57 protein-coding genes (1 of these 57 running past the window's edge) are annotated in these 57671 nt (G+C 49.4%); 29 read left to right on the forward strand and 28 right to left on the reverse strand.

What is annotated here, in order from left to right; all coding sequences use genetic code 11:
• Nucleotides 1-89, forward strand: an 89-nt coding sequence (locus QWY27_RS13185; RefSeq protein ID WP_290195450.1) for an IS3 family transposase, incomplete at its 5' end; no start/stop codon positions are given.
• 35 nt (nt 90-124) lie between these two features.
• Here QWY27_RS13185 and QWY27_RS13190 read toward each other — a convergent pair.
• The gene (locus QWY27_RS13190; protein WP_290198854.1) at nt 125-796 is read right to left on the reverse strand and encodes a hypothetical protein; all 672 of its coding nucleotides are present in this window, start codon (nt 794-796) and stop codon (nt 125-127) included.
• 148 nt (nt 797-944) lie between these two features.
• On the opposite strand from QWY27_RS13190, the gene QWY27_RS13195 reads away from it, so the two are divergent.
• Nucleotides 945-1283: a hypothetical protein gene (locus tag QWY27_RS13195; protein ID WP_290198855.1), complete on the forward strand. Its 339-nt coding sequence runs from the start codon at nt 945-947 to the stop codon at nt 1281-1283.
• A 3-nt stretch (nt 1284-1286) separates the two neighbouring features.
• Here QWY27_RS13195 and phoR read toward each other — a convergent pair whose 3' ends face one another.
• From phoR to QWY27_RS13215, 4 genes are all read right to left on the reverse strand, one after another.
• Nucleotides 1287-2582, reverse strand: coding sequence for a phosphate regulon sensor histidine kinase PhoR (gene phoR, locus QWY27_RS13200; protein WP_290198856.1), 1296 nt, complete (start codon nt 2580-2582; stop codon nt 1287-1289).
• 34 nt (nt 2583-2616) lie between these two features.
• Entirely contained in the window at nt 2617-3348 is a 732-nt protein-coding gene (gene phoB, locus QWY27_RS13205) for a phosphate regulon transcriptional regulator PhoB (protein ID WP_290198857.1), read from the reverse strand.
• Between the two features lie 7 nt (nt 3349-3355).
• On the reverse strand, nt 3356-4063 hold the full coding sequence (phoU, locus tag QWY27_RS13210) for a phosphate signaling complex protein PhoU (RefSeq protein ID WP_290198858.1): 708 nt from the start codon (nt 4061-4063) through the stop codon (nt 3356-3358).
• A 107-nt stretch (nt 4064-4170) separates the two neighbouring features.
• Nucleotides 4171-6261, reverse strand: a complete 2091-nt coding sequence (locus QWY27_RS13215) for a PhoX family protein (protein ID WP_290198859.1) — start codon at nt 6259-6261, stop codon at nt 4171-4173.
• Nucleotides 6262-6555: 294 nt separating this feature from the next.
• On the opposite strand from QWY27_RS13215, the gene QWY27_RS13220 reads away from it, so the two are divergent.
• The 7 genes from QWY27_RS13220 to phnX are packed head-to-tail and all read left to right on the forward strand — an operon-like array spanning nt 6556 to nt 13021.
• Nucleotides 6556-7329: a GNAT family N-acetyltransferase gene (locus QWY27_RS13220; protein WP_290198860.1), complete on the forward strand. Its 774-nt coding sequence runs from the start codon at nt 6556-6558 to the stop codon at nt 7327-7329.
• A 30-nt stretch (nt 7330-7359) separates the two neighbouring features.
• Nucleotides 7360-8217 carry a phosphonate ABC transporter ATP-binding protein gene (locus QWY27_RS13225; protein ID WP_290198861.1) on the forward strand — a complete coding sequence of 286 codons (858 nt, stop codon included), beginning with the start codon at nt 7360-7362 and terminating at the stop codon, nt 8215-8217.
• Between the two features lie 13 nt (nt 8218-8230).
• Nucleotides 8231-9178: a phosphonate ABC transporter substrate-binding protein gene (gene phnD, locus QWY27_RS13230; RefSeq protein ID WP_290198862.1), complete on the forward strand. Its 948-nt coding sequence runs from the start codon at nt 8231-8233 to the stop codon at nt 9176-9178.
• Nucleotides 9175-9990 (forward strand): phosphonate ABC transporter, permease protein PhnE, encoded by an 816-nt coding sequence (gene phnE, locus QWY27_RS13235; protein ID WP_290198863.1) that lies wholly within the window; start codon nt 9175-9177, stop codon nt 9988-9990. The genes phnD and phnE overlap by 4 nt, the downstream gene beginning before the upstream one ends.
• Nucleotides 9987-11069, forward strand: coding sequence for an iron-containing alcohol dehydrogenase (locus QWY27_RS13240; RefSeq protein WP_290198864.1), 1083 nt, complete (start codon nt 9987-9989; stop codon nt 11067-11069). The genes phnE and QWY27_RS13240 overlap by 4 nt, the downstream gene beginning before the upstream one ends.
• Complete coding sequence (locus tag QWY27_RS13245; RefSeq protein ID WP_290198865.1) at nt 11056-12186, forward strand: TIGR03364 family FAD-dependent oxidoreductase; 1131 nt, start codon at nt 11056-11058, stop codon at nt 12184-12186. Before QWY27_RS13240 ends, QWY27_RS13245 begins: the two co-directional genes overlap by 14 nt.
• 1 nt (nt 12187) lies before the next feature.
• Nucleotides 12188-13021 carry a phosphonoacetaldehyde hydrolase gene (phnX, locus tag QWY27_RS13250; RefSeq protein ID WP_290198866.1) on the forward strand — a complete coding sequence of 278 codons (834 nt, stop codon included), beginning with the start codon at nt 12188-12190 and terminating at the stop codon, nt 13019-13021.
• A 107-nt stretch (nt 13022-13128) separates the two neighbouring features.
• On the opposite strand, the gene QWY27_RS13255 is transcribed toward phnX, so the two are convergent.
• On the reverse strand, nt 13129-14106 hold the full coding sequence (locus QWY27_RS13255) for a tripartite tricarboxylate transporter substrate binding protein (protein WP_290198867.1): 978 nt from the start codon (nt 14104-14106) through the stop codon (nt 13129-13131).
• Nucleotides 14107-14262: 156 nt separating this feature from the next.
• Between QWY27_RS13255 and QWY27_RS13260 the strand changes: the two genes are divergently transcribed.
• Nucleotides 14263-15210, forward strand: coding sequence for a patatin-like phospholipase family protein (locus tag QWY27_RS13260; protein ID WP_290198868.1), 948 nt, complete (start codon nt 14263-14265; stop codon nt 15208-15210).
• Here the strand turns inward: QWY27_RS13260 and QWY27_RS13265 are convergent.
• Complete coding sequence (locus tag QWY27_RS13265) at nt 15207-16490, reverse strand: malonyl-CoA decarboxylase (protein ID WP_290198869.1); 1284 nt, start codon at nt 16488-16490, stop codon at nt 15207-15209. The two genes, QWY27_RS13260 and QWY27_RS13265, sit on opposite strands and share 4 nt — an antisense overlap.
• Before the next feature lie 119 nt (nt 16491-16609).
• Between QWY27_RS13265 and QWY27_RS13270 the strand changes: the two genes are divergently transcribed.
• Nucleotides 16610-17878, forward strand: a complete 1269-nt coding sequence (locus QWY27_RS13270; RefSeq protein WP_290198870.1) for an ABC transporter substrate-binding protein — start codon at nt 16610-16612, stop codon at nt 17876-17878.
• A 1-nt stretch (nt 17879) separates the two neighbouring features.
• Complete coding sequence (locus tag QWY27_RS13275) at nt 17880-20555, forward strand: putative bifunctional diguanylate cyclase/phosphodiesterase (RefSeq protein ID WP_290198871.1); 2676 nt, start codon at nt 17880-17882, stop codon at nt 20553-20555.
• Here the strand turns inward: QWY27_RS13275 and QWY27_RS13280 are convergent.
• The 3 genes from QWY27_RS13280 to QWY27_RS13290 are packed head-to-tail and all read right to left on the reverse strand — an operon-like array spanning nt 20552 to nt 23563.
• Nucleotides 20552-22477 (reverse strand): sensor domain-containing diguanylate cyclase, encoded by a 1926-nt coding sequence (locus QWY27_RS13280; RefSeq protein ID WP_290198872.1) that lies wholly within the window; start codon nt 22475-22477, stop codon nt 20552-20554. The genes QWY27_RS13275 and QWY27_RS13280 overlap by 4 nt on opposite strands.
• A 3-nt stretch (nt 22478-22480) precedes the next feature.
• A complete protein-coding gene (locus QWY27_RS13285; RefSeq protein ID WP_290198873.1) occupies nt 22481-23275 on the reverse strand; it encodes a substrate-binding periplasmic protein in 795 nt (264 codons plus the stop codon).
• 21 nt (nt 23276-23296) lie between these two features.
• Nucleotides 23297-23563, reverse strand: a complete 267-nt coding sequence (locus tag QWY27_RS13290) for a DUF1488 family protein (protein WP_290198874.1) — start codon at nt 23561-23563, stop codon at nt 23297-23299.
• 264 nt (nt 23564-23827) lie between these two features.
• Between QWY27_RS13290 and QWY27_RS13295 the strand changes: the two genes are divergently transcribed.
• A complete protein-coding gene (locus QWY27_RS13295; RefSeq protein ID WP_290198875.1) occupies nt 23828-24973 on the forward strand; it encodes a hypothetical protein in 1146 nt (381 codons plus the stop codon).
• A gap of 10 nt (nt 24974-24983) precedes the next feature.
• Here the strand turns inward: QWY27_RS13295 and QWY27_RS13300 are convergent, their stop codons facing one another.
• Both QWY27_RS13300 and QWY27_RS13305 read right to left on the reverse strand, forming a co-directional pair.
• Complete coding sequence (locus QWY27_RS13300; protein WP_290198876.1) at nt 24984-26330, reverse strand: heavy metal sensor histidine kinase; 1347 nt, start codon at nt 26328-26330, stop codon at nt 24984-24986.
• Nucleotides 26324-27013, reverse strand: coding sequence for a heavy metal response regulator transcription factor (locus QWY27_RS13305; RefSeq protein WP_290198877.1), 690 nt, complete (start codon nt 27011-27013; stop codon nt 26324-26326). Before QWY27_RS13305 ends, QWY27_RS13300 begins: the two co-directional genes overlap by 7 nt.
• Nucleotides 27014-27199: 186 nt before the next feature.
• Between QWY27_RS13305 and QWY27_RS13310 the strand changes: the two genes are divergently transcribed.
• The 4 genes from QWY27_RS13310 to QWY27_RS13325 are packed head-to-tail and all read left to right on the forward strand — an operon-like array spanning nt 27200 to nt 30813.
• Nucleotides 27200-28537 carry a TolC family protein gene (locus tag QWY27_RS13310; protein ID WP_290198878.1) on the forward strand — a complete coding sequence of 446 codons (1338 nt, stop codon included), beginning with the start codon at nt 27200-27202 and terminating at the stop codon, nt 28535-28537.
• A gap of 5 nt (nt 28538-28542) precedes the next feature.
• On the forward strand, nt 28543-29991 hold the full coding sequence (locus tag QWY27_RS13315) for a multicopper oxidase family protein (RefSeq protein WP_290198879.1): 1449 nt from the start codon (nt 28543-28545) through the stop codon (nt 29989-29991).
• A 28-nt stretch (nt 29992-30019) separates the two neighbouring features.
• Nucleotides 30020-30520, forward strand: coding sequence for a cupredoxin domain-containing protein (locus tag QWY27_RS13320; RefSeq protein WP_353958777.1), 501 nt, complete (start codon nt 30020-30022; stop codon nt 30518-30520).
• Nucleotides 30517-30813, forward strand: a complete 297-nt coding sequence (locus QWY27_RS13325) for a copper-binding protein (protein ID WP_290198880.1) — start codon at nt 30517-30519, stop codon at nt 30811-30813. The genes QWY27_RS13320 and QWY27_RS13325 overlap by 4 nt, the downstream gene beginning before the upstream one ends.
• 24 nt (nt 30814-30837) lie before the next feature.
• Here QWY27_RS13325 and QWY27_RS13330 read toward each other — a convergent pair whose 3' ends face one another.
• The 3 genes from QWY27_RS13330 to QWY27_RS13340 all read right to left on the reverse strand — a co-directional run bounded on the left by QWY27_RS13330 (nt 30838) and on the right by QWY27_RS13340 (nt 32528).
• Complete coding sequence (locus QWY27_RS13330) at nt 30838-31593, reverse strand: 2OG-Fe dioxygenase family protein (protein WP_290198881.1); 756 nt, start codon at nt 31591-31593, stop codon at nt 30838-30840.
• A gap of 193 nt (nt 31594-31786) precedes the next feature.
• Nucleotides 31787-32014, reverse strand: coding sequence for a TIGR03643 family protein (locus tag QWY27_RS13335; RefSeq protein ID WP_290198883.1), 228 nt, complete (start codon nt 32012-32014; stop codon nt 31787-31789).
• Nucleotides 31986-32528, reverse strand: coding sequence for an RrF2 family transcriptional regulator (locus QWY27_RS13340; RefSeq protein ID WP_290198884.1), 543 nt, complete (start codon nt 32526-32528; stop codon nt 31986-31988). The genes QWY27_RS13335 and QWY27_RS13340 overlap by 29 nt, the downstream gene beginning before the upstream one ends.
• Before the next feature lie 158 nt (nt 32529-32686).
• On the opposite strand from QWY27_RS13340, the gene QWY27_RS13345 reads away from it, so the two are divergent.
• Together QWY27_RS13345 and QWY27_RS13350 are read left to right on the forward strand one after the other, a co-directional pair.
• Nucleotides 32687-33676, forward strand: coding sequence for a MerR family transcriptional regulator (locus QWY27_RS13345; protein ID WP_290198885.1), 990 nt, complete (start codon nt 32687-32689; stop codon nt 33674-33676).
• On the forward strand, nt 33673-34035 hold the full coding sequence (locus QWY27_RS13350; RefSeq protein WP_290198886.1) for a DUF2237 family protein: 363 nt from the start codon (nt 33673-33675) through the stop codon (nt 34033-34035). Before QWY27_RS13345 ends, QWY27_RS13350 begins: the two co-directional genes overlap by 4 nt.
• Before the next feature lie 19 nt (nt 34036-34054).
• On the opposite strand, the gene QWY27_RS13355 is transcribed toward QWY27_RS13350, so the two are convergent.
• The gene (locus QWY27_RS13355) at nt 34055-34759 is read right to left on the reverse strand and encodes a type 1 glutamine amidotransferase (protein ID WP_290198887.1); all 705 of its coding nucleotides are present in this window, start codon (nt 34757-34759) and stop codon (nt 34055-34057) included.
• Between the two features lie 172 nt (nt 34760-34931).
• Between QWY27_RS13355 and QWY27_RS13360 the strand changes: the two genes are divergently transcribed.
• Nucleotides 34932-35975: an ArsJ-associated glyceraldehyde-3-phosphate dehydrogenase gene (locus QWY27_RS13360; RefSeq protein WP_290198888.1), complete on the forward strand. Its 1044-nt coding sequence runs from the start codon at nt 34932-34934 to the stop codon at nt 35973-35975.
• Between the two features lie 4 nt (nt 35976-35979).
• A complete protein-coding gene (gene arsJ, locus QWY27_RS13365) occupies nt 35980-37206 on the forward strand; it encodes an organoarsenical effux MFS transporter ArsJ (RefSeq protein ID WP_290198889.1) in 1227 nt (408 codons plus the stop codon).
• On the opposite strand, the gene QWY27_RS13370 is transcribed toward arsJ, so the two are convergent.
• A complete protein-coding gene (locus QWY27_RS13370) occupies nt 37145-38626 on the reverse strand; it encodes an ArnT family glycosyltransferase (protein WP_290198891.1) in 1482 nt (493 codons plus the stop codon). The two genes, arsJ and QWY27_RS13370, sit on opposite strands and share 62 nt — an antisense overlap.
• 92 nt (nt 38627-38718) lie before the next feature.
• Here QWY27_RS13370 and QWY27_RS13375 point away from each other — a divergent pair, with 92 nt between their 5' ends.
• Nucleotides 38719-39624, forward strand: a complete 906-nt coding sequence (locus QWY27_RS13375; protein WP_290198892.1) for a DMT family transporter — start codon at nt 38719-38721, stop codon at nt 39622-39624.
• Here QWY27_RS13375 and arsB read toward each other — a convergent pair.
• Nucleotides 39556-40590: an ACR3 family arsenite efflux transporter gene (gene arsB, locus QWY27_RS13380; RefSeq protein WP_290198920.1), complete on the reverse strand. Its 1035-nt coding sequence runs from the start codon at nt 40588-40590 to the stop codon at nt 39556-39558. The two genes, QWY27_RS13375 and arsB, sit on opposite strands and share 69 nt — an antisense overlap.
• A gap of 156 nt (nt 40591-40746) precedes the next feature.
• Here arsB and queE point away from each other — a divergent pair, with 156 nt between their 5' ends.
• Both queE and QWY27_RS13390 read left to right on the forward strand, forming a co-directional pair.
• Nucleotides 40747-41379 (forward strand): 7-carboxy-7-deazaguanine synthase, encoded by a 633-nt coding sequence (queE, locus tag QWY27_RS13385; RefSeq protein ID WP_290198894.1) that lies wholly within the window; start codon nt 40747-40749, stop codon nt 41377-41379.
• Nucleotides 41379-41795, forward strand: coding sequence for a 6-pyruvoyl trahydropterin synthase family protein (locus tag QWY27_RS13390; protein ID WP_290198896.1), 417 nt, complete (start codon nt 41379-41381; stop codon nt 41793-41795). Before queE ends, QWY27_RS13390 begins: the two co-directional genes overlap by 1 nt.
• Before the next feature lie 35 nt (nt 41796-41830).
• On the opposite strand, the gene QWY27_RS13395 is transcribed toward QWY27_RS13390, so the two are convergent.
• Genes QWY27_RS13395 through QWY27_RS13410 form a run of 4 tightly spaced genes read right to left on the reverse strand, consistent with a single transcriptional unit; the run spans nt 41831 to nt 48034 of the window.
• Nucleotides 41831-44419: a cation-translocating P-type ATPase gene (locus tag QWY27_RS13395; RefSeq protein ID WP_290198897.1), complete on the reverse strand. Its 2589-nt coding sequence runs from the start codon at nt 44417-44419 to the stop codon at nt 41831-41833.
• 35 nt (nt 44420-44454) lie between these two features.
• Nucleotides 44455-45882 carry an aspartate ammonia-lyase gene (gene aspA, locus QWY27_RS13400; RefSeq protein ID WP_290198899.1) on the reverse strand — a complete coding sequence of 476 codons (1428 nt, stop codon included), beginning with the start codon at nt 45880-45882 and terminating at the stop codon, nt 44455-44457.
• 60 nt (nt 45883-45942) lie between these two features.
• Nucleotides 45943-47067, reverse strand: coding sequence for an alpha/beta fold hydrolase (locus QWY27_RS13405; protein ID WP_353958778.1), 1125 nt, complete (start codon nt 47065-47067; stop codon nt 45943-45945).
• Nucleotide 47068: 1 nt separating this feature from the next.
• The gene (locus QWY27_RS13410; RefSeq protein WP_290198901.1) at nt 47069-48034 is read right to left on the reverse strand and encodes a Bug family tripartite tricarboxylate transporter substrate binding protein; all 966 of its coding nucleotides are present in this window, start codon (nt 48032-48034) and stop codon (nt 47069-47071) included.
• Nucleotides 48035-48205: 171 nt separating this feature from the next.
• On the opposite strand from QWY27_RS13410, the gene QWY27_RS13415 reads away from it, so the two are divergent.
• The 4 genes from QWY27_RS13415 to QWY27_RS13430 all read left to right on the forward strand — a co-directional run bounded on the left by QWY27_RS13415 (nt 48206) and on the right by QWY27_RS13430 (nt 52239).
• Entirely contained in the window at nt 48206-49198 is a 993-nt protein-coding gene (locus QWY27_RS13415) for an NAD(P)/FAD-dependent oxidoreductase (RefSeq protein WP_290198902.1), read from the forward strand.
• Between the two features lie 2 nt (nt 49199-49200).
• A complete protein-coding gene (locus QWY27_RS13420; RefSeq protein WP_290198903.1) occupies nt 49201-50016 on the forward strand; it encodes an ion transporter in 816 nt (271 codons plus the stop codon).
• A 149-nt stretch (nt 50017-50165) separates the two neighbouring features.
• A complete protein-coding gene (locus tag QWY27_RS13425; RefSeq protein WP_290198904.1) occupies nt 50166-51458 on the forward strand; it encodes a hypothetical protein in 1293 nt (430 codons plus the stop codon).
• A 1-nt stretch (nt 51459) separates the two neighbouring features.
• Complete coding sequence (locus QWY27_RS13430) at nt 51460-52239, forward strand: thioesterase II family protein (protein WP_290198905.1); 780 nt, start codon at nt 51460-51462, stop codon at nt 52237-52239.
• Here the strand turns inward: QWY27_RS13430 and QWY27_RS13435 are convergent.
• Complete coding sequence (locus tag QWY27_RS13435; RefSeq protein WP_290198906.1) at nt 52227-52442, reverse strand: hypothetical protein; 216 nt, start codon at nt 52440-52442, stop codon at nt 52227-52229. The genes QWY27_RS13430 and QWY27_RS13435 overlap by 13 nt on opposite strands.
• 94 nt (nt 52443-52536) lie before the next feature.
• On the opposite strand from QWY27_RS13435, the gene QWY27_RS13440 reads away from it, so the two are divergent.
• A complete protein-coding gene (locus QWY27_RS13440; protein WP_290198908.1) occupies nt 52537-53391 on the forward strand; it encodes a hypothetical protein in 855 nt (284 codons plus the stop codon).
• Nucleotides 53392-53429: 38 nt separating this feature from the next.
• On the opposite strand, the gene QWY27_RS13445 is transcribed toward QWY27_RS13440, so the two are convergent.
• The 5 genes from QWY27_RS13445 to QWY27_RS13465 all read right to left on the reverse strand — a co-directional run.
• Nucleotides 53430-54347: a prohibitin family protein gene (locus tag QWY27_RS13445; protein WP_290198909.1), complete on the reverse strand. Its 918-nt coding sequence runs from the start codon at nt 54345-54347 to the stop codon at nt 53430-53432.
• Nucleotides 54348-54361: 14 nt separating this feature from the next.
• The gene (locus tag QWY27_RS13450) at nt 54362-55981 is read right to left on the reverse strand and encodes a cyclic peptide export ABC transporter (RefSeq protein WP_290198910.1); all 1620 of its coding nucleotides are present in this window, start codon (nt 55979-55981) and stop codon (nt 54362-54364) included.
• Between the two features lie 52 nt (nt 55982-56033).
• On the reverse strand, nt 56034-56810 hold the full coding sequence (locus QWY27_RS13455; protein WP_290198911.1) for a YcjF family protein: 777 nt from the start codon (nt 56808-56810) through the stop codon (nt 56034-56036).
• Nucleotides 56811-56822: 12 nt separating this feature from the next.
• Nucleotides 56823-57581 carry a ParA family protein gene (locus tag QWY27_RS13460; RefSeq protein ID WP_290198912.1) on the reverse strand — a complete coding sequence of 253 codons (759 nt, stop codon included), beginning with the start codon at nt 57579-57581 and terminating at the stop codon, nt 56823-56825.
• A 70-nt stretch (nt 57582-57651) separates the two neighbouring features.
• Nucleotides 57652-57671, reverse strand: partial view of a YcjF family protein gene (locus QWY27_RS13465; protein ID WP_290198913.1) — the 3' end only. Its footprint extends 475 nt past the window's final position; 20 of the gene's 495 nt are visible here — the last part of the coding sequence; its start codon lies beyond the right edge, outside the window — the gene reads right to left on this strand; its stop codon occupies nt 57652-57654.

Genomic DNA, 57671 nt, shown 5'->3' on the forward strand with positions numbered 1-57671 from the left:
ATATTCACTATTACAACAACGACCGGATCAAGACAAAACTCAAAGGGCTGAGTCCTGTGCAATACAGAACTCAACCCTTGAGGCCCTAATCCGCTTTTAAACTGTCCAACTTTATGGGGTCAGTTCAATCCACTGCTTTTTTATTTTCCCAAAGCTTTTCGAGGCGCAGCTGGATAAAACCGAAATTACCCAATACATAGCCGATCATGATGCAAAAAATACCGATGTATTGATCTGCCCCCTTTTCAAACACACCCAAACCACCCATCTCAGAGGTGTAACCAATCATTCTCACAAGCAGGCCCAGCAAAATGAATATCGCCATCCAAGCGATGAGCTTTCCACCTTTATTCTTATGTTCGGTATAAATAGACTGACTGATCAGCAAAAGATCCAAAGACATCAAGACAAGGTAAGCGTGTACCCAGTTCAACCGAAAAAACTCACTGGCATTAGAGTAAAAGAGAGCTGAAAAAACTGCCAGGTAAACGACCCCAATCGCAGCGTAAACATAGGCTGTTCGGTAGATGTTTTTTGATATTTCCAGCCTGAGAGACAGTGAGCGAAAACTAAAACCGATCACAAAGAAAATATGCGCGAACAAAAAACTGAACAAGTCCGGAATGGCCCCTCTCAGACCGACAAACATAAACCCAAGGCTTGTACCCAGACCGCCTATGCACCACCAATAGACCTGTCGATCCCGTAGCTCGGACGTCGCAAAAAAAACTGCTGCAGGCAACAAAAAGAAAAAAAGTGCCAATATTAAAAATAGCGAAGCAATGTCGATATTCAAAATGGATTCCTAGACACGATGTATTTCTAAACTCGACGTGTTTCCATACCGGAAGTATTGGTAAAGTAATACGCATACAGTAATTGAAATAAACTGATATTGCAGCATCTCTGACGACTTAGCCGGAAAAGTCGCGAACAAGCATTAAATGCCACAGGACAACACGCAACAAATGAATGCCTACCTGATAGATCCCTCAAGCAGAGAAATTACAAAGATTGAATTAACCGATGGCGCGCAGCAAATCGCCTCACTCCTAGGGGCAAAAAGCGTTGATTTTGATGAAATTGACGATGGTGGAGACCGCTTGTACTTTGATGAAGACTGCTTCATTAAAGCCAAACCAGGAGATGCGCGATTCAAGGTTGACAACTTGGCTCCGGTCTCTGGTGCCGGAATAATCTGTGGAGCAGAGTCGCCAAATGGCGTACTGCAACCAGTACGAACAGACTTGGCTACCTTGAATAAACGTCTACAGTTTATTTGATGATTAAACTAGCCGTTCTGGTGCAAATCTGAGCTTAAATGTACTGCCCTCACCTAAAACACTAGTAATCAAAAGCTGGGCGTTGTGGCGGGTGGCGATATGCTTGACAATCGCTAAACCAAGGCCGGTCCCCCCAGTATCGCGTGAACGGCTGCCATCAACGCGATAAAACCGCTCAGTGATGCGTGGCAGATGAACTGGATCAATACCGGGACCCGTATCGGTTACAGAAAAAATACCGTGATGGCTGGGACTCAAGCTCCAAGACACAGTAATTTGACCACCCTCAGGCGTATAACGAATCGCATTAGAAATCAAATTGCTGAACGCTGAATGCAACTCACGACGCTCACCATAGACGGCCGTATCTGTCAGCACTTCAAAAACTATTTGATGACGACCCGCTGAAAGTGCTTCAGCGTCAATTTTCAAACTCGCCATCTCGGCCACAACATCAAACTCTTGCATGGGGGCAAACGATGTGTTGGCCTCCAGGTTGGCTAATGTCAACAAGTCCTCAACCAGACTTTTCATCCGAGATGATTGCTTCATCATCAGACCGAGATAACGGTTGCGCTGCTCAGCTGACAGCTCAATTGACTGCATCGTTTCAAGAAAACCGATCAATACCGTCAGGGGTGTCCGTATTTCATGTGATACGTTCGCCACAAAATCACGTCTCATCGCTTCTGTCTTTTGGAGATCAGTAACATCCTGAGCAATCAAGAGTAGTTGATCATCACCAAATGGAAAAACCTGAACTGAGATCGAAAGCTCATGGGCAAAACCCATTTTTGGAATAACAATTGGAAGCTCAAAACGACGCAGCGAGAGATAACTCACAAAATCGGGATTGCGTACCAAATAGCGAATGTCTTGAAGGCTGTCTTTGCGAAAATTTATCCCAAAGAAATTTTCAGCGCTTGCATTACACCACTCGATGTGCAGCTCATCGTCCAACATCACCACACCATTCGGCGATGCCTGAAAACCTTGAATAAAGCGATTGTGACGCGTTTCAAGCAAGTTGATCTGCGCGTGAGCGTCCTTCATGATGCGATCGATTTTTGAGAACGCATCTCCCCAAGCACCAGACGGTTGCGATGAAAATTGATTGCTATTGCTTAAAGATAATTTTTGTATTTTTTCAAGGAAAAAATATCCTCTCGCCAACGGAAATGCCATGACACCAATACCGGTAAGTAAACCAACATGCGTACCTGCAAATAATCCCAGTAACCAACCAAGAATAATTGCGATCAATACCCATACCAAAAATCTACCGAAATAAAGCTTCATGCATCCTTACCATCTAAAGAGCGATCAACAGCGATTATTCGCTGTCAATGCTCACAGCCGTTGGATTTCTTGTGGCCCGATACCCGACCCCCCTAACCGTTTCAATATACACATCGCACTTGGCTACAGCCAAGGCAACACGCAGTCGTCTAATATGCACATCAACCGTGCGCTCTTCGATAAAGACTTCGTTACCCCAAACCTGATCAAGCAACTGAGTGCGTGAGTGAACTCTTTCGGGAGCGCCCATCAAAAACTGCAAGAGACGAAATTCAGTCGGACCAATGATAATCTCTCGACGAGGCGATTGGGGCCACTCGGCAGTGACTCGATGCGTCACCGGATCCAACCTCAAGGCACCCAAAACCATCAAATCAGCATTAGTCGGCACACGACTATGACGTCTAAGGAGCGCATTGACTCTAGCGACTAGCTCTTTAGTCGAGAACGGCTTAGTCATGTAGTCGTCCGCTCCCGCATCCAGCCCCTGGACTTTATCCGCCTCTTCGCTCTTGGCAGTCAACATCAAAATTGGGATTACAGCGGTACGTTCGTTGGCGCGTAGCTCTTTGGCATATTGAACACCGGACTTACCAGGCAGCATCCAATCCAAAATCATCAAGTCTGGTAATGAGTCTCTCATTGTGAGGTTCGCTTCCTCAGTCTGAAAAGCTTGTAAGACCTCGTATCCAGCATGCGTTAAATTAACAGCGATCAGTTCAGAAATGGAAAGTTCGTCTTCAACAATCAAGATGCGATGTGACATGTCCGAATTATTCCTCAGCGGCACGTTTATGCAACTCGTTTTTGGGTGAGTGCCTGACATCGTAACCACCCACCACGTAAATCACGAATTCGGCGATATTTTTTGCATGATCGCCAATGCGCTCGATTGACTTTGCAATGGTCAGCATATCCAGACCAGTCGCGATCGTCTGAGGATCCTCTGTCATATAGGATGTGAGCTTACGTACAAAAGCTCGGAATTCTTCATCGATTTGCCTGTCATCAAGCACAATCTCAACCGCGGCATCTCTGTCCAATCGTGCGAACGAATCCAAACTCTGACGCAGCTGCTTGAGGGCAAGCTGTCCGGAAATAATAATTTCTGCTACGTTGATTTTATGTTCGGCACCGCTTCGAATAATCCGTCGCGTGCGTTTAGCTACCTTTTCCGCCTCATCACCGGCACGCTCAAGATTAGTGATGGCTTTGGATACTGCCATGACTAAACGCAGGTCTCTGGCTGTAGGCTGTCTTCTCGCGATGATTTCGGTACATGCCGAATCAATCTCGATTTCCTTCGTGTTAATCGTTTTCTCACGATCAATCACCACTTTGCACAATTCGATATCCATTTCCGCAAACGCCCGGGTCGCATCCAGGATCTGAGACTCAACCATGCCACCCATTTCAAGCAGACTGCTGCAAAGAGCTTTGAGTTCAGAATCGAACTGAGATGAAAGGTGTTTATCAGCCATGAAATTTCCTGTTAACTGAAACCGCTATAGAAGCGATTAAGAAATGAAGTAAATGTAAAAGACACATTAACTTCTCAATATTTCAATTTGATGACGGACGCATTCCCCTACAGTCCGATCACCCCTCCATCCACTCGCTGTATCATAATCGTAGCTGAGCGTGGCCGGCCAGGCGGACCGTAGCCTCGGTTACCGGGCCATGCACTTTGCAGGTCAAACTGCCCAGCGTTTCCTAAAGGAGCTGTTTTCTCTCCGGGATGTTGAATATTTACAAACAGCGTCCTTCCATCAGCAGTTTCTGCCAAACCGGTTACCTCGGCTCCCTTTGGAGCAACTAAGAATCGCTTTAGCCTCGCATCGCCGAGCGTAGAACCGATAAAAGTTTCCTGTTGACCCTCTAACTTTTTATCTTCAATCAGCATCGAGTTAGCGACTGTCACCTTATTGCCGTCTCCTACGGATCCCGGAATGGCAGCCAACATCATGCAATTCGATTCATCGGTCATCGCACTGTCGTCCGTCTGAATCCAACAAATGCCTGTTGCACGACTAAACCATACTCCGTCTGGAGACGAAAAACTATTCATTGATGATAATTTTGAAATATTCGAGACTGGGTCGTCGTCCTCCGCTCCGAAAAGAAAGATATCCCACGAAAACATCTTTGCGCTGGCACGCAAATCATGCTCGCGAAAACGAATAATGTGTCCATTTGGATTGCCTGATCCCATTTTCCCATCTGTATCTTTATACGCCCGTGGGTTGGCCGCATTTACCTTAGAAGGGGTGCGATTCTTAGCATTGTTATTTGTTAGCGCAAAGTACACATCTCCGTTCCGGTGATTCACCGCCCCCCACTCAGGCCGATCCATGGGTGTCGCGCCAACAGCATCCGCTGCGAACCGTGCATGCACGAGAACGTCTGCCTGATTAGCGAAATGGTAAATATCAAATGCTCGAATCTTGGGATCTTGGAAATCAAGCTCCAACCATTCGCCCCTCCCGTCATCATTAAATCGAGCAGCATATAGTTTCCCGGCGTTCAAATACTTGTCACCCACACGTGTCCCACCACCAATATCTGCAGGATCCCATACTGCTTCAGTCACAAACTTGTAAATGTACTCGTTACGAGAATCACAGCCCATGTAAAAAGCAATAGGTTCGCCTGGCTTTGGCTCGCTACAAACCGCAGCCTCATGCGCAAAACGTCCCATCGAAGTGCGCTTGACCGGCATCGAGTTTGGATCAATAGGATCAATTTCCAAATTAAAACCAAACGTGTTGATCTCCTGACGGAAATCATTTTCAGGTCTGTCACTCAACGCTGCGATGTTCCAACGAGAAAATCGGTTGTTTTCATCAGAAACAGTGTGCCAACCTTGGCTAAAAGCCTTGTTAAGAGATGTATTCAAAGGCTGAGAAGCGGCACCATAGCGCCTGAGAGCAGCGACTTGCTTTGGCAGCAGGGGTAACGATTCAGAACTAATTTGAAAATACTTTGCCCAGTTTTCCTCACAAGTCAGGTATGTACCCCATGGCGTTTTGCCATGGCCGCAATTATTCAACGTACCACGACTGGATCGACCAGTAGGGTCAAATGCAGTTTTCATGAAATGATGAATTTGATTTTGATGCGAGGCGGAAGCACCGATCAATACAGTCGTCTCGGGTGTGATGCGCCGATTGAGATGACTATCCACTCGATACTTCCAGTTATTTTCCTCAAGCACCAACTCGACGATCGACACACCATGTAAATTCATTTCCTTAATGACCTCATCCCGGGGTCTTTTGCCTAGATCCCATGAGCCAAATTGGTCAAACTTTTTTCCCTGTACGCTAGCTGATGTTTGACCTTTTGAATGGATGAAATGTGCGTCCGCAGAGCTTTCATGATTGACGCAAAGAACAGCTCGATTCGTAGCTTCGACCGAATAACGTCCTTTTTCGTCGATATAAAACAACTCCATGCCATCGTGATGATCGCCGATCCGACCTGACCAGTCGTCCTTTTCAGTGCCCTGATTAGAATATGCGGGCACATCCGACCGTATCGAATCGCCCGTTGCATGCAAAATCGTGTAACGGTATCCCGGCGGTAACAACACATCGTCAAGCAAACTTTTTTGTACTGCATCAAACTCAAGAGATGCGCGCAAGCCAACAGCATCACTCGATGCCCATGCGGTTTTCAAGGAATCCGGGAGCACGGCGAGAGCACTCAGGCCCAACCCGCCTTTTATAAAATGACGACGAGTCGGGCTCTTCAATGCAGTATTTAATATCGACTGGAAGCACGCATTCCGGCGTATTTTTCTCATCACTGAATCCTTATTTTTAACCGATCACACTGCATATTTGATCACTTAGTAAACGTGAAAAAAATGACAAACGCGTGACAACATATCGTCATGAATTCTTCATGAGATCGTCATAGGATTGACATCTGAATATTTGATCATCCTGATATTCACGGGAGATCAAAAAGAATGCTGATTCAAGTCCACGTTGAAAGAAATTCGACCGTACACGCGCCGAAAATAAGTAAAAATTTATCTGTGAAGCTTGCGCAAACAGACACAGAAATTGAAGAAGCGCAACGACTCAGACACACTGTATTCAGCGGGGAATATGGTGCAATTTTTAGCTGCCAAAGTACGGACATCGACGAGGACAAATATGACCGCTGGTGCGATCACTTGATCGTACGCGATCACACAACAAATCGAGTAGTAGGAACCTATAGAGTGCTTAGACCAGAGCAGGCTATTCACGCAGGTGGATACTATTCGGAATCGGAGTTCGATCTAACAGATCTAAACCCCATCCGCGATCAGATTGTTGAGTTTGGGCGCGCATGCATCGACTCCGCATACAGGAACGGTCCCACTCTGATGATGCTGTGGTCCGGGCTATCAGAAATCATCAGATCGAAAAATTATCAATATGTTTTAGGTTGCGCAAGCGTCAGCTTGCGAGATGACGGAGTAACCGCATCAGAAGTATGGCGAAGTGTGCGCGACACTTTAACGATCGATCAACAATGGAGCGTCACACCTCACTATCCATACCCAGTTGAACAGGTCAACCCAGAACTTCCTGCAAAGATTCCACCTCTTATTGAAGGCTACCTCAAACTGGGTGTCAAAGTTTGTGGCAATCCTGCCTGGGACCCCGATTTCAATACCGCAGATTTTCCGATGCTTCTGAATGTTAAGCAGATGAACGCTCGCTACAAAAAACGTCTTGGTTTCGAACCATAAACTTAGAAATTCGGAAGAGGAATCTACCGCATGCAATCCAATCTTCTTAATATCAGTCATGTGTCAAAGACATTCAAAACTCACTCTCTGAATCATTCGCAAAAATTTCTGGCCGTTGATGATGTGAGTTTATCAATTGATAAAGGAGAGGCTGTCGCACTACTCGGAGCTTCTGGTTCGGGTAAATCGACTCTCATTCGCTTACTTTGCGGACTTGAAAAAATTGATCCAGACCGGGGTTCAATCCTTGTCAATGGTAGATCCTTTTACAAAGGAAGCACTTTTTCACCTGATATTCGGTCGATCAGAAATACGATAGGCGTTGTCTTTCAGCAATTCAATTTAGTCGGTCAACTCGATGTCATTACCAATGTTTTAATTGGCTGTTTAGCCAACAAGTCAAATCTTGATATCGCTTTCAAACGTTTCACAGAAGCGGAAAGAGTCGCCGCACTCGAATGTCTCGACAAAGTCGGACTCGGACCTCAAGCCTATCAGCGCGCATCGACGCTGTCAGGTGGGCAGCAGCAAAGGGTTGCTGTAGCTCGTGCACTTCTCAAGGGATCTGAAGTTCTTCTGGCTGACGAGCCTGTGGCCTCTCTAGATCCAACTTCTGCGAAAAAAGTCATGGATATTCTATTTGGGCTCACAAAAGATCTTGGCATGACATTGCTGGTTAGCCTCCATCAAATTTCAATAGCAAAAGCTTACTGTCACAGAGCTTTGGGGATGAAAAAAGGAAAGCTGATCTATGACGGACCATCTTCTGAGCTGTCTGCTCAGCGACTTGAAAATTTATATGGCGCAGATGCAGAAGAAATAATCACAGACGCATACCCTATCGCCTTCACGGCGCCAAGGTTACACCCCTCATTAATTAATGCTTAATCATGGAGAAATTATGAAGATACGAAACATTATCATCACCGCCTGTTTGGCGTTATCTAGCGCCATAGCCATCGCTCAAGACATTTCCTTCGGCATTATTGCGACTGACTCAGCTTCAGCGCAACGTGAGAAATGGGAGCCATTTTTCAAGGATATGGAACTTAAAACAGGCTTGAAGATTAAGTCGTTTTACTCAACCGACTATGCCGGAGTGATTGAAGCGATGCGATTCAACAAGGTTCAAGTCGCCTGGTACGGCAACAAAGCGGCAATGGAAGCTGTTGATCGCGCCAATGGTGAAATTTTCGCTCAATTGATGTATGCGGACGGCAGCTTCGGTTATGAGGCCCTTTTAATTACTCATAAAGACTCTCCCTATAAATCCTTGGATGACGTCTTTAAAAATTCAAAAAATGTAAATTTTGGTATAGGTGATCCAAACTCAACATCCGGATTTCTCGTTCCGACCTACTATATTTTTTCAGAGCGGAAAGTTGAGCCACGTTCGATTTTCAAATCAGTTCGAAATGGAAGTCATGGTGCAAATATTCAAGCGATCCTTGCCAAGCAGCTTGATGTAGCGACCAACAACACAGAGGACATGGGACGGCTCAAATCTACCCGACCAGAATTGTATGAACAAATTCGCGTGATATGGACAAGTCCGCTTATCCCGAGTGACCCCTTTGTGTGGCGCAAAGATCTCGATCCGGTTATTAAAGAAAAATTACGTACATTTGTTTTGGGATACGCAAAAACCGATCCGAAAGAAAAGGAAATTTTGAAGAATATTTACAACTATGGTGGGTTTAGAGAGTCTAGCAATGATCAATTAAAACCGATCCGTCAACTTGAACTATTCAAGGATCGTCAAAAAGTTTTATCTTCGCAAGGTATGAGTCAAGTTGAAAAAGACTCAAAACTTAAAGAGATTGATCAAGCACTCGCCAAACTGCAATGACAACCAATTCACTCACGATGAGTGCACTCGAGCGGGTCAAAGCTCGCGCGAGTGCTGAACGTCCTCGCCTAAGTTATTACTTAGGTTGGATTTTTGCATTTCTTCTTCTTGGATGGGCTTGGCATGGCGCAGAGATTCGTCCAATTGACCTGATCCGTGACTCAGGAAACATCCTCACTTTGACCAAGGACTTCTTTCCGCCTAATTTCCATGACTGGCGCATCTATCTCAAGGAAATGATAGTAACCATTCATATTGCATTGTGGGGGACACTACTCGCGATCTTGGTCTCAGTACCTCTTGGATTTCTCTGCGCTTCAAATGTAGTTCGTCCTTGGGTTTATCAACCTCTTCGTCGCGTAATGGATGCATTACGTGCGGTCAATGAAATGGTGTTCGCTCTACTTTTTATTGTCGCTGTTGGTCTCGGTCCATTCGCAGGCGTACTTGCTTTGTTTGTTCACACAACGGGAACTCTCAGTAAATTATTTTCTGAAGCCGTGGAAGCTATTGATCCAAGACCTGTCGAGGGTATACGCGCCGCGGGGGGCTCTAAATTTTCTGAAATCATTTTTGGGATTCTTCCGCAAGTTCTTCCTATGTGGATTTCATTTTGTCTTTACCGCTTTGAGTCTAATGTTCGTTCAGCTTCAGTAGTGGGAATGGTAGGCGCTGGCGGAATCGGTGTGATTTTGTACGAGGTGATCCGCGGTTTTCAATATGCTGAAACATGTGCTGTGCTAATCATCCTGGTGGGTACCGTCACGGCAATTGACATCATCTCTGCCTATCTAAGGAATCGCGTAACATGAACGAATTCAAACCTGAAATCACATTTAGTATCGGCGCACGTCATAATTTAACGACGTTAACGGGTAATAGACCTGTTGTCATCTTGTTGCATGCACATGCAAGCAGAACACTCATCGATGAGTTGCGAAACATGTTTGGTTCGCGCCTAAAGGAAATTTTATATTGCCCGGATGGACTTTTAGCAATTGAACATGTGGATCGCTTACGGCAGCATTTTTGGACTCGCCATGCCGGTAGAGACCTTCCCACACTCATCGCAATTGGAGGAGGAAGCACCCTGGATCTCGCTAAATCGATGCGTATTGCCCTGCCCTCAAACATGTCCATCGCAAGTGTATTAGATAGGGTTAGTGATATTGGCGACTTCGTCACCAGTCCGCTCCTGCTCATGCCCACTACAGCCGGGACCGGGAGCGAGGTTTCTTCTACCGCAACAATCTGGGACTTGCAGCGCGGCTCTAAACACTCATTTTTTGGAAGTGCCGCCACGGCTGACTGGGCTGTTATTGATCCTGAGCTTTGTCTAACCACCCCTTGGACTGTTACACGCGATAGCGGAGTCGATGCGCTTGCGCATGCGCTGGAGTCAATTTGGAATCGGCAGCGCGTGCCCAAAGCATTTGCCTTTGCGATGTCAGCTGCACAACAAATTACCCGTGTTTTACCTAGTCTGATTGATCATCCTCACGATATCTCGCTCAGAGCCGAAATGAGTCAAGCGGCGCTATGGGCAGGACAAGCGATGGCACTGACTGAAACAGCCCTTGTTCACGCTCTTTCATATCAAGATACTCTTCAACTAGGCATTTCTCATGGCCAAGCTTGTGCCAAGTGGTTGCCACGCGTTTATAAAATCGCGCGCGAATCATCTGAAGAGCTGAGCATTTACCTAAGAGCATCGATGGAGCCCATCATTAGCGATGAATGGGAACTTCAAGAATGGCTGATTGGACTCGGATTGCAGCCAGTGTTACTGAATGACAAGAATCCTGAAATTGATGCGAGGATTAAAGCAGCTTTGAACTCAACACGGGGAAAAAATTTTGTCGCGGCGGAGCCTGTTCATGCCCTCCAGTAATTACGATGTAGTTGTTGTTGGTGCTGGAATAGTCGGTTTAGCTCATGCATGGATGGCTGCTAAACGCGGTTTGCGGGTTGCAGTTTTAGAGAAAAATGATCGCTGTATTGGTGCATCTGTTCGGAATTTTGGTTTTATAACTGTCACTGGTCAACGCTCAGGAGATACTTGGCGGCGTGCCTTGCGTTCCAGAGACTTATGGGCTGAAATCGCTCCTCAAGCTGGCATTCCAATCTGTCATCAAGGTCTGATAGTTATTGGTCAACGTGAAGAAGCTGTTGAAATACTTGAAACATTTCAACAGTCTGAAATGGGCGAAGATTGCAAACTCCTTACGGCGGATTCTATTCGCAAACAATATCCAGAAATTCGAGGCGAAAACGTCATTGGCGGACTCTACAGCCCACACGAATTACGCGTTGAGTCAAAGGATGCAATTGGTCAGATCACCCAATTTCTCAATAAGGAGATGTGTGTTGATTTTTATTTCAATCAAGAGCTGCTTGAGATCAATCTGCCTCAGTTACGTACCGCTAGCAAAATATTTCAGACTGAACATTTGATTTTGTGTCCTGGAACAGAACTTCACGGAGTTGCTGAGCCATACTTGGCGCCTTACCGATTGACTCACACCCAGCTTCAGATGTTGCGCATCAAGCCTATTCACCCCTTACATCTACGTTCAGCAGTCATGTCGGATCTCAGTCTGGTTCGATATGCCGGATACACGGGATTGAATTGCCATCAAAATCTTTTGAATAGACTTATTCAGGAGGAAAAGTCATGCATGGATGCCGGGATTCATTTGATTGTTGTACAGAGCCAGGACGGTACTTTTATAGTAGGCGACTCTCATCACCCCGCGCATGAGGTCGAGCCATTCGCACAAGACACTGTCGATATGCTCATTCTGAATCAGCTTGAACGCACACTTTGTATCGATCAATATCAAGTCGTACAACGTTGGACTGGAAAGTATCCAATTACTCGCTCAGACACAGATGCGCTAATCATATCTCCAAACAGTCAAATTAGAGTGGTGAGCGTTGTTAGCGGAACAGGTGCAAGCACCGCCTTTGGTCTTGCCGAAGAAGTCATGAATCAGTGGGGAATATAAATTGAGTAATCACGTTTATAAAAATCCGAGTATCAGTGCTGTGATATTCGATTGGGCAGGCACAATCGTCGATTTTGGAAGCCATGCTCCCATGCATGCGTTTGTTCGTCTGTTCGCGCAATACGGCATCGATCTTAGCATTGAAGATGCTCGCGGCCCGATGGGACTTCCCAAATGGAAACATATCAACGCGCTTGGGAACTTACCTCACATCATTAAGCAGTGGCAACAAAAATATAAACGTCCGTTTACAGATTCGGATACTGATGAGCTTTACGCTATTTTTACTCCAATGAATGCCGCGACCGTTGCAGATCACGCTCAGCTTATTCCTGGATTTTTATCGACACTCGATATTTTGCGTAGTCAAGGGATCAAAATCGGCACCACCACTGGCTACAATCGACAAATCATGAACACTCTGCTGCCCCTTGTTAAACAACAGGGCTTCATTCCGGACAATCTAGTATGCGCTGACGATCTTCATGAGTCCCGCCCAAGTCCGCTCGGGATGTATAGATGCTTTTTGGATCTTAATGTTTGGCCCGCGACATCTGTCATCAAAGTTGACGATACAGTTCCAGGATTACTTGAGGGATATAACAGTGGCTGCTGGACAGTCGGTGTGATCGCGAGCGGTAATGAAGCAGGCCTGACTCATTCAGAATGGACCGACTTGGATGACTACGAAAAGGATTTGATTCGCGCACGGGTTTCTGAAAAATTGTCTGTCGCTAAGCCAAATTTTCTTATTGACACTGTCGCTGACCTGCCTAAAGTTTTACAGCAAATTGACAAATTGCGTTTAAAGTCTCAGTACGAGTCTGCAGCCTAGAAAGCGGTGTTCGAGCGCACCAATCATTCAAAAAAAACGCCCTTGAATTATTCAAGGGCGTTTTGTTACACAGCGAGACAACTGTGCATTCAAACTGACATCTTGGATTAATCAGGCTTGATGTTGTTTTCCTTGATGACCTTTGACCAGCGATCCATTTCGGATGCTGTGAACTTGCCGAGCGCCTCGGGTGTGCTAGCCTTTAAGTTCATCCCTTGGACTTCTGTCAACTGCTTGTAGACATCTGGCTGCTTGGTGATTTTGACCATTTCGGCATTGAGCTTGTCAATAATCGCCTTGGGTGTGCCAGCGGGAGCATAGACAGCCCACCATGCTTCGGCTGAAAAGCCTTTGAAGCCTAATTCCGCCATCGTGGGGACGTCAGGCAAGGATGCGGCACGCGTCTCGCCCGTTACAGCCAACGCGCGCATCTTACCGCTGCGGATGTGGTTACCCAACACGGCGATGGAACCAATACCACCATCGATCTGTCCGCCCATAATGTCAATAGACATTGGTCCGCCGCCTTTGTAGGGAACGTGCACCACCTTGAAACCACCGTCTTTCTGAAGCAAGGTCATCGCCAGGTGACCAAGGCTGCCACTACCGACCGAGCCATAGCTCACTGTATCAGGCTTGGCTTTGGCTGCCTTCACGTAGTCGCCAAAAGTTTTGTAAGGTTTGGAAGGTGCTGTCGCAAATGCCATCGGTGCGGTACCGACCAGCATGACAGGTGCCAGATCCTTGACAGTGTCATAGGGTAATTTGGGCAACAAATATGGGTTGGTCGCATGCGTATCAAACACAAAGACAAAGGTGTAGCCATCAGCAGGAGCTTTCGCAACGTAACCTGTTCCGATTGAACCCGATGCACCGGTGCGGTTCTCAACGATAAACTGCTGACCCAACGCTTCAGACAGCTTGGCTGCGAACAAGCGCGCAAGCGGGTCAACTGAACCACCAGGAGGGAATGGCGAAACAAAAGTCACAGGCTTCACAGGCCACTGCTGGGCCGAAGCGATCGGTGAAGCGGCAACCGCTAGTACACCAAGGGCCAAGCCGACATTACGAATGAGTTTATTCACCACGTTGAACTCCTTGCTTAAATTTATTTGAAAACACTATCAGCTTTCACGACTCATTAGTTTAAACCGATTGCAAGCCCTCTGCCTCCCGATAAACCCTAGGTTTAAACGGTTATCCTTATAGAGGTTACGGATATTTTTTCTCTGAGGCTTCTTTTGACTACATCCACTCCACTGATTGGTCTTGCGTTGGGCAGCGGTGCTGCACGCGGCTGGGCACACATCGGCGTATTACGTGTCCTTGAGCGAGAAGGAATCTCTGCGCCCATCGTCTGCGGAACGTCAATTGGAGCATTAGTGGGAGCTGCTTATGCAGCCGGGCAACTTGAGGGTATGCACGACTGGGTCAAGACACTGAACTGGCAAGCGGTGATTAACCTCATTGATCTCAGAATGGGCGGTGGGTTAATCGAAGGCGGTAAGCTCATCGATTTTTTTAGCAAACAGTTTAAAGATGAGGGGATCGAACACCTGCCCAAAAAGTTCGGTTGCGTCGCGACCGACCTTGGAAACGGCAATGAGGTCTGGTTAAAAGAGGGAAAAGTCATCGAGGCGGTTCGCGCATCGATTGCTTTGCCAGGCCTCTTCACCCCTCAAATGAAAGAAGGCCGACTGCTTGTCGATGGCGGACTCGTCAATCCGATCCCCGTCTCGCTTTGCAGGGCCATGGGTGCTCAAATCGTAATAGCAGTCGATCTGAACTGGAATCTTGTCGGTCGTCGCAACAGGATTTCAGGCGATGAAATAACTGAAGCCTCTGGATTGGGTGGATCCGACATCCCACCCTCGCTGTCCAGCAGCGTCATAGAAGCTATTCTCAGCAGGTTTCGGCCCTCAAGCAGAGGTCCCCTGTCTGCAAGCAATGGCTCAGATTTACCCTCCATGCTGGACGTGCTCACGACAAGTCTCAACATCATGCAAGTCCAGATCTCAGAGACCAGACTGCTGCATGAACCCGCAGACTTAATGATCCGACCGGATCTTGCCGACACCGCAGCGATGGATTTTCATCGCGGCGCACATGCGATCAAAGCGGGAGAGCAAGCCGCGCTTGAAATGCTCCCCGCTATCCGCTTGTTAATGAAAAATTACGAAACGGCCTAAACAAGCTTCTCAAGACTTTTGGCGTACACAACAGTCTTGTTTACAAACGCCTCGTGATTATTTTCCACCTCGTCCAGTTCATAGAGATAGTTCACCATCAAGCTACTTGACTGCGCCACCCCTTTTTTAGACAGATCCGCAGCCCAATTGATGTTGTAGAGTTGCGCGCCGTTCGAAAGGTGAAATTTCGCCACCGCATCACCGTCCTTGTTGCAAGTCTCCTGAGTGAGGTAAATAAAACATAAGCGCATCAAGGCAGCCTTTTCCTCATCGCTTGCATGCAAGCTGGACCAGCCGCCCGCAAGAGTCTTGGCCCAAGGCTGCCCTTTTGCACGCAAAAGCTTGAAAGCCTCTTCAACTTTGACCCGTTTAGCTGACGGTAGCTCAAACTGTTCTGTTTTAACGCCTGAGTCCAGCCATTTTGTAAAACCTGGGATTGGAGATAATGTGCAAAAAGTTTTAACAGAAGGGATTTCCTGCTGAATCTTTTCAGCGACGCGCTTGATCAGAAAGTTTCCAAGAGAAACGCCCTTTAAGCCGGGCTGGCAATTACTGATCGAATAAAAAATCGCTGTTTTAAATTTCTTTGCCTCAAGTGGTACTGCCTTTTTATCCAATAGAGGGCCCACTTCACGGGCAATCGTTGGAACAAGCGCCACTTCGACAAAAATCAAAGGTTCCCCGGGCAACTGGGGGTGGAAAAAAGCGAAACACCGGCGATCGGGTTGGAGTCGGCGTCGCAAATCGTCCCAACCATCTATGGCGTGAACCGATTCATGCTTGATGATTTTTTCCAGCAAGATGGCAGGCGAAGACCAGGTGATTTCATGAAGCTCTAAAAACCCAGGGTTGAACCAAGAGCTAAACACGTGCTGGATGTCTGAATCAACCGATTTGAGCCCAGGGTGCGCTTTCAGGTGACTCAGTAAACGTTCGCGCATTTGCACAATCGCGTGCGTCCCCCCTACCGCTCGATTTAAACGCCGCATTAACTCCTGACGGGCGGGCTCAACCGTACGGAATAAATTATTCAAGCTTGCATGATCCGGACGATCGGCATAGCGTTGTGCGGCCGCTAATACGGCTGTGGGATCCGGACTAAAACTTACAGCCATAAATTCAAAAAAACTCAACTGATCCGAACGGTCTAGAGAGTGAAAGGACTCCAAAAGCTTGGCCGCCATACTTTGAGCATTCGCCTCGCCTTTCTCGGAAAGAAGACTCAGGGCTGTTTTTTTTGCGGCCTCAAGCGACCGTCCTCTGATAAACCGTTCAAACATAAGGAATTTCTCCATTTTCTTGCGTGCAAATCAAGTTAACATGATTCTTTATGATCTGTGTTTGCATCGACTATGCGTGTCAATGATCACGCCACCATGACACCCCGAGAGACTGAATCATGATCTCAACAAGAAATGCCTTGCTCAAGTTATCAAGGCAAGCGATTTTTTATTTGTTGATGGGCTTTGCGTTTCTGACAACGTCTCAGGCTCAAAACTCTCCCCCTCAACAAGCACCTTCGCCTTCACCCGCGGCACAACCCACCCCAGCCGATCCGAACGCCCCTCCAATCTATCTGGGTTTCGACGGTGCTTATGGTCAAAAAACCAATACTGCAGCCAAAGCGATTGAATTTGGTCTGCTTCAAGCCATCGAAGATATCAATGCGGCAGGAGGTGTTTTAGGCGGGCGGCCCGTCAAACTCCTGACAACTGATAACAAAGGGGTCACCGCACGAGGCAAAGACAACTTCATCGAACTTGCGCAGCACAAGGATATGGTGACAGTATTTGGAGGCAAATACAGCCCTGTCACAGTTGAATCGCTCGTTGAGGCACAGCGTCTTCAAATGCCAATCATCAGTGTATGGGGATCGGCAGATCAAATCACTGAAATCAGTTACAACCCTTCCTATGCGTTTAGGGTTTCTCTCAAAGACAGCTGGGGCGTCACAGCAATGCTTCGACGCATTGCTGATGAATTCAACGTTTCCGCCGCATGCGCCATCTTGCCCAATACAGCATGGGGCCGGTCCTCTGATTCCGTGATCAAAAATCAAGCTGGCGAACTCGGTCTCGCATTTCCTGTTATTCGCTGGTACAACTGGGGCGACACAAGCTTTGAAGCCTCATACACACAATGTTTGAAAAATGATGCTCGAGCGCTGCTTTTTGTGGGCAATGAGAGAGAAGCCGCCATCCTGATCAAGGAAATTGCCCGTCGACCCGTCAATGAGCGTCTCCCTGTCGTCGCCCACTGGGGGACTGTCGGCGGTATCCTGCATGAATTAGTCGGTGAAGACCTGAATGCTGTCCGATTTGACGTGATTCAAACCTTTAGCTTCGTGAACAACTCTCGACCCTTGGCGGTCAAACTTGCTCAGGCCGCACTCAAGTCCGGTGGATATGCTCAGGTTGCAGACATTCCAAGTCCTGTTGGTATTGCTCAGGCCTATGATGCCGCTCGACTCGTTGCCATGGCGGTCGAAATCGCGCAAAGCTCGCGCGGCCCGGATATTCGAGCAGCATTGGAGCGACTGCCAAACTATCAGGGCGCCATCAAGGATTATGCCCCGGCCTTTACACCGACTCGCCATGATGCTTTGGATGCGTCTTCTGTCTTGTTCGTCAAGCTCACGCCGCAAGGTGCTTTGATTCCACTCAACTGATATGACGCAACCCAAGGATTCACTCCAGTATCAAATTGAAAAAAAGCTAATCGGCATTGTCGGTTGGTCTTTGACGCTTATGGCCCTCGCAGTCTTGGTCATTGCCGTCGTCAGTTTGTACATCTACCGCGTGAACAAACTTGATCACGTCCAGGATCTGGTTCAAACAAAAATCAGCACAGAGATTTCTGGAACATTACGTGAAGCTTCGGCATTGGCCGGATCTTCCTTGTTATGGACTGCTCTGACTGATTCAGTTGGGCGTGAAGCCTACCTCGAGCCGCTTTTACTGAAAATCAATCAAAGTGCCATTCACAAAATTGAATTACTGGACTACAAAGGTCGACCCGTTGTGGATAGTCGATCCATTGACCTTAACAAAGCAGGTCTCCAGCAACTCATTAACAAAACAGTCAAAACCAATCAAGCCCAGTACTTCGTTGAAAAAGGTCAAAATGACCAAACAGCGCTTTATACGACACTGGTTGTCAATGCCCCGTTTGCTGACACGCCGCTTGGTTTTCTACTGATTAGTTTTGATCTGAACAAACTCATCACGGGCATGGGATTACCCACCGATGTATTTGTTCACCTAGGCACACCCGATTCACCCTCAAGCCCCACTCGTAAAGGCTTTTGGATACAACATGTTTACAGCAACTTTATCGTACCAGCCGGTAACCAGAGACTTGCCCTGCACGTAACGGTCGAACAATCTGCCGTCTACTCCCAACTCATCATCGTTTTCGGTTTTTTGCTGATGGTGACAGCGGGCTGGCTACTGTTGCAGCGTTTAAAAAAATGGTCACTCAGCTTTGCACGCTCCACCACCCTCAGACTCAATTCCCTGCTGGATCGCGCACGTGAGATTGTCGCGGGCAAAGAGGTTACGATTGTCAATGATGGCTACGATGACGAAATCTCTAACCTGTTTCAGTCGCTGCAACAAATACTCAGTGCACAACAATCTCTCAATCAACAATTATTGACCTTCTCGCGAATTTTTGATCACGCAGCTGAGGCCATCATGGTGACGGATATGAACGGCCACATCATTGATGTCAATCCAGCCCTGCTTAAAATGACAGGGCATCGCAAAGAGGATTTGCTGGGTCAACAGTCGGGCATGCTCTACAGAGATATTCACAACACGGCCATGACTGAAGGATCTGCCCAAAGCGTGATCGCCAAGAGTATTGATCGTTATGGCGAATGGCGAGGCGAGACTTATTTTAAGGGGGCCCGCGGCCAGCTCATCCCTGTCATGCTGTCAGCCTCCAGGTTGCGTGCTGAAAATGGTAAAGATCTGGGTAACGTGGCGCTTTTTTCGGATATCAGCAAGATTAAAGACGCTGAAAATCAATTACGTGAACTGAGTTATAACGATCAGCTCACTGGTCTGCCAAATTATCGTTCCTTTGTCGATCACATCACGCCTCTCTTTTCTCATCCCGACAAAGACTTTTCCTGCGCGCTGATCTTCATCGATCTCGACAATCTGAAGATCATCAATGACAAGTTCGGACACGAGGAAGGTGATCTTGCAATCATCAAGCTGAGCGAACACTTGCGCGCATCGTTACCTGAGGGAACATTCTTGTGTCGTCGCTCTGGAGACGAGTTTATCGCCCTGATTCAGAACACACAAAAAATACCCCACCTAGTTCGTGATCTGCGACAAATGTCGCACGCGTTCACGCTCGATGCGGGAATCAGTGAACCCCGACTGATTCAGACAAGTTTTAGCGCCGGGGCCGCCATGTACCCAGTCGATGCACAGGATCTCAACGGCATCTTGACCGCTGCGGATATGGCCCTACGTCTGGCCAAGCAGATCGGGCGTTCACAACTCGTCTGGTACAGTAAAAATATTCAGGCCAAAGCCCAAAGACTGAATACGGTTCATGAAAAACTCACCTACGCACTCAAGCGCGGCCTCATCATCCCCCACTACCAACCTTGTGTCGATCTCGTCACGGGGCGCATTATCGGCTTTGAAGCGCTCGCCCGATGGAGTGATGCCGAGCTTGGACCGATCTCGCCCGAGGAATTCATTGCGATCGCCGAACAAACCAATTTAATCAACGAAATCACCGTGGCCATTCTCGAAAAAGTGATCGAGGACAAGAAATCAATCAGATCCATCTTCAAAGATGTGACAATCGCAGTCAATATTTCGCCACATTTTTTTGTTAAACGCGAAATTACAAACTTCTTCTCGAACAAACTTGAAAATGACGAAGATTCACTCGAAGGGATCGTACTCGAACTCACCGAATCAGACCTCTCGCACAACACCCAAACAATCCAGTTACATCTTCAACTACAGACGCTGATAGGAATGGGCTTAAGGTTAGCGATTGATGATTTTGGTAAAGGCTACTCTTCTCTTTCAAGACTGGGAAATTTGCCTTTTCATAAGCTCAAAATCGATCGCTCTTTTGTGCGTGACATCGAAGAAAAAGCAAACCAGAAAATCATTAAAAGCATCATCGCCTTGGGGACTTCTCTCGGGCTAGAGACGATCGCAGAGGGTGTAGAGACGATGACTCAACGCGAAGAGCTGCTTAAAAACGGATGCGAAATTGCGCAGGGTTTTCTGTATGCACGAGCCATGCCCCTAGTTGAAATCCTCAAGCTACCTCAGTTTATTGAACCCAAAGAAGAAGATATCTAACCCTCTATCGTCCGGCTTCGTACGCAGTTGCGCCCGTAATGTTTAGCCTCATACAACGCATTATCAGCTGCCCTGAACATCTGTTTAAGCTCTGCGCCCTTCAATTGGCTACTTAACGCGATACCAATACTAACTGTGATCGGCACAGTGAGCTGCGTGCCGTCCCGATGAATAATGACAGGCTTTTGCTGCGTCACACGGCGGATTTTTTCAGCAACGATTTCAGCGCCTTGTTGATCGGTACGACTCAATACAGCGATAAACTCCTCCCCCCCAAAACGTGCCAGCATGTCAGAAGATCTGATCTGAGAGGCCCAACGATGCGTGACCTCCTTGAGGACCTCATCGCCGACGTCATGCCCCCAAGTGTCGTTGACATGCTTGAAATGATCCAAATCAAGCATCAACATTGCAAAGGGGGCATCCGAATATTCCGGTTGACGCTCCAACTCTTCGAGAAACTGATCCAAGCCCCTTCGATTAGCCAGACTAGTCAGATGGTCAAGGTTTAGATCAGTACGCAGCGCATGATTCATCTGCTCCAAGGACTCACGCTGTTTGCGCTCACGTTCAAACCGCTCAGAAATCTGGATTGCTTTAGTGATATCGCTAAATAGTGCGGTGTAGTGAAGCACTTGACCCCACTGATCACGATAGGGAATGATTGTCGCATTGACCCAAATGGGTTCACCACTTTTGGTTTTATTACGAAAAGTACCCTTCCAGATATCTCCCTTCGTAATAGTCTCCCAAAGCGTGCGATAAAAATCCATGGACTGGGTGCCGCTACTGAAGATTCGGTGATTTTGACCGATCACCTCGTCTAGCGTGTATCCCGTAACCGTCAGAAATGGTTCATTGGCCTCAACGATGGAGCCCTCGAGATCGGAGCGGGTCATCATCACGTGCGCAGTAATGCCTCGCAAGAGATTGCTCGAATACGTCACCGCCTTTTCGTAGCGGCGATACCAAATATAAATCAGCCAGAACAATACAGAGAACAGCACCGTCAAACCCGAGGCGAGTTGTCGTAGATCTTTCTCCTCCTCGCGCAACGGTCCACTCAATGCATCGCGATTGGTGATCGTGACGAATATTTTGGGGTGCTGGCTAGTCGCCCGATACACCACCAAATATTGATCACTCTCACCAAAATAAAAATGACCGATTTGTCTGGATTCGATTCGCTTGAGTAAGTCCGCACTCAGCCGTTGATGATCGATCTTCTGGGTGTCATGAGAAAATAAGATCTCCCCATTGAAGCCCATCAAGGCGATTTCAGTGGCTTCGTTATGGCCAATGCGTTCCCAGAGGTTTTCAAATAAGCCTATGTTGATCGTGGCCATTAGTAAATATGGCACATTATTTTTTTTAAAAGGTAAAGAAGCAAACATCAAACTTTGTGTTTTTGATGGGCGTTGCCCCGCAAGATCGGATAGATCGCGGTAGGGTTGAACAGCATGCAACTGAGGAACAGGCACTTCGATTTCAGCCGCTTGTGCAACAGTTTGACCGAGCATCGAGACCGGCACACTCAAACCAATATTTTCGGGATTCGAACTTGCAATGACTTTTGCATCTTTGTCGAGCAACGACACACTGCGAACTGAGAGATCATCTGCTATCAATTTTCCTAGCTCGTGTGAGTCAAGCTGAGACAAGTTGATCGGCATCAATTGAGCCAATGCCTGAACAGACAAAAGACTATTGAAAACACCTGCAACCGAGCGTTCGATATGATCGTCAAGCACGATTGCTTCCGTTACCGTCGTGCGAATCAAATTTCGCTCAAACGCGGTAGTCGCCCGGTGATCGGCAAAGAAATAAAAGCCCCATAACAAGACTATGAGCGTGAACCAACCCAGCAAGAACAGCTTTCTAGCAACACGCGGGCTCAGCGCTAGCGTCTGGTTGGGTTCCAACGATTAATCCTTGACGAGTATTGGCAGCAAATTGTTTCGCTTGGCCGCACGCTCAAGAGTACCGTTTGACTTCGCCTGTGCCAGGAAGGTATTGATCTCGGCGAGCCATTTCTTTTCGTCCTTTTTCACAGCATAGGCATAGTCTGTCAGTTCCCACGGTTGCGAGGGAGCAATCACACGGGCCCAGTCGGTATTAAGCAGCATGCGCTGACTGTAAGGAAAATCAGTCGCAAAGGCATCCGCCCGGCCAAGCTCGACTTCCTTTTCACGCTCACCCGGCGCCGTGGTGACCTTCAAGGTTGCTTGCTTGAGTTTGTTGGCGAGAAAGTTTTCCATCAAGGTGCCTTTTTGCACGGCGATCACTATCCCTGCCTGATCGACATCCTCAATTTTATTCAGCGCCTTATTGGAACGGGTGGTGACGAACATAATGTCGCTTCGCAAATAAGGCGCAGAGAAATCAACCCTCTTTTGACGATCAGGTGTGATGCCCACACCCATCATTGCGATTTGGCAGACACCCGACTCAACATCGTGCATCACCTTGGCAAAATTTGTCAGTACATACTTGAGCTTGACCTTCAGATGAGCGGCCAAGGCCTCAGACATATCGATATCGATTCCTTGCAGGCTACGTGTCTTGGGATTTTGATAGCTGATACCGAAATACTCCGGCCAAATGCAAACCTTTAATTCACCTGATTTTTGGATATCAGATAAAACATCGGCATGTGCCTGACCGAACAGACACGCTCCCATCAGCAGCGAAGACGCCAAACCTTTCAGAATCATTTTCATATAAGAGTCAGGTGTTGATGATCAGTCCAGGCGCAGGTCGCTGGTGTAGACGGTTAAACGATCTTTAATCGCCAAACCTTTTAAAAGCTTGCTCTCGGCGATCGATAGGAGTTTGAGTTTGTGAGATTCAAATTGCTGGAGCGGGTCAATTTGGAGCGTGTCAGGATCGATATCCTCCAGAGCCTCAAAGGTGAAGTGACACTGAACGTGGCGACCGTCGACTTTCGCTAAAAACATCACACCATCGTCTTCGGCCTTCACAGCAGGTCCGATAAATTCGATTTTCATGCTCCCTTCCTCAGAAATGAGTATTTTTAAACTTTTGTTGTGCGACATTTTGACTAGCCAGCACAAAAACGCCTATTAACCCAGGCATCAATAAGAACACTAAATAAAACTGAGAAGATTGTAACTAAGTTAATACCCGCGGTATTTTATGAAAAAAGTTATAACGGTTTTACTTAAGACAAAGGACGTGTTTGTCGGAATTGAATCGATTTAATCTAAAATCCCGCTTTGAGAGAAATACACACCTTAACTCCCTTGATAACAATGATAACGACTACATTCCGCAGACAAATCGCCCTGTTGCTTTTGACGCTCACCTCCACAATAGGTTCCTACGCGCAATCTCCTGCCCCGGCGCCCATTCAAAATCAAGCGCCCACACAAACGTCCCCCGTGCAAGCCATGACGCCTGCACAACTGCACGATATGGCGTTGCTCCTGACCGGCAAGGAACCTGCGACTGGTTTACCCAGCCCGATACGCGATAACTTGAAATGGAAAATCTACACAAAAGAAGTTGAAAATAACTGGGCGGAATACACCAAAAAAATTGGTGTGCCGATGATGGACTGGGCCAAGCAAAACATTGGCATCGCAACAGAGACCGTTTTCTATCCTTTTTCGGGACCGGACTTCACCACCGTTTACCAACTGTTTCCCGAGGCTAAACGCTACGTCATGGTGGCCATGCAGCATGCGGGCAAACCAATGGATCTCGGAGCGTACTCCCCACTGATTACAGATCAAAGCCTCGAACAACTCACTTCAGCTTGGCAGCTTTATGGCACGCATGGCTTTTTTGTGACGTCCTATCTTGAGCGTTATTACTACGCAAGCAAAGGGAAAATTGGCGCAAGCACCTTCCTCGCGATTTTCCTGAAGCTGCAAGGCTTTGACATTGAGCGGGTCACCCCAATCAAAGTTGGACAAAATGGCGAAATCGAAGAGCTGCCTCAGAACACTCCACTCTGGAACTCGGTGCGTTTCAATGCCACTAAGAATGGCCGCCCGATTATCCTGGACTATCTCAGAATTGACCTCTCCAACGAAGGTTTGCAAGCTGCGCCTGATCACCTCAAGTTCATCCAGCAGATTTCAGCGAACCCCACCCTTTTCAAAGCAGCATCGCACCTTCCACAAAACACCAATTTCAATCTAATTGCCCGTGCAGTGTTAGACAACGCGCCTTTTGTTGTTCAAGATGAAACCGGAATCAACTACACGGCTTTGAGCAAAAACTTTGACACGGCACTCTTTGGAAAATTTGTCATTGCCCATCACGCTTTTCTGAACTACCACGGCGATCTGGTCCAGGCTTACGCACAACGTAAGGATGTCCAACCTTTAAACTTTCGCGTGGGCTACTACAAAGATGGTAACTATGTGCTGATGGTGGCGCGACGCAAGTAGCCAGAATGCACTAGCGAGGAAATGCCAGCGTAAAGCTGGTATTTTTTTGATCAGAACGCACGCGCACGGAACCACCATGCGCAACCATCAGCGATTGTGTGATGGCTAAACCGAGGCCTGTGCCACTATGCGCAGGATGTGGTCGGGATTTTTCGGTTCTAAAAAAACGATCAAACAAGCGCGGCATATCCAGAGGATCGATGGGCGAGCCTTGGTTCATGACCGATAGCTCAATCACATCGGACAAGCACTCGATTTTGACAGAGACCTGCGACTCCGTACGCGCATGACGCAGCGCGTTGGAAAGAAGATTGCCAATCGCGCGCTGAATCATCAGACGATCACCGGCTATGGTTGCCTCGCCGGACAACGACAGCCCGACACCAGCTTCTTCCGCAACGGCTTCATAGAAATCAAAGAGCGCCCGGACCTCTCGCCCAAGATCAACTGACTCGCGATTCGGTAACTCAAGTCCGTGCTCAGTTTTAGCTAGATAGAGCATATCTGACACCATACGCGCCAAACGCTGAAACTCTTCTGCATTCGAAGCCAAAATGTCGCGATACGCCTCGACATCCCGATCGCGCGTCAGCGTCACCTGCGTCTGCGTCAACAGGTTAGTGATGGGCGTACGCAACTCGTGCGCCAGGTCGCTAGAAAACTCCGAGAGTCGCTCAAAGTCTTTCTCCAGCCGCTCGAGCATCAAATTCAAGCCTTGGCCGAGTTCAGCCAATTCGACTGAACTGTCCGTTGTCGGCATGCGGACATTCAACTGACGTGAATCAATTTCACGCACGCGCTCATGCATCACGCGCAGCGGCGCCAAACCGCGTCGTGCAGCCCACCACCCTAAGCAGCCACTCAGAAGCGTAGCGAACAATAAATATCCGGCAAGCGTGATGTGCAATTGCGTCATAAAGTGAGTATGGTGATGCGTATCCAATGCCAAGAGCAAAGATTCACCGTTTGCCAGCGAAACTTTGATGCCACGCAATGCCAAATTGCCAGTCTGCCAGTCAAAGGGCTGATCGCCTCGGATATTGGCTTTCTGCAGAGGTGAGAAATCCACACCATTCACCTTCAACGCATGCGACTGACCGGGATCCAGGCCGATATACAAACCCTCATGACTGTCCATTTGCTGGGCGAGTAAGCGCTGAGTCATGCTGGCATCGGATGTCTGGGAAAGTGAGCTTTGCAGAAGACTCGCCTTGCCCTGCAAATACGCTAAATCAAGGTCGACAAAATGTGAATAAGTTGCTCGCGCCACCATCACGCCCAGTCCGCAAAGAACGAGAGCGGAAATCAGCGCATACAAAATCGTCAAGCGTGAAACGAGTGTCAAACGTCTCAGCATGAAGATCCCTTGTTTGCCTCAAGGACATAACCCATGCCTCGCACCGTCTGGATCAGGCGAACATCGAAACCCTCATCGACCTTGGCGCGCAATCGGCGCATCGCCACCTCGATCACATTAGTGTCGCTGTCAAAATTCATATCCCATACAAGCGAAGCAATGAGCGATCGGGGTAAAACCTCGCCCTGTCGGCGCACGAGCAACTCGAGCAAGCCAAATTCCTTTGGGGTGAGGTCGATTCTGCGTCCTCCACGCGTGACGCGACGTCGCAACAGATCTACCTCAAGATCTGCAACCTGCAACGTGGCATTCTCGACAGAGGCGGGTCCGCGTCGCAACACATTGCGCACGCGGGCTAACAACTCCGCGAATGAAAACGGTTTCACAAGATAATCAGCCGCCCCCAGCTCGAGGCCTCGAACACGTTCTTCAACTTGGTCTTTCGCAGTCAGGAATATGACTGGTGTATTGATCCCTGCCTGCGTCAAGGCCTGAAGAATGCCCCAACCATCCATACGCGGAAGCATGACATCCAGAATAATCAAATCCTGGTCACCCTCAATCCCGAGATGCAAACCATCCAGACCATCCTGGACAAGATCCACGGTAAAGCCCGCTTCGCGCAAGCCTTGGCGAAGGTAATCACCCGTTTTAGGCTCATCTTCGACGATCAAAATCTTCAAGCCCGACGACTCCTCAATGCCGTTACATGTAGAGCAAGACTCTCGCCCCCCAATTCTTCAGTGACTATAACTGAGCACCCGGTCCAGATAACCCCTTCCAGCTGAAAAATAACAATTTTGTAATGTAGCAGTCACCAAAGAATTGCCAGCCAACCGCTACAGTCACACATACCCTCTGGATCCTGCGTGGCACAAGCAAAGATGCGCTTAAAAATTCTCCTCTTTCCAAATCTAACGGCATGCGTCGCAAAGCCTGAAAAGCTCACGAGGCTGAAAACATTCTCGATACTCGTCGCGATCACAGCGGCAATCGCAAATCCGGATTTTGCCCATGCGCAAGCTCAGGCTCCGCTTCAAAATGATGCCCGTCAGTGGCGCAATGCAAATTCAGATATCGGCCGCTACACCCGAGGACATATCGATCTGCTCAAGGCAGAGCGCGGAAAAATCGCGGTCGATCCAAATTTAGCACTCAAGACGTACAAAGAAGATCCGGCAGCTCCGGTCCTATCCGAGCAGGCTGCCCGCAAAGCTGTTCTGACACTGCACGCCGATCTTCTCTCCGGTCTTGCGATTAGTGGCCCGGAAAAATTCGCCAGGGATTCTCAGCTATTAAACGTTCTACAGACTACTCAAAAACTCTGGATTGAAGCGGTCGCCGCCAAAGAGCAGCTGAAGATTCAACAACGCATCGCTGACGCTTCGAGCGTCTCGCTTGAGCTCGCCAGACGCATGGAAAAGGTGGGCAACTGGGGCCGCAACCGACTCGTGGATATCGAGATCACTTATCAGACTTCCCGTAACCAACTATTGCTCGCCGAACAAGCCGCATTAAATGCTCGACAAAAACTGTTCTCACAAATCGGATCGGAACAATGGCGTTTACCTGACGAGTTGCCTAAACCGCTCAGCGCGGACGCCCTCTCCGAACTATTGACGCCTTTTGAGCAGCAACTTTCCGAATTGCTTGCCCGTCATCCACAATACAGTCTAGTGGAGAAAGAGGCTCAATATTATGAGCGCATCGTGGGTCCCGGCATGCTCGAACAATGGAACCATCAGCTTGACTCAATTCTGAGTGAAAGCACGAGTTGGACGGCCAGAATCCCGACACTCGATCGCACCAAAATACTTTGGAATCATGATCTGGACAAAGCCATCAAAGCACGCGCCGAAGCGCTGCGTATGCACATCAAAACTAAATCTGATCTCCAGCAAGCGCGCGCCCATTTGCGCGCGGCCCACACACAAGCTACTGACATTTTTCACAAGTTGCAGCAGCTCTTTGCGAATGCTGAGGATGAGGCACTGATGCGTTACAACGGCATGTTCATCAGCACGTGGGATTTGATTGCAAAAGCCCAAGCAAAAATGCAGTCCGAACTCGCCGTATCACAAGCCAAGCAATCATTCTGGATCGCCTTGGCAGATATGCGCGCCTTTCTGGCTGGCGCACCCTATGCAGGCCCAGGGAGCAATATTGGCGGTCCGGAAAGCAACACATCCCCAGGCAAAGGCCATTAGAAATCATGGAACGTAGAGACTTTATTCATCAAGCCCTGCTGGGTCTGGCCGGCACCGTCACCGCCACGACAGTTGGAAAACATGCGCTTGCGAGCGTGCCTGAACCGATTTACCAACCCAGCGCAGCGACCGCCCCACCTTGGCGCGGACCAGAAACCGAGGGATCTGAAGCGCGCTACCGCCCTGTCGTCACACTCAACGGTTGGACACTTCCTTATCGAATGAACGAGGGTGTCAAAGAGTTCCACCTTGTCGCTGAGCCCGTCGTCAGGGAAATGTCGCCGGGCTTTAAGGTCAACATGTGGGGCTATAACGGACAAAGCCCGGGTCCCACGATCGAAGTTGTCGAAGGCGATCGGGTCCGTATTTTTGTCACCAACCGTTTACCCGAAAAAACCACGATTCACTGGCACGGTCAGAGGCTTCCGAATGGCATGGATGGCGTTAGTGGTTTGAATCAGCCCCCTATTCCAGTGGGCAAAACCTTTGTGTATGAATTTGTCGCCAAACGGCCGGGGACATTTATGTATCACCCCCATGCCGATGAGATGACACAAATGGCCATGGGGATGATGGGCTTTTGGGTCACGCACCCCAAAGCGCCACATCCGCTCATTAATGAAGTCGATCGCGACTATTGCATTCTGCTCAATGCCTTTGATGTTGAGCCTGGCAGCAAAACGCCCAAAGTCAACACCATGCTCGACTTCAATATCTGGGCTTTCAACAGCAGAGTGTACCCAGGCCTGTCTCCAATGGTGGCAAAACTTGGCGACCGCGTGCGCATCAGGATTGGCAACCTGACCATGACAAACCACCCTTTCCATGTGCACGGGATAGAGTTTGAAGTCACGGGGACAGACGGGGGGCCTGTCCCAGTGACAGCCCGCTGGCCGGAAGTGACCGCCGATATCGCGGTGGGCCAAATGCGTCAGATCGAATTTATCGCCGATGAACCAGGCGACTGGGCTGTGCATTGTCACAAAAGTCACCACACTATGGGCGCGATGGGTCACGACGTTCCCACCATGATTGGCATCAACCATCAAGGCTTAGTCGGCCGTCTGCAAAAAGTAGTACCGGACTACATGGTGATGGGTGAGCGCGGTATGTACGATATGAAAGAGATGGAAATGGAGCTTCCGCCCAACACGATTCCCATGATGACAGGCACGGGGCCTTATGGCCCAATCGGCATGGGCGGAATGTTCACGACACTCAAAGTGCGCGAAGATCTCAAACCCGATGACTACTCAGACCCGGGCTGGTACAAACAGCCCGCTGGCACGCAAGCATATGAATACAAAGGTCCGACGCCTCCAGTCACGAGAGGCAATCCCCCGCAGTCGGGCTCTTCATCACCCGGCATGCAGCCCTCTGTTTCTTCACCCGACCCAAACAATGCCCAGGTGCGCAAACCCAATCCATCCGGAAACGGCACACACAAACACTGATTCATCTCGCTTATCGAGGCTTAACATCATGATAAAAATCTTCGCTCCACTCCTCATCGGCCTATCTGTTTCATCCATCACGCTTCCCGCACTGGCTCATCAGGCCGGCCACAAGGGCCATCACGCCATGCCGAAAGAGCAAAAAGAATGGGGCATCGGAGGCGATGCGCAAGCTGTCACGCGTACGATCGAAATCACTATGCTCGACACCATGCGTTTTGTTCCTGACCAGATTACAGTCAAGCAAGGCGAGACTGTGCGACTGACCGTCAAAAACGTCGGTAAAGTCATGCATGAATTGGTGATTGGCACCAAACAAGAACTCGACACACATGCTGAAATGATGAAAAAACACCCGAACATGGAACATGATGAGCCTTATATGGCACACGTTTCTCCCGGCAAAAGTGCTGACATCATCTGGAACTTTAATCGCGCAGGTCAATTCGATTTTGCTTGCCTGTTACCCGGTCATTATGAAGCGGGCATGGTAGGCAAGATCACCGTTCTTGCAGGAGCTCAAAAATGAACGTCAATGAATCGATAATTAAATTGTCCTTTTTCCTCGGCGCGCTGGCTGTCAGTGGCAGTGCATTTGCTCAAGCAATGGCGGAGGGAGTCGTCAGGCGTATCGATTTGGACAATAACAAAATCACCATTCGACATGGTGAAATTAAAGCGCTCGACATGCCTCCGATGACAATGGTGTTTGTGGCGAAACAACCCGCTGAACTCAAAAAAGTCGCTCCCGGGGACACGATAATGTTTGAGGCGTTTGAAGCAAATGGTCAATATTCCGTGGGGAAAATACAGAAAAAATAAATTTCCCCCACGCTACTCAGACAGTCACGACTGGATCGAGTCGGGATCATCGAGAAAGGACTGAGCCCGTAGCGTCACAACTAAAGTGTCACGCCAGCCATTTTGTCCATCGGGCTGGATCGGTGTTGTTTCGTGAATCACGCGCTCGTCATCAAGTATCAACACAGACCATGGCTCTGTCAATGTAAAGCGCTGTCCGAAAGGCGTCGCCATGTCGAACACCCGAGTCTCTCCGCCTTTAATGTGATGGCGCCCGACCAAAAACACTGCGACGAGGTGCACACCATCGCGGTGCGCACCCTCGGGAGTAGGACGACCGATGCCATCTGCCGTATCTATTCGAAACTGATGCGCCTCGGCGAACCAAGTCTGCTCACCATACAATTCGCTCGCCACGCGACCGAGAAAACGCAGCAAAGCCTGCCAGGCAGATGACTGCGAAACTTGCGTCTCTACAGGCTCAAACCAGCGATGCATGCCTCCATGCAAAGCGTTATATGAGAGCGGTTGCCAGTGCGCACGATGTGCGACAGTTGAAATCTGCTCGCCATGGATGATGTAGCTGCTGTGACGCCGGTAACGATAACGACCACCATCTTTGAGATATTCGTCCGGCGCCAAATTCGTCCAAGTCTGCTCGAGAGAATCCAATGCATCCAAGCTCGCGCCGCTGAGCTGCGCCACACTCTGAGGGCTCAAGACAGCAAAACCCTGTTTTTTAATTGTTTCGGTGAGCGCAGATGCCGCAGTGAGCGGCGGTTGTAATGTTTGAATGGACATTTTACTCTCGGTCAAGAGAGCCTAGTTGTCTGAACCGGGCTCTTGGGGGGTGGGCGCCGGGGTGTCAAAACACATTTTTTCACCATCCCAACGCTGACCACACCAGCATACCCCTTCCTCGTTAATGATACAGGTCCCTGACCCGCAACACCTATGATCTTCTTGCATCATTTTTCCAATATATTGATTTGAATCAACGCCGTCTGGCAGGCTGACCCAGCGAAGCAGTGTGTCGATCACCTGCATTCATCTCTGCAGGACGCCGGGAGGCATGTTTCGTTACGCGTCCGGTTACCCGGACACGCCACATCTTATAAGAAGAATACTTTAGATGTGCTCGCATCAGAGCCTTGACTGCAGACTCGTTGAGTCCGAACTGACGCTTGATCGCCTCAAAGGGCGTACGATCTTCCCACGCCATCTCGATGATTCTTGAGATTTCGCTCTGTGTCTGCGTAGTCATTCTCTTGCCCCAGCGCTTGAAGCGCTAACGTATCCAATACAGGCTTGAAGTCTTCCGCGGCCAACTCCAAATCGAGTAGGAAATCGATTTCGCCGGGACGACCAAGCAACTTCACGAGTGGTACGGACTTCAAAAATTCATTCTTAATGTGCTCGTATTCGGCTTCAAGCCAAGCCGTCACATGGCCATTCTCGCTGGGCTCAGCAGGTGGCAAATCAGAACCGCCAAAAATCGAAACAACATCCCAAACACTCAAACCCGTTAAATCTCCATCAAAACGATGACCACCGCGAGGTCCGCGGTTCGATTTCAACAATTGGCGAGTACGCAAACCTTTCAGCAAATTCTCTACATAGGAGACCGACAAGTCGAGATGTCGGGCAAGGTCTTGTGTAGTCAGAGCCTCACCGTTAGGCAACCCGGCGAGCAGTACGACAAGGCTCAGAGCATGCTTGGATTCGTTGGCGCTCATAATGCATCCTTTATCATTTGACGAGTAGGTTTGAAACAATAATATACGTTAATTTCTATTCATTTCCTGTTCATTTTAATAAAAAACTATTTAAATAAGATAAAAATATGCTGTAATCTATTCAATATCTATTCAATTATTCAAATTTCGTCTCGTTCATGACATCAGACTCAAAAAAGCATCATTACCGAATCGGTGCAATCTCCAAACTCGCAGGCATTCCTGTACCGACGCTTCGTGTCTGGGAATCTCGTTACGCCGCCTTTACTCCAGTCAAAACCGAGGGGCAGCACAGGCTCTATGGCGAGGAGGATCTGCTGCGCGCGACGCTCATCAAACAACTTTGCGACGAAGGCCATGCGATCAGCACGATCGCAAACCTCAACGCACAGGCCTTGAGCCAACTCCACAACAAACATCGACTAGTCAATCCCCCAGAGACGATCCTGCAGCGCGCTCAAACGGTCAAAATCGCTGTTATTGGTCTGGGGCTGGCAGGGCGTGTTGAAGCGAAAGGTTTTGCGCTCAATTTGCCCGACAAGGGCATTGAGGTGGTCCATATCTTTAATGACCTGGAAAGTGCCAAAACAGGCGATTTTGAGCATCCTGCCGAGATTCTCCTGATCAAGGTCAATACACTGCATGAAATCGTCCTGCGCGATATTGAAACCATTGCAAATAAAAATCGCGCAACCAACCAAAACCTCAACACGCAGATCATCGTGCTATATAACTACGGACGAGAGCACGTTGCACATACGATGCGCGCGGCTGGCATGCTTGTTCGACGAGAGCCCATCACCGACTTTGATCTCGCGGAACTGATCAGCTCCGTGCTGATGGTGGATGCCAAGCACTCCCTTCGCGATGTCACACCAGGCGCGATGATTCCGGCTCGAAAATATTCCGATGAGACACTCAGCAGAGTCGCGGGCATCTCAACCAATGTATTGTGCGAGTGCCCTCGCCACGTTGCGGAGATCATCACACAACTTGCAAGCTTTGAGCAGTACAGTCAAGAATGTCTGAATAAAAGTGCCGAGGATTCACAACTGCACGCTTACCTGACTGCCGTGTCTGGATCGGCCCGGGCCTTGTTTGAACATGCACTGGAAAAAGTCGCGCAACATGAGGGAATTGAATTATGAATGTATTGGGAACTGAACTCATCGCCTGCTCCTACGACCCGCTAACAGGCTATTTCAGGGACGGCTGTTGCAATACTCAAGCAGATGATGTGGGCTCCCACGTCATTTGCGCAAAAATGACTCAGGAGTTTCTTGAGTTTTCTAAACAGCGTGGCAACGATTTGACGACGCCGATGCCCCACTATCGCTTTCCGGGCCTCAAGCCGGGAGATCGTTGGTGTCTTTGCGCGCTCAGATGGAAAGAGGCCTTCGAGGCCGGCGTGGCGCCACAGGTCTTTCTAGAGTCCACACACAAACGCGCGCTGGATTTCGTTTCTCTAGAATGGTTGCAGTCTTGTGCAGCGCCAAGCCGAACATAGCGTTTTGATTTTCGTTCGATTACTTTGCTTGTGAGTCCTTGACTAGCGACATAAACCGGTCAAAGATCGCACCGAGCTGTTCGTTCTCCTCAGCGCCCGCGATAAGTGCATCAACGTCCTTGCCCTCGGCTAGAAACCAATCGCGATTTTTTTCAAGAAACTGACAGATTTGAGTGCGATCCATTTCCGGATGGGGTTGAATCCCCCAAACTGGACCATGCTTCCATTTCCAAATCTGATTGCCACAATCACCATTGCGGGCCAAGATCAGCATATCGGGGTGATCAGCCTTGATTTCATCTCCATGCCAATGAAAAGTCCGAACAAGTTTAGGAAAGTCTTTGGTCAAAGGATCGTTTTTGGCAGCCTCTGTAAATTCAACCTCCGAATACCCTGTATTCCGTGATCCGCGTTTAAACACTTGATCACGCCCCATCAGGGCCGAGGCCAGCAGCTGACTCCCAAAGCACAAGCCCAGCATCGGCACCTGTGCATGAGCCAGTTGACGCACCGAGTCATGGGCTCGATCCACCCACTCTTCCTGGTCGTAGGCCCCCGCCACGCTTGCACCGACGAAGACGCCAGAGAAATCTGTCGTTTCAGGAAACTCGCCTACATTCGTTCGGAATTCCACCAAAGGCAAGCCGCTATTACGAATGGCGCGATCAAAGCGAGTCGCAGGTTGTTGGATATGCCAGTTGTTAAGATAGGCGAAAGGCTTCATGCCAAAGTGCTCCGGAAATCTATGATCGGGTATGGAAAGACTGCGCCTGAATCATAGCGCGGTTGATACCCGCCCTCAGAGCCTTGTCATGAATTTGCAATCTGCATGGTTTATAAATTTATTCACGGTTATTTGAATAGATTGCTAAATACATGCAAATGAGGAATCAAAAATGAAAGTCGGAATCAACGGAATGGGTCGAATCGGGCGCCTGGCCCTGCGCGCAGCCTTTGGAGCTGCTCATCGCCCGGACGACGATCCACGCCGCAGCAACCGACTCGAGGTAGTCCACCTGAATGAACTCAAGGGTGGCATTGCTGCAACTGCCCACTTACTCACGTTTGACTCTGTACAAGGCCGCTGGAGAGAGCTGATCGAAGTCGAAGCAGACGATACCATTCGCGTAGGTCAACACCGCGTTTCATTCTCGTCTCACGCCAACCCGGGCGACATCCCCTGGAGCGACCTGGGTGTCGAGGTCGTTTTGGAATGCACGGGTAAGTTTCTGACACCAGAAAGTATCCAGGGACATTTCGATAGAGGCGCCAAGCGCGTGATTGTGGCCGCCCCTGTCAAAGTCGGGGAGGTGCTCAATGTCGTGGTGGGTGTTAATGAACACTTATACGATCCAGCTGTGAACAAAATCGTGACGGCTGCGTCCTGCACGACAAACTGTCTGGCACCCGTTGTCAAAGTAATCCATGAAAGCATTGGCATTCGTCACGGTCAGATTACGACTATTCATGACCCCACCAATACCAATCTTGTCGTGGATGCACCGCACAAAGACCTGCGTCGTGCGCGCAGCGCCATGCAAAGCCTGGCCCCGACCACCACAGGCAGCGCCACGGCCATTACTCTGATCTATCCCGATCTAAAGGGCAAGCTGAACGGTCACGCAGTCCGCGCTCCCGTCCTGAACGCCTCCCTGACGGATTGCGTGTTTGAACTCAAGCGCGAAACAAGCGTCGAAGAGGTCAATAATCTGTTCATCAAAGCTGCAACAGGTGCTCTAGCGGGCATTTTGGGCGTTGAAACACGCCCTCTGGTCAGTGCCGATTTTGCAGGAGATACGCGCAGCTCTATTATTGATGCACCCTCAACAATGGTAACGGACGGCACCTTGCTGAAAGTCTACGCTTGGTATGACAATGAAATGGGTTATGCCTGCCGGATGATCGATCTTGCTTGCCACATGCGAGCACGAGGTATTTAAGTCGATGTCTACACATGCCGCCCGCAATTACGCCATCGTAACCTCCGCCTATTGGGGGTTCACACTCACCGATGGCGCGTTGCGTATGTTGGTTCTACTTCATTTTTATCGGCTTGGTTATTCGCCCTTCACGCTTGCATTTCTGTTTTTGCTGTACGAAGCCGCGGGGGTTGTTGCTAACCTGCTCGGCGGCTGGCTCGCCACACGATTTGGTATTTCACGAATGCTGATGGTGGGTCTGATCACTCAAATCGCAGGGTTTTTATTGCTTTCAGCCCTGTCGCCAGCTTGGACGGCTACGATGTCGGTCGCTTGGGTCGTATTGGCTCAGGGGGTTTGCGGAGTGGCCAAAGACCTCACCAAGACCGCAAGCAAGTCCGCCATCAAGATCACAGCGGGACAAGCCTCCGGTCAATTATTCAAGTGGGTGGCGTGGTTCACTGGCAGTAAAAACGCCATGAAAGGGGTCGGCTTCTTTTTGGGCGGACTCCTATTGGATCAGCTTGGCTTCCAAGGTGCGTTGTGGGTGATGGCTGGACTCTTGGCACTGATACTTTTGGGTGTCGTGACCGCACTGCCCCCCATGATGGGTAAAAGTAAAGCTTCAAAATCTGCCAAAGAGCTTTTTGCGAAAAATCGGGGCATCAATCTATTGGCTGCCGCCCGTGTTGTTCTTTTCGGAGCTCGCGACGTATGGTTTGTCGTGGGCGTTCCGGTGTTTCTCTATGCATCGGGCTGGACCTTCACGATGGTGGGTGGTTTTCTTGCAGCCTGGACAATTGGTTATGGCTTTGTACAGGCCATTGCACCTTCCTTGGTCCGTCGCAGCGACGATGGTTTGAGTCAGGAAGTCCCCGCCGCGCGACTCTGGTCTGCGATCCTTGTGGGTGTCACCGTCGCACTTTGCATGCTGGTTTGGCTGGATGTCAGCCACTTGGAATGGATCGTGGTCGCAGGCTTAGGGGTGTTTGGCTTTGCCTTTGCAGTGAACTCCTCTGTCCACTCGTATTTGATTCTGGCTTACGCAGGCTCAGAAAAAGCCGCCGAGGACGTTGGCTTTTACTATGCCGCCAACGCCTTGGGGCGCTTTATAGGCACCCTGCTATCAGGTTTACTCTATCAATGGGGCGGCCTGCTGTATGCGCTCGCTGGCTCGGCACTCATGTTGATCATTTGCTGGCTGGTAACGTTGGCGCTGCCGCTTGCGCGTGCTGATTCAAAAACAACGTAAAGTAACCATGCTTGCCCAAACGCTCTAGCCTTTCTAAAAGCGGTTTCGGCATGTAGTCAAGATCAGATGTGCGGATGGCCACATAAGCCGGCGTCGTTTCCAGTCTCTTCAGCAGACCCTCAGGTGTTTTTTCGATCTGTGCAGTGCCCTGGCTGTAAAAGGCAGCGGAAAACGGACGATGTCCCAGATAGATCAAGGGCAAACCTTGAGGCTGCCGGGATCGGTAGTCCTGGATCAGAGTCTTGGCTGCGAGATCATTGCTGCGTCCAGTAAACGGCATGCTGACATTGAAACCCACCGCCAACAGCATTGTGATCGACAGACCCAACGCGAGATTCGTGCGCACAAGGGATTGATTCGCACGGGTGGTGAGCCAGCCACCAGTCAATAGAGCCAAGGCGGGCAATCCTGGCATCACATAGGGCCAAATAATGTTGCCCGCCATGGTGAAAAAGACAGCAGGCATGAAAGCCCAAAGAAGCAAATAATTACGCCAGGATGCAGGGGTCGCGTCATCGACGGGCGTTGTGTGCGTGACCTCGGCGCGGGCACCCCGTGTTTGCCAAGCCAAAATAGGGAACAGAATTGTCCAGGGCAACACATCGGCCATCATGAATAACCAAATCGTGCCATAGGGATAGTTATGGGCTGTGCCGTACAGGTCACCCTCCCATCCGGGCTTCACAAAGCGGTAAAAATGCTCGCCAACGATGAAATAATTCAGAAAGCCAGGCGAACGTAACTCGGCAATCACATACCAGGGTAAAGCAATGGCCAAGGTGACCAAGAAACCTCTTACCCAAGGCAAGTCGCGCCAGATCGTACGCAAATTACCAGATACCAAGGCCCAAATTCCGCATGGTAGCCCGGTGAGCACCACCCCAACAGGGCCCTTGGCCAGCAAGGCGATCCCCAAACCAATAAAAAGCAACCATCTTTCAGAGCCGCGTCTGGAGAGATCGCCATGCAAACCGTTCCAGAAGCCGCGCATCGCCAATGTCGTACCAATCACCAAGGCCATGTCCATCATCACCATGCCCGAGGCGACAAAGAACATCACTGAGCCAAGCAACAGCGCAACCGCATAGGTGGCACCCGTTGGGCCGCTACGCGGTCGCATCCCCCAGAGAATCCAGAGCACCACCATGCCCGCCAGCCAGTGGGGAAAACGCGCGGCGAACTCATTGATGCCGAAGATCTTGAAGCTAATGGCCGACATCCAGAACGCCAGAGGCGGCTTGCCCCAAAATGGCACATCGTAAGTAAACCAAGGTGTGACCCAGTCATTGAGCTCAACCATGATGCGCGAAATCTCGCCATAGCGCGCCTCGGTCGTATCCATGAGAGGCGAAAAGCCAAGCAACGCCAGTCGCACACATGCCGCCGCAACAATGAACCACAAAAAATTTCGATATGTCATAGCCAAAAAGGGAAAAACATCAGATCTGACGAAACCACAATGCTCTGTGGTGTTTGGAGGATTTAGAGCATTTTAAGCGGATACTATGTCGCATGCGTCCTCACAGTATTTTTGAGCTTCTCTTGCTTTCCTTTTTTTGGGGGAGCTCTTTTCTCCTGATTCAAGTCGGCGTGGTCGAGTTCGGGCCCGCTGCGCTAATATTTTTGAGAACAATGCTGGCAGGTCTAGTACTGTTTTTCATTCTGGCGTTTCGTGGCGAGGTCTGGATTCTCCTGAAGCATTGGAAAAATTTTGTCCCGCTGGGTCTTCTGGATTCGAGCTTTCCTTACCTTCTCTCTGCCTATGCCGCACTGCACATTCCATCCGGAACCATCTCGGTCATCAACGCCGTCACCCCTCTTTGGGGCGCACTTGTTGCCTGGCTGTGGCTAGGCATGCGCCTGACCATCACAAGCGCTTTAGGCCTATTAATCGGACTATTGGGCATCACCTTTCTCGTGTGGGATCGTATCGAGCTTGCACTGAGTGACTCTACACTTGCTTTGATCGCTGCGGTCTGCGGTCCGATTTGCTACGGCTTATCTGCGTGTTATGCCAAAAAATACCTTTCCTCGTTTAGTCCGTTTGTGAACGCAACGGGCTCCTCTTTGACGAGTGGGGTATTGCTCTTACCATTGGCCTGGTACTGGTGGCCGGATGAGCCAGTCAGCACGACGGCATGGATGGCTGCCCTCGTACTTGCGGTGTTCTGCTCAGCAATCGCTTATGTGTTGTATTACAGGCTAATTCAGCATATCGGTCCAGCCCGGGCGATGACCGTCTCCTATTTAGTACCGGTCGTCGGACTGTTCTGGGGCTGGACGCTTCTAGACGAGAATTTCACCTTACGCACCCTTTCGGGTGTGTTGCTGATATTTACCGGTTTGGCGCTAGCCAATGGTCTCCTGGGGCGCAGCATCGCTCAGCGCGGCACGATTCACCAGCCAGACAAGCGATAGCATCACGGGTACCTCAACGAGCACCCCCACCACTGTCGCCAACGCAGCACCTGAATTCAACCCAAAAAGTGAAATGGCTACTGCAACCGCCAACTCGAAAAAGTTGGAGGTTCCGATCAAACATGCCGGACCCGCGATATCTCTTGGAAGCTTCAACCAACGTGCCCCGAACCAGCCAATGACAAAAATCCCGTAAGTCTGCAAAATAAGGGGAATGGCAATCATGCCGATGACCAGTGGCTGCTCAACGATTGTGCGTGCCTGAAAGCCAAATAGCAACACCACGGTTGCGATCAAGCCCACAATGGACCAGGGTTTGAGCGCTGAGACAAATGAAGCGACAGCAGTCGACGATCGACGCAACAACCATTCCCGCGTCAACACCCCCGCGATGAGCGGCAACACCACATACAAAATGGTCGAGAGCAACAGTGTTTCCCAGGGAACGATCAGATCGGTCACGCCCAACAAAAAAGCCGCGATTGGGGCAAAGGCAAACACCATGACCAGATCATTGATGGAGACTTGGACCAGAGTGTAATTGGCATCACCTTTGACAAGCTGGCTCCAGACAAACACCATCGCTGTGCAAGGTGCCACGCCCAACAAAATCATGCCTGCAATATATTGGCTCGCCGTCTGCGGATCCACCCAAGGGGCAAAAATATATTCAAAGAATAAGATCCCGAGTGCGGCCATCGTGAAAGGCTTGATCAGCCAATTAATCACAAGCGTCAAAAACAAACCCCGCGGACGTGTGCCGACTTGTTTGATCGAGGACCAGTCGATTTGAATCATCATCGGGTAAATCATGACCCAGATCAGCACCGCCACAACGAGATTGACATGCGCAAACTCGAGCCTCGCAATCAAAGCAAAAGCCTCTGGGCTCAGCAACCCGAGCCCGACCCCTGCCAAAATGCCCAACCCCACCCAAACAGTCAAAAAACGTTCAAACAAGCCCACAACATAGCCTCTTTCAGACAGACAGGCCCCCGGGAGAGCCGAAACGGACGTCAATCACGCGTACGGTGAGCTTACTTTAAAAAGACCGAATCCCCTTGCGGCAAGGGCACAGCGATTACAATAGCAAGATTGGACTTTAATTAAGCTTTGAAATCAATGACCTATAGCGTCAAAGAAATTTTTTACACGCTGCAAGGCGAAGGACTGCGGGCCGGCCGGCCGGCGGTTTTTTGTCGTTTTGCCGGATGCAACCTGTGGACCGGACGCGAAGAGGATCGCGCAAGCGCGATCTGTCAGTTTTGCGACACAGATTTTGTTGGCACGGATGGCACGCTCGGAGGCAAGTTTCCAGACGCTGAGGCTCTCGCTGCACAAATCGCCGCGCTGTGGCCCAACGGGTATGCACACCGTTACGTTGTTCTGACAGGTGGCGAACCCCTTCTTCAAGTCGATCCAGATTTGATTCAGGCTCTACATGCCAAGGGGTTTGAAATAGCAGTGGAAACAAATGGCACGATCGAGGCGCCCGAGGGCATTGACTGGATTTGCGTCAGCCCCAAGGCGGGCGCAGCATGGGTCCAACGCACGGGACACGAACTCAAGCTTGTTTATCCCCAACCCGCCCTCATGCCGGATGCCTTGGGTCCCAGCCAGTTCGAACACTATTTGCTCCAGGCGATGGATGGACCTGACAGACTGGCCAACACTCGCGCCGCGATCGCCTACTGTCAGAGTCATCCCATGTGGCGACTCTCGGTTCAAACACATAAAGTCTTAGAGATTCGTTGATGCGCGCGCCCCCTTCACAAGACACAAACCAAGCCGGCGAAACACCTTGGTGCGAGCTCTCACAACGGTTTTATTTCGAAGCTGCGCATACGCTCAGACGCAGTATCGAAACCGAAGGAAGTTTACGGATCCATGGACACACCTACGAAGCTGAAGTGACCGTGTCCGGCTATGCGGATGCCAAGACAGGCATGCTGGTGGATCTTGGTTACCTGCGACAGGAAGTCGCCCGTGTCCGCGAGATGTTGGATCATCGCTTTCTGGACGAAGTTGAAAATCTTGGTCCCGCAACACTTGAAAATCTCTGTGGCTTTATCAGAAAACAGCTTAAACCAAGCTTGCCACAGCTATCTGCCGTGATGGTTGAACGCAAGGCCAGCGGTGATCGGTGTGTTCTCAGAGAAAAGTCTAACTAAGTAGATCTCAAGCTCTGTAGTTCTTTAGTCCTGACTCACTGTTTCGCCGAGTTCACGAAGGACGTTCTGACGCTTGTGTGCGATCTGAAAGACAGTACACGCACCACCTCAAGCCATAGGGCGCAAGTCATCAAGATACCTAAAATCACCCCAATCTCTTTGAGACTCAAGGGAGCAACCCTGAGCGCCTCACGCACCCAGGGAATGAAAAATACCGCTGCCATGATGAACATGAGTGCGATGGTGAGGCGTTTCAACCAGCGATTAGGAATTGAAAATCCTACAAATAAAGAACGTGCATGATCGCGATTCGCGAGGATCAGCAGCAGCACACTCACCAATAAGCCGGACATGACTATTGTCCTCATGACCTCTTGTCCCCAGCCTATTGAAACGAACCAGGCATAGGTTGAGACAAGTGCGACGGCCACACCCAGACCCTGCAATATTGGCGGAAACACTGAGGCGAGGGAAAATGGCGAGTCACTCATCTCACGCGGAGGGCGGGCCATCAAATCGCCCTCTTCTGGCTCGGACTCAAACACAAGTGTACAAGCAGGATCGATCAGCAACTCCAGCAAGACAATATGCGCAGGCATTAATAGCATGGGCCAATGCATGATTGGCGGAATCAGTGCCAACGCGATGATTGGCATATGAACAGAAAAAATAAATCCAGTCGCTTTGCGAATATTGTCATCTATCCTTCTGCCCTGTTCGATTGCGGCAACGATGCTCGCAAAACTATCGTCAAGCAAAACGAGCGCAGCGGATTCGCGCGCCACATCTGTTCCACGCTCACCCATCGCCACGCCGACATCTGCCGCCTTCAAAGCAGGTGCATCATTCACGCCATCACCCGTCATGCCCACCACCTCGCCCGAGGCTTGCAACAACCTCACGAGCCTGAGCTTTTGAGTAGGCTTGAGGCGGGCACATAGATTGACCTCTTTTAATCGCAAGCCAAGTTCCTCATCGCTCATTCGATCGAGCTCAGGCCCGGTCAAACTATCAGGCCTGTCAGACAAACCGATCTTGCGCGCAATCGCAATCGCCGTTGCAAGATGATCCCCAGTCATCATAATGACTCGCACCCCGGCCTGCTTACAGCGCATGAGCGCCTCGGGTACTTCGGCTCGAGGGGGGTCTTCGAAACCGACCAAGCCAAGATATTCATAGGTAAAGTCTCGTTGACTCTTCGGCCAAGCGGGTGAGTCGATATCAAGTTGATCAACAGGTCCTTGCCAACGTGCACGCGCAACACCCAGCACTCGCAGGCCTTGCGAGGCCATTTCTGCCAAACGCGTCTGCGCGTCCGCTTTCTCATCCGGCGACAAGTGACAGAGATCAATGACAGCCTCGGGAGCACCTTTGGTGGCCAACAGATATTGCTGCGACCCCTCTTCTTTATACACACGCGTCATTGCGAGTAAATCTGCCGACAACTCGTATTGATGGACCGCTGATTGAGCGATATTTTTCCAATAGCCAGATTTCATATCCTCTGAATCATGCATTTGATCCCAATGCATTTTCAACGCGCGCTCCATCGGATCCACTGAGCCGGGCGGGCTCGCAAAAAGAGCGCAGGATATTACCTGCCTGACATCTCCAGCCACTCGCGCAACCGTCATGCGATTCATGGTGAGCGTGCCAGTTTTGTCTACGGCGAGAACAGTAATGCCACCCAAACCTTCCACTGCAGAGACGCGTCTGGTTAACACTTTTTTCTGAGCAAGCCGCCACGCCCCCAACGCAAGAAAAACAGTCAATACAACAGGGATCTCCTCCGGCAAAATTGCCATGGCAAAAGCGATGCCTGACAAAATACCGGGCAACAAAGGAACCTGATTCCACCAAACATTCAAGGCAATTAAAACCAGAGCCAACAAAACCGCCAGAGCACCCACCCATCGAATCAGCTTACGTGCGCGACGTTGTAAAACCGAGGGCAACTCTTTCGTTTGCGCCAAATCAGTACTAATCTTTCCAACCGCGGTATCTTCTGCGACGGCGAAGACTCGAGCCACGCCAGCCCCTTTTGTCACCAAGGTGCTGGCGTAAAGCTGACTATCCGCCGAATCTTTATTATTTTGCGAGTGTTTGGTCACCACAACCGATTCACCGGTGAGCAAGGACTCATCCACCTCCAGACTCCCCTCGATGAGGTTTGCATCTGCAGGAATACGATCGCCTTCTCGTAAGATGAGCAAGTCATCCAGGACCACATCCACTCCGGCAATACGTTTCTCGACACCATCTCTAATCACCAATGCGCGCGGGGCAGAGAGCTCTCGCAACGCCTCAAGCTGACGTTGCGTTCGACTATGTTGAAACAGCGTCATTCCGATAATGACAAACACAACGCTCAACAGGAATATCGCTTCACCGCGATCACCAAGGACAAGATACAACCCTCCGGCCGCAAGCAGCATCAAGAACATGGGCTCGGTGAGCACTTCAAAAACAAGTCTGATCGTTCGGATCGGAACGCTACCAGGTAAAATATTTTGACCATCGCGCTTAATACGCTCTGCTGCTTGAGTCGAAGTCAATCCAACATGTTGCGTTCCCGCGGAAGAACCTTCTGAATTGTCAACAGCGTGCTTGGAACGACTATTCATGATGATGCGCGCCAATGGATAAAGCGTTGAATGGTCTATCTCACAGGTAGTCTAGGCATGGTCATCGACTCGGGCTTTAAAATCTCGTCGAGTTTTTCTGCAGTCAACAGTCCGCGCGCCAGCACGATGTCATATACCCTGCGGCCTGTGACGAGTGCCTCTTGAGCGACCTCGGTGGCATGTTGATAGCCGATGTAGGGATTCAGTGCCGTTACCAGAACAATCGATCGATCAAGCAGTTCTTTGATTCGAGACTCATTGGCGGTAATCCCTCTCACACATTTATTTTCCAAGGTGCTGAAAGCATTTGTTAAATGCGTCACGCTTCGAAACATTGAATATGCGATGACAGGTTCAAAAGCATTCAGTTGCAACTGTCCGGCCTCAGCGGCGAAGCTAATCGTGACATCGTTGCCGATGACTTCATAGGCGACTTGATTCACGACCTCAGGGATGACAGGATTGACCTTGCCTGGCATGATACTGGAACCGGCTTGTACGGCAGGTAAATTGATTTCACCGATTCCGGCACGCGGACCGCTGGAAAGCAGCCTCAGATCATGGCAAATCTTGGAAATTTTCACTGCGATTCGCTTAAGAACACCCGAGAGCTGAACAAACGCACCACAATCTTGTGTGGCTTCAATCAAATTTGGAGCTGTCTCTAATGGCAAACCCGTGACTGACACGAGATGCTGACGCACTGTACGCGCGTAATCAGGATGCGTATTGATGCCAGTTCCGATTGCGGTTGCACCTAAATTGATCTCGCATATCAATGGCAATGCTTCACGCAAACGTAAGACATCCTCCCCCAACATCACCGCATAGGTGCGAAACTCCTGACCCAGGGTCATCGGAACAGCATCCTGCAATTGCGTCCGCCCGACTTTGATGATGTCCTTGAACTCGACCGCCTTAAGTTCAAACGCCTCTTGCAAACTGATCATTCTGGTTAAAAGCCTCTGACAACCCCGATAGGTGGCCAGTTTGAGCGAAGTCGGATAGACATCGTTGGTCGACTGACTCATATTGACATCTTCATTGGGGTGCAAAAACTCATACTGACCACGCTTGTGTCCCATCAACTCAAGCGCGCGATTTGCAATCACCTCGTTGGCATTCATATTGGTCGATGTGCCAGCCCCGCCCTGGATCAAATCAACAACGAACTGCTCATGAAGATTACCTTGGAGAATTTCCTCTGCTGCAGCGACAATCACCTTGCATTTCGATGCCTCCAGCATGCCGAGTTCATGATTGGTTTTTGCCGCGGCAATTTTGATCTCTGCAAGCGCACGAACCAGATCCGGATATTGCGAAATAGGCAAGCCCGTAATTGGAAAATTTTCTATCGCGCGAAGCGTGTGCACCCCGTAATAGGCATGGAAAGGAACATTCCGGTTCCCGAGCAAGTCGTGTTCGACACGGGTATCATTGGAATCAATGCTTGTTATGCTCATAAGAGGCTCTCCGCAAAGCGATCATGCGAGCGAGTACGCCCGCTATGTCACTATGCTACCTCAGTCGTTTGCATTTCTCTCAAGAAATTGCAACAGTAAGTGACAGACTTTTTCAGGCTGCTCTTGCTGCACCCAGTGGCCTGCGCCTTCCACTAGAAATGTTCCTTGATACCTTTTTGTCAGCGCGCCTTCCACACGCTCGAGTCCGCCAGGAGTTTGATAGACACCCCAATCATGCTGACCACCGATAAACATGGCGGGCACATCAATTGTTTTACCTGCAAACACAGCGAGATCTTTATCGCCCGGATTGACGCGATAACCTTGCAAACCACCTTGAAATCCCGTGCGCGCATACTCCTCGACATAAAAGCCGAGTTCCACCTCCGTGAGCCATGTGCAAGCTGCGATCTGCTGGGGCGACGGCATGTCCGGCTCAACAGTTTCAGCCATGCCCTTGTCAAGATCCATGACGTAATAGCGAGGCAGTTTTTCCCACTCGCTTGCCGTGAGCCCTTTCAACCTAAAAGGGTTGTTAGGGGCCCAGTCCGCACTTTTAACATGATAATAGGCACGCAAAAAATCATGCAAACCCTGTTTGGCATGCCACATGTTTTCATTTGCGGGCTCAGTAGCGTAGTAACGCATGTAATATTTTCTGGGTGGATTCAGGAGTTTAAGCTCCTCGTCAATACGGCTCGGTGGCTCCGGCTTGACGACCTCGTTCGCCGTATTGAATGGCAAGGCAACAGGTCCGCCTCGAAAAGGCGAGCTCATCATGACGACCGAACGGAATACGTCCGGCCGCATCAAGGCACACCACCCCGCCAGAGGTGAACCTTGATCATGACCAACCACTGCGGCGACCTCACGATAACCTAGCGCTGCAACCAGAGCCAACACATCATGCGCCTTGTTGAGCGTGCTAAAGGGTCGCAAATCGTCGTGATATGAGACCCCCGCGCCACCGCTTCGCCCGTAGCCGCGTACATCTGGCGCTACAACGTGATAGCCCTGAGCAGCAAGCGGCAGCAAGACTTTGCGCCAACTGTAGGCAAGTTCAGGAAACCCATGCAACAGCACGACCAAAGGACGTCCGGGCACATCGTAACCAGACTCCAAAATGTGAAGGGTGATGCCGTTGACATCGTGGATCAACCTGGAACGTATGCCCGCTTCAAACATATTAATTACGTTCTAGATTGATCGCATCAGCTGTTTTTTTCCAGATTTCAAGTTGCGACTTGTTGAAATCTCCCATTTCTTTGGGTGTTGAACTTTGCAATTCGAACGCAATCTTTCCGAGCTGGTCACGCACATCCTTGCGCTCTGCGACCTCTTTCATAGCCTTGGCCACACGATCCACAACGTCTTTGGGCAAGCCAGCCGGTCCAAACAATCCAGCCCAAGGAACAATCGTCATACCCTTGATGCCCAGCTCATCTGCGGTAGGTACATCAGGCACCAAAGGACTGCGGCTGGGCAACAAAGCCATCAGCACCCGTAAACGTCCTTCCTGCACCATCTGCAGCGCGTTACCGGGAGTTGCAAGCAGCACCTGAATCCGTCCAGCGATGAGATCGGCTGTCGCAGGCGCATCACCTTTGTAGGGGACATGCACCATATTGAGCTTGGACTCCTGAGCGAATTGAGCAGTCGTCAAAATACTGGTGCCATTACCGCTACCGTAGTTCAGTTTTCCAGGATTGGCTTGAGCATAAGCAATCAGCTCTTTCATGTTTTTTGCAGGAACATCTGCATTCACAAACATGAAAAATCCAAATTTCCCAACCAAAGAAATAGGTGTAAAGGCAGTCAAGGGGTCGTAAGGCGGCACTTTTCGCATCGTTGGCGCGCCGTTCAAGCCCGTAGTCGTCGCGAACAACAAGGTGTAACCATCCGCTGGCGCATTCATCGCAGCCAATCCGGCAATTGCACCGTCCGCTCCAGCCTTATTGTCAATAATGATGGGCTGGCCAAGACTCTCAGATAAAGCCTTCATCACAATACGCGCAGTCTGGTCGGCCGCGCCGGCAGGAGGAAAGGGCACAATCATGCGAATGGGTTTGTTTGGATAGCTTTGCGCCAAGGCGCCAACGCTCATTCCCAACATACAGGCTCCCAGTACTAACGACTTAAGAAGTTTTTTCATTTTTTCCTCATTTGGGTTCAGAAAATCACCATTCTCATTGATAAACCGCCGCATTCAGGTTGTCTACGAGGGTTATCCCCTGAAAAATCCTGAGCCAGGGCTGCACAAATGAGTGAAACCCCTAAAATAAGGACCCAATTCCCCTCCACTTTTTCGGAAACACCACACCTTATGTCTCAGTCGCGCACGATTGCCATCATTGGCGCAGGCATGGCGGGCTTGAGCTGCGCCCAAGTACTCATCAGTCAAGGACATCATGTCCAGCTCTTTGAAAAGAGTCGAGGCGTTGGAGGAAGAATGAGCACGCGCAGCTATGAGCAATGGGCTTGCGATCACGGCGCTCAATACTTCACTGCATCTGACTCCGCCTTTCAGCGTCAGGTCGAAACCTGGCAAACAGCCGGTGCCGCCGCACTCTGGGAGGCTCAAATCACAAGCTTCGAGGCGGATGGATGGCAACCCATTAAGCCGTCTAGCGGACGTTTCGTCGGCACCCCATCAATGACAGCCCCAGCAAAATTATTGGCGAAAAATCTAGATATCCGGTTTTCAACCACCATCGATCAGCTCCTTCGCCATGACAATCGCTGGCAACTGCACACTAAAGAAAACGGCCTGATTGATGCTACTTTCGATACGGTCGTTCTGGCTATTCCGTCAAAACAAGCCGAACCTCTTGTCTTATCCCACTCGACCGCCCTCTACGACCGCTGTCGGGATGCGGTCATGGCTCCCACATGGGCCTTGATGGTATATGCCCGCGAGCGCATGAATCTTGATTTTGATGGAGCCTTCATCAACCAAGGCATGTTCAGCTGGATCGCCAGAAGCTCAAGCAAACCGATGCGTCCGTCTGCCGAGGCGTGGATCGCCCATGCAACCACCGAATGGAGTCGGACACACGAAAACCTCTCCAAAGAAGATGCGGCACCTCTTTTGATCGCTGGCTTTGAAGCGCTCACAGGCATACGACCCGAAACATATCAAACGCATCTCTGGCGTTTCGCAAGGCTAGGACACGCCACGCAACATGGTCATGTCTTCGATCAAACGCTTCGGCTCGGATTATGTGGCGACTGGACCAGTACGGAAAAAGTTGAAGGAGCATGGCTCAGCGGTCGGGCAGTCGCACTCGATATCTGCAAACACTCTAACAAAACCTGACGATGAAACGTTCTGAACACTCTCTCAAAGATCGCATGTATACGCTGATCTTTACGAATGAAACGCCTGCGGGTCGCCATTTTGATAAAACGCTAATCGCACTGATTTTGTTATCGCTCGTTGTCGTCGTACTGGACAGCGTTGAGCAAATCGCCCGCTCCTTTCACTCCTTGTTATTTATTCTAGAGTGGATCTTCACGCTTATCTTCACCGTTGAATACATCGCACGTTTGTATTGCGCCAAAAATCGTAGGAAATATGCGACCAGTTTTTTTGGGGTGATTGATCTGCTGGCGGTTCTACCAACCTATCTGGCGCTATTCTTCCCGGAGCTGCACGCTCTAATTGACGTACGTATCTTGAGGTTGATTCGGATTTTTCGGGTGTTTAAGCTGACAGCCTACATGCAGGAATACTCCCATCTCGCGAACGCACTCAGTGCCAGCCGAAAAAAAATACTGGTTTTTCTCTCTTTCGTGTTGATGATTGTTTTAGTGATGGGCACGCTCATGTATGTCGTGGAGGGCCCCGAACATGGTTTCACAAGCATACCCATCGCAACCTACTGGGCCATCACAACCATGACGACAGTCGGCTTTGGCGATCTCACGCCCCAGACCGATCTCGGCAAGCTGATCGCCTCAACGATGATGCTAATGGGATGGGGTACCCTGGCCGTTCCGACAGGAATCGTCACGGCAGAAATGTCTCGTGCGCGAGGTCGGGGTGTCAATACCCACATTTCCTGCCCCGAGTGCGAAGCTGATCATCTGGAAAAACAGGATCGCTTCTGTAGGGACTGTGGCGCCAAGCTTTGAACGACAAGCTCTAGTCGAGTCCAAACCTCTCAATTACTCGCATTTAAGAGAATGTTTAAGCATATAGCCCTCTTGATCTGAATAGATACGGGAAAATGACAGGTGAATTAAACGCACCTGCCACCCCAATATTTATCGAGAAGAGCAACATGTTTAAGAAACTTATTTTGGTACCACTTGCTGCAATCGTGACCCTGTCAGGATGCGCGCCGACTGGTTCATCAACATTCAGGCAAATGTCTTCGGCCTATCGCGAGGTCCTCGAAGAGTATGCGAACGATAACGTCTTGCTCAACATCATTCGCTCTTCAAAAAATATGCCAGTCAGTTTCCTCGACATGCCTTCCGTAATTGGTACTGGGAACGTAGGTGTCAACGCTGGTCTGAACACCAGTATCTTTAGCAATGCGCCTGGATCAGTCACTGGCTTTTTCTCAGCCGAACCCATCGCAGGAGCATCAAGCTTTGCGCCAAGCGTTGGCTTAAGCGTAAACAGTGGCTTTAACTTTACACAATCCTCTTTGGATAACTCGCAATTCATGAGCTCCTTCCTAAGCGATATCCGCCCGGAGGTTGTAGCAAGTCTGACCAATAACCAGGTAGGCCCCAAATCAATTCTCTACTCCTTAGTCATTGACACCATCGAATTGCGTGACAAAAACAACGTCATCATTTCGAAATATTTTAATAATCCCTATCTCCCCAATTACGAAGAGTTTCAAAAAGCACTCTACACCTTGATTGAAGCAGGGCTGAGCACTGAGATCGTGATGGAAAAGCAAGTCGTGTCGGCGCCTATGAGTGCTGAAGCGCTTAACCGGAATCTGGTCGCGGCGGTCGCTGCGCAAGCGCAACCTGGCACAATGGTCGTACCTGTCAAAACCGGTGGTGTCACAAACTATCAGATTGTGCGCATGATGCCCACCACGCGCATGTGCTTGAACAAACAATCCGAACAATTAGTGCTCGGACAAACATTTGCGGAATCAGCTTTCTGTAATAGCGATGCGGTTGGCATTTTGCCCAAGCAAGCGCTGTTACCTGAAACTGCAGCGTCACTTCGCAAGGCTGGCGTTGGCAAGGACAGCCGACTCGTCATCAAGCTGCGTTCCACTCGAAACGTATTTGATTTCCTCGGCACACTCGTCAAACTGCAAAATGGCGACCCACCGCGCCAGATTAAAGTCATGAATTCAGATGCGATCGCCCTCAATCCCAATCTGATCAATGACACGTCTTCCGCCATCCCGCTTTTCATTGTTGAAAAAGGGCGCGGCGTTGGCAAAGCCATGGCAAGTGTGAGCTATCAAGGCGAGACCTACTATGTTCCTGCCGAATCCAATAGCTACACACGCGAAGTGCTGACCTTGCTCTCTCAGCTACTGACACTCAATAAGGTACCGGGCTCCATTCCACCCTCTCCGGCAGTCTTGATTAAGTAACATGACTTCGACACAGAGCAAACCCTCCTCTTGGCTAGTGCCACTCTCCCGTCATACGAATAGTAAATTGACGATCTTTTGTTTTCCGTATGCGGGAGCAGGCGCTTCGATCTATCGAAATTGGGGGAAACTCTTTCCTGATCATGTTGATATGTACGCGATTCAGGCACCGGGAAGGGAAACACGATTTTCTGAACCCTTTGTGCGCGACATCGCAGAGTTCGCCATAGAAACAGCTGCGGCGATTCAAAAAACAACTGAGCAACCCGTTGTTTTGTTTGGCCACAGCCTTGGGGCTGCCTGCGCATATGAAACGGCCCGAGCACTCGAGCGTGCTGGCCAAACGCCCGAACTACTGATCGTCTCAGGCCGACAATGCCCAGGAACTGCCTCTAAACGGGCGCCGATCGCGCACTTATCAGACAAGCAATTTCTCGCGCATGTTCTGGCCTATAAAGGCACGCCCGCGGCCGTTTTAGAAAATGAAGAGTTAATTGAATTATTGTTACCGCTATTACGCGCGGACTTTGGATTGGCTGAAAATTATCGTCCCAGCATCGAGCCGTTATTAACCTGTCCTATTATTGGACTAGGCTCGACAGAAGATGAGTGGCTAGATCGCGAGACTCTGGAAAAATGGGGAGAGCTAACTAAAGGAAATTTTGAAACGCACTGGTTTGAAGGCGACCATTTCTACCTGAACCATCAAACGAAAGAACTGGTCACGTTTTTGAGAGAAAAAATAAGTGTTCGCTCACAACACATGGATTATTTAGCCTGACGAGAGAATCGATCGATGATCTTGCTGGCTGGCGCAGTCAAAGGTCTTGACCGGTCACTCAAAAACAGGATACATAAACCTGTGATTGCTGGAGTGACTGCAAGTGATACGAGCACGACGCCCCAGTAACCCAGTCGGCTCCAGCGCCCGAGGAAGCCAACCATCAAGCAGAGTAAAACATAGAGAGCAGCGGTGTAAAACATTTATGCCTCAGTCATCAAATGTTAAGATCAAAACCAGATGTCGAATTACTTAAAAACAATATTATCCAAGTTTAACCAGAGAAAGACAGATCGCATGCAACTGTTAAAAAAAATAAGTCGCATCACCGTTTTATCGCTGCTGTGCAACACGATTGTGCCGCAAATGGCGATTGCACAGACATCCTTGCATACGAAAAAAATACTGGTAACCGAACCCATTCCAGAAAATAGACTCGCGCAAGATCAACTCAAACTCAACGCAGATTACGATCCCTCAGTCAAGTATGCAGTGAATTGCACGATTTACTTGATCAACTACAGCTTATTGGGCGTTTCGATCAAAGTTCTTTCCACATACAAAGTCAATGCATGCGATCCCGACTTGTTCCGCTCAACAACAGCGGCCTCTGCCAAGGCCCAACTTAATACGTATCAATCAATCGATAGAATTATTCCGGTAGGACCCCACATCCAACTCATGGACAGAAATACAAGTACAGTCTCGAAACCTTATTTATCCATCGGATTGCTTAATTTTTCTGAAGTTGGTAGTGCGCATATTGGTGTTAAAGAACTATTCACCAATTTAAGTTCATGGAGAAAATGGCTCGGTAAAGTCACCACTTACAATCCGATCAATATGGCTGAAAATACTGATTATGTTTGGCTTCCCGGATCTAAGGTTTACACGCTCACAACAGATAAAGGCCAAGTATTTGTCATGTCGCATTTTTTACCGAGTGGCGTCGGCACTGCGGTCAAGGGTATAGAAAATACCGCTGAAAATCTTGGGCAATACCTCAACTTGCCAAGTGGGTGGCGCTATGAAGTCAAGACCTTGACTAAAGTCTTGACTGTAAAGCGCCAACAAGAAGTTGGCCATACCACCCTGCGAATCATCGACGAATATAGTAATGCTTACATTGGTATCGACTCCAAGCTCGAATAGATATTGGCGTCACTACCGCGCGATAAGAGCTATCACGATTACTTTCTAATTAATGCTCCCGGCTCGGACTGAGAGCCTCCGAGTATCAAAGGCAATCCACCTGAGGAGGTGCCAAACATGATAATTTTTGAATTTTCAGACTTGGCCAGACTTTCACTCGCCTCAATACCGCGATAACGCAAATAGTTTTCCGTCATCCCTGCGTTAACGATATCCTGAAAGTCTTTAATACCTCTCGCCTCGAGCACCTTGCGCTGAGCTTCTTTCTCAGCAGTTTGAAGCTTATAAACATAAGATTCTGATACTTGAGCCTGAGTCAGTTTGTCCTCAATGGCTTTCTGAATCTCTTCTGGAAAGGTAATCGACTCTAACTGAACGGCACTGATACGCACTAAACGGACTTCGTTAAGACCGGGAGGACTGAGTTTATCAATGATCACCCGGTCAGCCGTAATCGCAATATCCCGCACGACCTGATTGATCCCTGCGGTAAAAGCCTGCGTCGAGCTCAATCTTCCAAACATTTCTCTTGTCACAGAGGTCACCTCAGGAATGACCATTGTCTTGACATAATTGGGGCCCACGAATTTATGCAATAGCGGTACGGTCAAGCGATTGACCTCGAATTGAAAATTGAGTTTGACTTTTGATTTAAGCAAGTCAGAGGTCAATACATCGAGCTCCAGACTCTGAACCTGTATACGGCTGTTGTACTGTGAGACTGAATTCCAAGGCATGATCAGGGTGACCCCCTCGGGAATGAGCTCGTCCAACGCCACACCTCCATCAAGCGCGCGATACATTACGCCCACTGAACCGGCAGGTACCAAAATAACGATACGAGGATAAAGGATGACAATGCCGCCAATGAACAAAAACAAAACAATTAGCATCGGGATGAGATTGGTCACCATCCAGTCAGCAAATTTATGATAAATGTTTCTAACAAATCGCATCTTGATTCCGTCTATCAGGTATGGATGGGTTTGCCATTGGCCATGAACAAGACGTGATCCGCCCGATCATAGTAATGGTCGTCATGGGTGATTGCGATGACAGTCTTACCCATGGCACGCAACTTCGGAATAATGTTTTCGTAAAACTCCTGACGGAACTCGGGGTCTTGATCCGCCGCCCATTCATCCAAAATAACAAAGGGACGATCCTCTAACAAAGCCACAATCAAAGCCAAGCGCTTGCGTTGACCGGTCGAAAACTGAAGAGAGCTAAATTGACCATCTTTGATGCTGACTTTACCTTCCATCTGAAAGACTTTGAGCAAATCGTCCATTCGTCGGACATCATCGGCGGGTAAGCCATAAAGCGATTTGAAAAGATGGAAATCGCTAAACACCACGGAAAACATATCCCGATAAGCGCCAGTCGTTGGTTCGGAAATTGAGTGTCCATTGACTAGGATTCTGCCAGCGCTTGGCTGATACAAGCCAATCAAAATACGCATCAACGTGGTCTTGCCCGAGCCATTATTGCCCCGAATAAAATAAACCTTACCCGCGTCGAACTGATAGTCGATCGGGCCTAAAACAAAACCTGCGCGTTTTTCCTGACCGGGATGCTGATAGCAGACTCCCTCGAGGGTGATCGAGCGAATCTGATCATATATTTCTTCCCGATCAACGGGTGACTCTTGAGCGCTTTCAGCCAGTCTTTTCGCCAAATTCTGCAGCGTTCTCGCCGCAACGTTTGCTTGAGAAAGATTAGGAATGCTGACGATGATGCCAGAAAGCGATCCCGCTAAAAACAATGCTGTCGTTGCGGCAGTTGTGACATGTGGTGCAAAATCGGTGGAAATGGCGGGAACGACAAACACCATAATGCCAACAATCACATAAAGCAGAATCTGCAAATTATTAAAAAAGTTGGTGATTGTGACGACGAGCTTACCCTTTTGCTCATTGACTGCCTTTGACTCCTTGACCATATGCCGAGTGATCTCGTAGGCGCGGTCGGAGTTCATCTTGATCTCCTTGTACCCGCTAAGATAGTCCGCATAAATCGCATTCACCTGACCTTCGCGTTCAGCGACGGTCTGAAGCTGTCCGGTTACTTTGAACAACTCAGCCACACCAACAATGAGAATCAGTGCAGTGGAGGATAAGATGATCAGAAACGCGGTCATGGAAACCGTCGCCATGTACAGCGTCAAAAATATCAGTGTCGCAATGGCTTGACATGTCGTCACAGTGACACCGACAGCTGAGGACACAGACTGTGTATCACGCGCGAGAACTTCCATGATGTAATTTCGACCGATTTCGTCGATCTTGCCGAGATTGGACTTGAATACATCACTCATGATCTTGATCTTGAAGCGATAAATCAAAGTCTGCGCGCTGCGAATATTTTCATCGTTCGAGCGACGGGTCACCAACAAAAGTAATACCAATAAAGCAGCGAAAGCAAAAAATTGCCATGTCACTGAATCGCCATTGGATACGTCGGTCGCAGCCATGTTGATCAGTCCGATCAGTGCGGTATTTGTAATACCGACAAAGACGGACAACCAAATCATGCGCCTGAGCTCGCGCGGACTCTCACGACTTAAAAAGTCGAAAAGATCGGACTTCATTAGACTGCGCATATAACCTTCACATCAGATCCGTAAAAGTGGGTAGTTGAATTTAAGCGGAAACAGTCGAGTTCTTTTTACTAAAAAATAAGTTTTTACCTTTCTGATACTGTTCGGCGGCGTAATCTTTCATTTGCTCGCCTTTAAAGCTCATCAAATTGCCGTTTGCCTCGAAATGCCGCACAAAAGTGGCTCCTATGGCATAAGTCGATCCAAAGGACAGCGCAGGTTCAACTGTCCAATTAAATATCTGCCCTGCGATGGGAACATTTCTCATCAGCGCCCGAGTCACCCCGCCGGCAATCGTTGAAGTAGCTGTACCACCCACCAGACCGGTCGCCACCGCGATCGCGACTTTGCGTTCGAACGGAATGTTGTAGTGCTTGCATAGCAGTTGTATGAGCTTGATTTGTGTCCCTGATAAAGCGATGGTGTCCAATATGGGCAATGGTGTCATACCTGCCACAACAGCCCACTGAGACCACGTTTTGACAATAGCCATTGCTTCGCGATGACGATCGCTGACCGGAGCATTTGCGGCCGGGTCAACTGTCTGGACTTGAGCTTGAGTCTGCTCAATTGGCGCAGGCGCATCGGCCTCAGGGCGCTTGAGCTGCTCATCGAACAAGGCTTCAGTTTCTTTTGCTGAACGTCGTACCCTTGCTCTCGTACCAGGTGTTTGCTGGGGTAATTGAGCGGACTCAGGCGCCTCTCGCGTCTCTTGCACCTCTTGCGCAGGCACGACTTCAGGTTGCTCGGGACTCGAACTTTTGGAAACCTTTGATTTCAAAGGATTTGATCCGATTGTGTTAGGACGTTTGCTAGCCATACATAAACCTTTTTACCGCGTCAGCGACAAGACTTCTTGTGCGAGGGCGCGATAATCATCAGCCGCCCCGGATTTTGGACGATATTGAAAAATACTTTCTTTGAATGACGGTGCTTCAGCAAGCCGTATATTTTCTCGGATACGTGTTTGAAGAAGTTTTTCCCCAAAACTTTCAGTAAGCGCGCCGATCACGTCTTGAGCATGTAGCGTTCTCATATCGACCCGGCAGGCTACTAAACCAAGTAATTCAAGCTGTGGATTTAACCCCTCACGCACTTGATCAACGGTTTGCATCAATTGAGCAACGCCAGATAGAGACATCACTTGCGTCGTCACTGGAACCAATAATCGATCCGCGGCTGTCAAAGCATTCAAAGTCAGCAAGCCCAATGTGGGCGGCGTATCCAGAATGACCTCGTCCCAACGATCTTTCGAAAGACTCGACAAGCGCCTCTTAAGGAATTCTTCAGGTGCAGCATCATTTAACAGCATTCGATCCAAACCAGCCAGCGCTCCTGATCCCGCAATCACCGAAATTCCGCTTAAAACAGAGGGACTGATCAGCCCATCGATCGGTTGAGTGGTCGTAAATATTTCATAGCTGCCATACGTCGGTTCGGAAACACCCAACCAGTCGCTCGCATTTCCCTGAGGATCAAGGTCGATCAACAGGACTCTGCGACCCGCCTGGGCCAGCCCAGCTGCCAGATTGACCGCCGTCGTGGTTTTGGCACAACCACCTTTTTGATTGGAAATTGCGATTATCTGCATGTCGTTTAATAGAAAAAATCACGGTCGCTCAGGTACCGTGATTTTTTAAGCTCCCAAAAGAACAGCTGAACTATTTTCCAGAAGCAGCTT

The sequence above is a fragment of the Zwartia vadi genome (genome assembly GCF_030410375.1).
Classification (GTDB): domain Bacteria; phylum Pseudomonadota; class Gammaproteobacteria; order Burkholderiales; family Burkholderiaceae_B; genus Zwartia; species Zwartia vadi.

What these genes read in the sequence shown, in the direction of transcription:
- QWY27_RS13195 (WP_290198855.1), top strand. Translation starts at nt 945, where the DNA reads ATGCCACAGGACAACACGCAACAAATGAATGCCTACCTGATAGATCCC.
- phoR (WP_290198856.1), bottom strand. Translation starts at nt 2,582, where the DNA reads ATGAAGCTTTATTTCGGTAGATTTTTGGTATGGGTATTGATCGCAATT.
- phoB (WP_290198857.1), bottom strand. Translation starts at nt 3,348, where the DNA reads ATGTCACATCGCATCTTGATTGTTGAAGACGAACTTTCCATTTCTGAA.
- phoU (WP_290198858.1), bottom strand. Translation starts at nt 4,063, where the DNA reads ATGGCTGATAAACACCTTTCATCTCAGTTCGATTCTGAACTCAAAGCT.
- QWY27_RS13220 (WP_290198860.1), top strand. Translation starts at nt 6,556, where the DNA reads ATGCTGATTCAAGTCCACGTTGAAAGAAATTCGACCGTACACGCGCCG.
- QWY27_RS13225 (WP_290198861.1), top strand. Translation starts at nt 7,360, where the DNA reads ATGCAATCCAATCTTCTTAATATCAGTCATGTGTCAAAGACATTCAAA.
- phnD (WP_290198862.1), top strand. Translation starts at nt 8,231, where the DNA reads ATGAAGATACGAAACATTATCATCACCGCCTGTTTGGCGTTATCTAGC.
- phnE (WP_290198863.1), top strand. Translation starts at nt 9,175, where the DNA reads ATGACAACCAATTCACTCACGATGAGTGCACTCGAGCGGGTCAAAGCT.
- QWY27_RS13240 (WP_290198864.1), top strand. Translation starts at nt 9,987, where the DNA reads ATGAACGAATTCAAACCTGAAATCACATTTAGTATCGGCGCACGTCAT.
- QWY27_RS13245 (WP_290198865.1), top strand. Translation starts at nt 11,056, where the DNA reads ATGCCCTCCAGTAATTACGATGTAGTTGTTGTTGGTGCTGGAATAGTC.
- QWY27_RS13265 (WP_290198869.1), bottom strand. Translation starts at nt 16,490, where the DNA reads ATGTTTGAACGGTTTATCAGAGGACGGTCGCTTGAGGCCGCAAAAAAA.
- QWY27_RS13270 (WP_290198870.1), top strand. Translation starts at nt 16,610, where the DNA reads ATGATCTCAACAAGAAATGCCTTGCTCAAGTTATCAAGGCAAGCGATT.
- QWY27_RS13275 (WP_290198871.1), top strand. Translation starts at nt 17,880, where the DNA reads ATGACGCAACCCAAGGATTCACTCCAGTATCAAATTGAAAAAAAGCTA.
- QWY27_RS13285 (WP_290198873.1), bottom strand. Translation starts at nt 23,275, where the DNA reads ATGAAAATGATTCTGAAAGGTTTGGCGTCTTCGCTGCTGATGGGAGCG.
- QWY27_RS13290 (WP_290198874.1), bottom strand. Translation starts at nt 23,563, where the DNA reads ATGAAAATCGAATTTATCGGACCTGCTGTGAAGGCCGAAGACGATGGT.
- QWY27_RS13295 (WP_290198875.1), top strand. Translation starts at nt 23,828, where the DNA reads ATGATAACGACTACATTCCGCAGACAAATCGCCCTGTTGCTTTTGACG.
- QWY27_RS13300 (WP_290198876.1), bottom strand. Translation starts at nt 26,330, where the DNA reads ATGCTGAGACGTTTGACACTCGTTTCACGCTTGACGATTTTGTATGCG.
- QWY27_RS13315 (WP_290198879.1), top strand. Translation starts at nt 28,543, where the DNA reads ATGGAACGTAGAGACTTTATTCATCAAGCCCTGCTGGGTCTGGCCGGC.
- QWY27_RS13320 (WP_353958777.1), top strand. Translation starts at nt 30,020, where the DNA reads ATGATAAAAATCTTCGCTCCACTCCTCATCGGCCTATCTGTTTCATCC.
- QWY27_RS13325 (WP_290198880.1), top strand. Translation starts at nt 30,517, where the DNA reads ATGAACGTCAATGAATCGATAATTAAATTGTCCTTTTTCCTCGGCGCG.
- QWY27_RS13330 (WP_290198881.1), bottom strand. Translation starts at nt 31,593, where the DNA reads ATGTCCATTCAAACATTACAACCGCCGCTCACTGCGGCATCTGCGCTC.
- QWY27_RS13335 (WP_290198883.1), bottom strand. Translation starts at nt 32,014, where the DNA reads ATGGCGTGGGAAGATCGTACGCCCTTTGAGGCGATCAAGCGTCAGTTC.
- QWY27_RS13340 (WP_290198884.1), bottom strand. Translation starts at nt 32,528, where the DNA reads ATGAGCGCCAACGAATCCAAGCATGCTCTGAGCCTTGTCGTACTGCTC.
- QWY27_RS13345 (WP_290198885.1), top strand. Translation starts at nt 32,687, where the DNA reads ATGACATCAGACTCAAAAAAGCATCATTACCGAATCGGTGCAATCTCC.
- QWY27_RS13350 (WP_290198886.1), top strand. Translation starts at nt 33,673, where the DNA reads ATGAATGTATTGGGAACTGAACTCATCGCCTGCTCCTACGACCCGCTA.
- QWY27_RS13355 (WP_290198887.1), bottom strand. Translation starts at nt 34,759, where the DNA reads ATGAAGCCTTTCGCCTATCTTAACAACTGGCATATCCAACAACCTGCG.
- QWY27_RS13360 (WP_290198888.1), top strand. Translation starts at nt 34,932, where the DNA reads ATGAAAGTCGGAATCAACGGAATGGGTCGAATCGGGCGCCTGGCCCTG.
- arsJ (WP_290198889.1), top strand. Translation starts at nt 35,980, where the DNA reads ATGTCTACACATGCCGCCCGCAATTACGCCATCGTAACCTCCGCCTAT.
- QWY27_RS13370 (WP_290198891.1), bottom strand. Translation starts at nt 38,626, where the DNA reads ATGACATATCGAAATTTTTTGTGGTTCATTGTTGCGGCGGCATGTGTG.
- QWY27_RS13375 (WP_290198892.1), top strand. Translation starts at nt 38,719, where the DNA reads ATGCGTCCTCACAGTATTTTTGAGCTTCTCTTGCTTTCCTTTTTTTGG.
- queE (WP_290198894.1), top strand. Translation starts at nt 40,747, where the DNA reads ATGACCTATAGCGTCAAAGAAATTTTTTACACGCTGCAAGGCGAAGGA.
- QWY27_RS13390 (WP_290198896.1), top strand. Translation starts at nt 41,379, where the DNA reads ATGCGCGCGCCCCCTTCACAAGACACAAACCAAGCCGGCGAAACACCT.
- QWY27_RS13395 (WP_290198897.1), bottom strand. Translation starts at nt 44,419, where the DNA reads ATGAATAGTCGTTCCAAGCACGCTGTTGACAATTCAGAAGGTTCTTCC.
- aspA (WP_290198899.1), bottom strand. Translation starts at nt 45,882, where the DNA reads ATGAGCATAACAAGCATTGATTCCAATGATACCCGTGTCGAACACGAC.
- QWY27_RS13405 (WP_353958778.1), bottom strand. Translation starts at nt 47,067, where the DNA reads ATGTTTGAAGCGGGCATACGTTCCAGGTTGATCCACGATGTCAACGGC.
- QWY27_RS13410 (WP_290198901.1), bottom strand. Translation starts at nt 48,034, where the DNA reads ATGAAAAAACTTCTTAAGTCGTTAGTACTGGGAGCCTGTATGTTGGGA.
- QWY27_RS13415 (WP_290198902.1), top strand. Translation starts at nt 48,206, where the DNA reads ATGTCTCAGTCGCGCACGATTGCCATCATTGGCGCAGGCATGGCGGGC.
- QWY27_RS13420 (WP_290198903.1), top strand. Translation starts at nt 49,201, where the DNA reads ATGAAACGTTCTGAACACTCTCTCAAAGATCGCATGTATACGCTGATC.
- QWY27_RS13425 (WP_290198904.1), top strand. Translation starts at nt 50,166, where the DNA reads ATGTTTAAGAAACTTATTTTGGTACCACTTGCTGCAATCGTGACCCTG.
- QWY27_RS13430 (WP_290198905.1), top strand. Translation starts at nt 51,460, where the DNA reads ATGACTTCGACACAGAGCAAACCCTCCTCTTGGCTAGTGCCACTCTCC.
- QWY27_RS13435 (WP_290198906.1), bottom strand. Translation starts at nt 52,442, where the DNA reads ATGTTTTACACCGCTGCTCTCTATGTTTTACTCTGCTTGATGGTTGGC.
- QWY27_RS13440 (WP_290198908.1), top strand. Translation starts at nt 52,537, where the DNA reads ATGCAACTGTTAAAAAAAATAAGTCGCATCACCGTTTTATCGCTGCTG.
- QWY27_RS13445 (WP_290198909.1), bottom strand. Translation starts at nt 54,347, where the DNA reads ATGCGATTTGTTAGAAACATTTATCATAAATTTGCTGACTGGATGGTG.
- QWY27_RS13450 (WP_290198910.1), bottom strand. Translation starts at nt 55,981, where the DNA reads ATGAAGTCCGATCTTTTCGACTTTTTAAGTCGTGAGAGTCCGCGCGAG.
- QWY27_RS13455 (WP_290198911.1), bottom strand. Translation starts at nt 56,810, where the DNA reads ATGGCTAGCAAACGTCCTAACACAATCGGATCAAATCCTTTGAAATCA.
- QWY27_RS13460 (WP_290198912.1), bottom strand. Translation starts at nt 57,581, where the DNA reads ATGCAGATAATCGCAATTTCCAATCAAAAAGGTGGTTGTGCCAAAACC.